This window comes from Sphingomonas jeddahensis (genome assembly GCF_001981525.1).
Taxonomy (GTDB): domain Bacteria; phylum Pseudomonadota; class Alphaproteobacteria; order Sphingomonadales; family Sphingomonadaceae; genus Sphingomonas; species Sphingomonas jeddahensis.
The window spans coordinates 1-57,671 of sequence record NZ_MPSB01000002.1 but is presented as its reverse complement, the minus strand read 5'-3'; the positions used below and the strand labels follow the sequence as shown (position 1 = coordinate 57,671).

Annotated in this window: 48 protein-coding genes and 3 tRNA genes (1 of these 51 running past the window's edge); 31 read left to right on the top strand and 20 right to left on the bottom strand. The window is 64.8% G+C overall.

Annotated elements, in window-relative coordinates; all coding sequences use genetic code 11:
• The 4 genes in view from SPHI_RS02300 to SPHI_RS02285 are tightly spaced (at most 11 nt apart) and all read right to left on the bottom strand, a layout consistent with a single transcriptional unit that may run on beyond the window.
• Positions 1–1,826, bottom strand: the 5' portion of a protein-coding gene (locus SPHI_RS02300) for a DEAD/DEAH box helicase (protein ID WP_076743293.1). 1,486 nt of this gene lie to the left of the window's left edge; only the first 1,826 of its 3,312 coding nucleotides appear in the window; its start codon is at positions 1,824–1,826; its stop codon lies beyond the left edge, outside the window.
• Positions 1,819–2,616 (bottom strand): hypothetical protein, encoded by a 798-nt coding sequence (locus SPHI_RS02295; RefSeq protein ID WP_076743292.1) that lies wholly within the window; start codon positions 2,614–2,616, stop codon positions 1,819–1,821. The genes SPHI_RS02300 and SPHI_RS02295 overlap by 8 nt, the downstream gene beginning before the upstream one ends.
• An 11-nt stretch (positions 2,617–2,627) precedes the next feature.
• The gene (locus SPHI_RS02290; protein ID WP_076743291.1) at positions 2,628–5,216 is read right to left on the bottom strand and encodes a DEAD/DEAH box helicase; all 2,589 of its coding nucleotides are present in this window, start codon (positions 5,214–5,216) and stop codon (positions 2,628–2,630) included.
• A complete protein-coding gene (locus SPHI_RS02285; RefSeq protein ID WP_198927807.1) occupies positions 5,216–6,721 on the bottom strand; it encodes a site-specific DNA-methyltransferase in 1,506 nt (501 codons plus the stop codon). The genes SPHI_RS02290 and SPHI_RS02285 overlap by 1 nt, the downstream gene beginning before the upstream one ends.
• Positions 6,722–6,908: 187 nt before the next feature.
• Here SPHI_RS02285 and SPHI_RS02280 point away from each other — a divergent pair, with 187 nt between their 5' ends.
• The 3 genes from SPHI_RS02280 to SPHI_RS02270 all read left to right on the top strand — a co-directional run bounded on the left by SPHI_RS02280 (position 6,909) and on the right by SPHI_RS02270 (position 9,222).
• Positions 6,909–7,790, top strand: a complete 882-nt coding sequence (locus tag SPHI_RS02280) for a 3'-5' exonuclease (RefSeq protein ID WP_076743289.1) — start codon at positions 6,909–6,911, stop codon at positions 7,788–7,790.
• A gap of 116 nt (positions 7,791–7,906) precedes the next feature.
• A complete protein-coding gene (locus tag SPHI_RS02275) occupies positions 7,907–8,446 on the top strand; it encodes a hypothetical protein (protein WP_076743288.1) in 540 nt (179 codons plus the stop codon).
• 95 nt (positions 8,447–8,541) lie between these two features.
• Complete coding sequence (locus SPHI_RS02270) at positions 8,542–9,222, top strand: MobA/MobL family protein (protein ID WP_076743287.1); 681 nt, start codon at positions 8,542–8,544, stop codon at positions 9,220–9,222.
• Positions 9,223–9,435: 213 nt separating this feature from the next.
• Here the strand turns inward: SPHI_RS02270 and SPHI_RS02265 are convergent, their stop codons facing one another.
• The gene (locus tag SPHI_RS02265; protein ID WP_233130617.1) at positions 9,436–9,783 is read right to left on the bottom strand and encodes a response regulator; all 348 of its coding nucleotides are present in this window, start codon (positions 9,781–9,783) and stop codon (positions 9,436–9,438) included.
• 28 nt (positions 9,784–9,811) lie between these two features.
• Entirely contained in the window at positions 9,812–11,602 is a 1,791-nt protein-coding gene (locus SPHI_RS02260; protein ID WP_076743285.1) for a sensor histidine kinase, read from the bottom strand.
• A 115-nt stretch (positions 11,603–11,717) separates the two neighbouring features.
• Here SPHI_RS02260 and SPHI_RS02255 point away from each other — a divergent pair, with 115 nt between their 5' ends.
• Entirely contained in the window at positions 11,718–12,725 is a 1,008-nt protein-coding gene (locus SPHI_RS02255; protein ID WP_076743284.1) for a chemotaxis protein CheB, read from the top strand.
• Between the two features lie 3 nt (positions 12,726–12,728).
• Here the strand turns inward: SPHI_RS02255 and SPHI_RS15380 are convergent, their stop codons facing one another.
• The 9 genes from SPHI_RS15380 to SPHI_RS02215 form a co-directional block, all read right to left on the bottom strand.
• Positions 12,729–12,851, bottom strand: coding sequence for a hypothetical protein (locus tag SPHI_RS15380; RefSeq protein WP_269844735.1), 123 nt, complete (start codon positions 12,849–12,851; stop codon positions 12,729–12,731).
• Positions 12,852–12,954: 103 nt separating this feature from the next.
• A complete protein-coding gene (locus tag SPHI_RS02250) occupies positions 12,955–15,186 on the bottom strand; it encodes a CheR family methyltransferase (RefSeq protein ID WP_076743283.1) in 2,232 nt (743 codons plus the stop codon).
• Positions 15,187–15,556: 370 nt separating this feature from the next.
• Positions 15,557–17,437 (bottom strand): hypothetical protein, encoded by a 1,881-nt coding sequence (locus tag SPHI_RS02245; RefSeq protein WP_076743282.1) that lies wholly within the window; start codon positions 17,435–17,437, stop codon positions 15,557–15,559.
• Between the two features lie 229 nt (positions 17,438–17,666).
• Positions 17,667–18,479, bottom strand: a complete 813-nt coding sequence (locus tag SPHI_RS02240) for a hypothetical protein (RefSeq protein ID WP_076743281.1) — start codon at positions 18,477–18,479, stop codon at positions 17,667–17,669.
• A 181-nt stretch (positions 18,480–18,660) separates the two neighbouring features.
• A complete protein-coding gene (locus SPHI_RS02235) occupies positions 18,661–18,969 on the bottom strand; it encodes a hypothetical protein (protein WP_076743280.1) in 309 nt (102 codons plus the stop codon).
• Positions 18,970–19,160: 191 nt separating this feature from the next.
• On the bottom strand, positions 19,161–20,975 hold the full coding sequence (locus tag SPHI_RS02230) for a DUF6538 domain-containing protein (protein WP_158049594.1): 1,815 nt from the start codon (positions 20,973–20,975) through the stop codon (positions 19,161–19,163).
• A 100-nt stretch (positions 20,976–21,075) separates the two neighbouring features.
• Positions 21,076–21,151: transfer RNA gene (locus SPHI_RS02225), tRNA-Glu, on the bottom strand.
• Between the two features lie 69 nt (positions 21,152–21,220).
• A complete protein-coding gene (locus SPHI_RS02220) occupies positions 21,221–22,594 on the bottom strand; it encodes a class II 3-deoxy-7-phosphoheptulonate synthase (RefSeq protein WP_076743278.1) in 1,374 nt (457 codons plus the stop codon).
• 63 nt (positions 22,595–22,657) lie between these two features.
• Positions 22,658–23,437 carry an SDR family oxidoreductase gene (locus SPHI_RS02215; RefSeq protein ID WP_076743277.1) on the bottom strand — a complete coding sequence of 260 codons (780 nt, stop codon included), beginning with the start codon at positions 23,435–23,437 and terminating at the stop codon, positions 22,658–22,660.
• Between the two features lie 196 nt (positions 23,438–23,633).
• On the opposite strand from SPHI_RS02215, the gene SPHI_RS02210 reads away from it, so the two are divergent.
• The 8 genes from SPHI_RS02210 (at position 23,634) to proC (ending at position 29,798) form a co-directional block, all read left to right on the top strand.
• Positions 23,634–24,104, top strand: coding sequence for a Fur family transcriptional regulator (locus SPHI_RS02210; protein WP_076743276.1), 471 nt, complete (start codon positions 23,634–23,636; stop codon positions 24,102–24,104).
• Between the two features lie 52 nt (positions 24,105–24,156).
• Positions 24,157–26,076, top strand: a complete 1,920-nt coding sequence (gene dxs, locus SPHI_RS02205; protein ID WP_076743275.1) for a 1-deoxy-D-xylulose-5-phosphate synthase — start codon at positions 24,157–24,159, stop codon at positions 26,074–26,076.
• Complete coding sequence (locus tag SPHI_RS14925) at positions 26,073–26,219, top strand: hypothetical protein (RefSeq protein WP_158049592.1); 147 nt, start codon at positions 26,073–26,075, stop codon at positions 26,217–26,219. The genes dxs and SPHI_RS14925 overlap by 4 nt, the downstream gene beginning before the upstream one ends.
• A gap of 551 nt (positions 26,220–26,770) precedes the next feature.
• Entirely contained in the window at positions 26,771–27,505 is a 735-nt protein-coding gene (locus SPHI_RS02200) for a TlyA family RNA methyltransferase (RefSeq protein WP_076743274.1), read from the top strand.
• 120 nt (positions 27,506–27,625) lie between these two features.
• Positions 27,626–28,147: a TspO/MBR family protein gene (locus tag SPHI_RS02195; protein WP_076743273.1), complete on the top strand. Its 522-nt coding sequence runs from the start codon at positions 27,626–27,628 to the stop codon at positions 28,145–28,147.
• A 27-nt stretch (positions 28,148–28,174) separates the two neighbouring features.
• Entirely contained in the window at positions 28,175–28,423 is a 249-nt protein-coding gene (locus tag SPHI_RS02190; protein WP_076743272.1) for an accessory factor UbiK family protein, read from the top strand.
• A 66-nt stretch (positions 28,424–28,489) separates the two neighbouring features.
• Entirely contained in the window at positions 28,490–28,996 is a 507-nt protein-coding gene (locus SPHI_RS02185) for a type III secretion system chaperone family protein (RefSeq protein ID WP_076743271.1), read from the top strand.
• A gap of 7 nt (positions 28,997–29,003) precedes the next feature.
• Positions 29,004–29,798 carry a pyrroline-5-carboxylate reductase gene (proC, locus tag SPHI_RS02180; RefSeq protein WP_076743270.1) on the top strand — a complete coding sequence of 265 codons (795 nt, stop codon included), beginning with the start codon at positions 29,004–29,006 and terminating at the stop codon, positions 29,796–29,798.
• 35 nt (positions 29,799–29,833) lie between these two features.
• Here proC and SPHI_RS02175 read toward each other — a convergent pair whose 3' ends face one another.
• Positions 29,834–30,322, bottom strand: a complete 489-nt coding sequence (locus tag SPHI_RS02175; protein WP_233130615.1) for a MarR family winged helix-turn-helix transcriptional regulator — start codon at positions 30,320–30,322, stop codon at positions 29,834–29,836.
• Between the two features lie 80 nt (positions 30,323–30,402).
• Here SPHI_RS02175 and SPHI_RS02170 point away from each other — a divergent pair, with 80 nt between their 5' ends.
• The 8 genes from SPHI_RS02170 to mnhG all read left to right on the top strand — a co-directional run bounded on the left by SPHI_RS02170 (position 30,403) and on the right by mnhG (position 37,990).
• Positions 30,403–31,485, top strand: a complete 1,083-nt coding sequence (locus SPHI_RS02170; protein WP_076743268.1) for a branched-chain amino acid aminotransferase — start codon at positions 30,403–30,405, stop codon at positions 31,483–31,485.
• A gap of 47 nt (positions 31,486–31,532) precedes the next feature.
• Positions 31,533–31,607: transfer RNA gene (locus tag SPHI_RS02165), tRNA-Gln, on the top strand.
• A 370-nt stretch (positions 31,608–31,977) separates the two neighbouring features.
• Positions 31,978–34,875, top strand: a complete 2,898-nt coding sequence (locus tag SPHI_RS02160) for a monovalent cation/H+ antiporter subunit A (protein WP_269844734.1) — start codon at positions 31,978–31,980, stop codon at positions 34,873–34,875.
• A complete protein-coding gene (locus SPHI_RS02155; RefSeq protein WP_076743266.1) occupies positions 34,875–35,213 on the top strand; it encodes a Na+/H+ antiporter subunit C in 339 nt (112 codons plus the stop codon). The genes SPHI_RS02160 and SPHI_RS02155 overlap by 1 nt, the downstream gene beginning before the upstream one ends.
• Entirely contained in the window at positions 35,210–36,832 is a 1,623-nt protein-coding gene (locus SPHI_RS02150; RefSeq protein ID WP_076743265.1) for a monovalent cation/H+ antiporter subunit D, read from the top strand. The genes SPHI_RS02155 and SPHI_RS02150 overlap by 4 nt, the downstream gene beginning before the upstream one ends.
• Complete coding sequence (locus SPHI_RS02145; protein WP_076743264.1) at positions 36,829–37,317, top strand: Na+/H+ antiporter subunit E; 489 nt, start codon at positions 36,829–36,831, stop codon at positions 37,315–37,317. Before SPHI_RS02150 ends, SPHI_RS02145 begins: the two co-directional genes overlap by 4 nt.
• Complete coding sequence (locus SPHI_RS02140; protein WP_076743263.1) at positions 37,314–37,595, top strand: K+/H+ antiporter subunit F; 282 nt, start codon at positions 37,314–37,316, stop codon at positions 37,593–37,595. The genes SPHI_RS02145 and SPHI_RS02140 overlap by 4 nt, the downstream gene beginning before the upstream one ends.
• Complete coding sequence (mnhG, locus tag SPHI_RS02135) at positions 37,592–37,990, top strand: monovalent cation/H(+) antiporter subunit G (RefSeq protein WP_076743262.1); 399 nt, start codon at positions 37,592–37,594, stop codon at positions 37,988–37,990. Before SPHI_RS02140 ends, mnhG begins: the two co-directional genes overlap by 4 nt.
• 9 nt (positions 37,991–37,999) lie before the next feature.
• Here mnhG and SPHI_RS02130 read toward each other — a convergent pair whose 3' ends face one another.
• Complete coding sequence (locus tag SPHI_RS02130; RefSeq protein ID WP_076743261.1) at positions 38,000–39,547, bottom strand: acyl-CoA synthetase; 1,548 nt, start codon at positions 39,545–39,547, stop codon at positions 38,000–38,002.
• Here SPHI_RS02130 and SPHI_RS02125 point away from each other — a divergent pair.
• The 8 genes from SPHI_RS02125 to SPHI_RS02090 all read left to right on the top strand — a co-directional run bounded on the left by SPHI_RS02125 (position 39,512) and on the right by SPHI_RS02090 (position 50,604).
• Positions 39,512–40,417, top strand: a complete 906-nt coding sequence (locus SPHI_RS02125; protein ID WP_233130613.1) for a flavin reductase family protein — start codon at positions 39,512–39,514, stop codon at positions 40,415–40,417. The two genes, SPHI_RS02130 and SPHI_RS02125, sit on opposite strands and share 36 nt — an antisense overlap.
• Positions 40,384–41,322: a LysR family transcriptional regulator gene (locus tag SPHI_RS02120; protein WP_083719641.1), complete on the top strand. Its 939-nt coding sequence runs from the start codon at positions 40,384–40,386 to the stop codon at positions 41,320–41,322. Before SPHI_RS02125 ends, SPHI_RS02120 begins: the two co-directional genes overlap by 34 nt.
• A 100-nt stretch (positions 41,323–41,422) precedes the next feature.
• Entirely contained in the window at positions 41,423–42,667 is a 1,245-nt protein-coding gene (locus SPHI_RS02115; RefSeq protein ID WP_076743259.1) for an acyl-CoA dehydrogenase family protein, read from the top strand.
• Between the two features lie 89 nt (positions 42,668–42,756).
• A complete protein-coding gene (locus SPHI_RS02110; RefSeq protein ID WP_076743258.1) occupies positions 42,757–43,542 on the top strand; it encodes a thioesterase family protein in 786 nt (261 codons plus the stop codon).
• A gap of 295 nt (positions 43,543–43,837) precedes the next feature.
• Positions 43,838–45,391, top strand: coding sequence for an alpha,alpha-trehalase TreA (gene treA / locus SPHI_RS02105; protein ID WP_083719638.1), 1,554 nt, complete (start codon positions 43,838–43,840; stop codon positions 45,389–45,391).
• 129 nt (positions 45,392–45,520) lie between these two features.
• Entirely contained in the window at positions 45,521–47,980 is a 2,460-nt protein-coding gene (locus tag SPHI_RS02100; protein ID WP_076743257.1) for a TonB-dependent receptor, read from the top strand.
• Between the two features lie 177 nt (positions 47,981–48,157).
• Positions 48,158–49,462, top strand: coding sequence for a nicotinate phosphoribosyltransferase (gene pncB / locus SPHI_RS02095; protein WP_076743569.1), 1,305 nt, complete (start codon positions 48,158–48,160; stop codon positions 49,460–49,462).
• 110 nt (positions 49,463–49,572) lie between these two features.
• Positions 49,573–50,604 carry an SPL family radical SAM protein gene (locus tag SPHI_RS02090; protein WP_233130611.1) on the top strand — a complete coding sequence of 344 codons (1,032 nt, stop codon included), beginning with the start codon at positions 49,573–49,575 and terminating at the stop codon, positions 50,602–50,604.
• Positions 50,605–50,623: 19 nt separating this feature from the next.
• On the opposite strand, the gene SPHI_RS02085 is transcribed toward SPHI_RS02090, so the two are convergent.
• Both SPHI_RS02085 and SPHI_RS02080 read right to left on the bottom strand, forming a co-directional pair.
• Positions 50,624–51,940 (bottom strand): serine hydrolase domain-containing protein, encoded by a 1,317-nt coding sequence (locus SPHI_RS02085; RefSeq protein WP_083719635.1) that lies wholly within the window; start codon positions 51,938–51,940, stop codon positions 50,624–50,626.
• A 126-nt stretch (positions 51,941–52,066) separates the two neighbouring features.
• Positions 52,067–52,143, bottom strand: a tRNA-Pro gene (locus tag SPHI_RS02080).
• Positions 52,144–52,312: 169 nt separating this feature from the next.
• On the opposite strand from SPHI_RS02080, the gene lepA reads away from it, so the two are divergent.
• From lepA to SPHI_RS14820, 3 genes are all read left to right on the top strand, one after another.
• On the top strand, positions 52,313–54,109 hold the full coding sequence (gene lepA, locus SPHI_RS02075) for a translation elongation factor 4 (protein ID WP_076743254.1): 1,797 nt from the start codon (positions 52,313–52,315) through the stop codon (positions 54,107–54,109).
• 436 nt (positions 54,110–54,545) lie between these two features.
• Positions 54,546–55,295, top strand: a complete 750-nt coding sequence (locus SPHI_RS02065; protein WP_076743252.1) for a hypothetical protein — start codon at positions 54,546–54,548, stop codon at positions 55,293–55,295.
• A 115-nt stretch (positions 55,296–55,410) separates the two neighbouring features.
• Positions 55,411–56,244, top strand: coding sequence for a hypothetical protein (locus tag SPHI_RS14820; protein ID WP_144036139.1), 834 nt, complete (start codon positions 55,411–55,413; stop codon positions 56,242–56,244).
• A gap of 243 nt (positions 56,245–56,487) precedes the next feature.
• Here SPHI_RS14820 and SPHI_RS02060 read toward each other — a convergent pair whose 3' ends face one another.
• On the bottom strand, positions 56,488–57,531 hold the full coding sequence (locus SPHI_RS02060) for a hypothetical protein (protein WP_076743251.1): 1,044 nt from the start codon (positions 57,529–57,531) through the stop codon (positions 56,488–56,490).
• Positions 57,532–57,671 lie beyond the last annotated feature (140 nt).

Below are 57,671 nucleotides of genomic sequence, written 5' to 3'. Positions count from 1 at the left end.
AATACTGTGGTTTGCACGAAAACGAGAGTTTTCATGCCGGCGCTCGCCGCAGCCGCTGCAATTGCGCCGCTCGTCTCGTTCCCATTCGGGGTAAGGTACCAGTTCCCTCCTTGGCTTCGCCCGCTCGAGAGTGGTCGCCCCTCGCCAAGTAGCTGAAGCAGTGCGTAATCGCTGCGATCGGTGGTCGACCATGTCTGGAGCAGACTAAACAGACCAAAAGGTTGCGCGAGCAGCGCGTTCTTGATGCCTAACGGGGGCTGATTGTGATCGGGATAGTCGAGGCGGGCCTGGGCGAGCATGGCTTTGAGCGCCGCGACTTGCTCCGCAGGATACACTACGCAGCCTCGCACCTGCCGCGTCGGCTTCCAGTTGAGGTCGAGAGTCAGGCAATGGCGGCCCGTCAGGAAGGCTACCCAGCCGGCGATCTCGTCGGTGTTCTTCATCATCGCCGACAGGAGGAGCAGGTCCGCGTCTGGCGCGACTCGCGTCAGGTTTAAGATCGCGAGCATCGCGTCGAGGCCGCGTCGGCTGCGGTCGCCCTCGCGCGGATGGAGAAGATGGCATTCGTCAAAAACAATAAGGCCGAGATCGGCAAAGGCGTCAGGGTCGACCGAAAGCAGCATCAGGCAGCGTTCGGGTGTCATGACCGTGACCTCGCCGAGCACAACGACCTCGCCAATGCCGACGTCCTCATCGACATCGGCAAGAATGCTGTAGTCTTGGAAAGTGCCTCTCAGCGAACGTTGCGTCTGCCCAACCAACGCGTGGGTGGGCGCTAGAAAAACAACTCGTTGGCCGCGAAGCAATGCGGTGGCAATCTTCAGTTCGGCAAGAGTCGATTTGCCACCCCCGGTCGGAAAGCTGATTGCCGAAGAGACGCCCTGTTCGAGATAGCCTTTCTCAATCGCTTCGCGATGATTGCGCCAGAGATACGGACGTTGGCGTGCCATCCGGCGAAGCGTTTGCCACCAACCATTCTCCTCTAGCCCGCCCGGCGTAGGAATACGGCTGAGGGCGGTAGCGAGGAGGTCGCCTTCGAGACCGAGCAGCAAATTGGCGAGGTGTAAGGGGCCCGGATACAGACTGAGCAGCACCTCACCGGCAACGCCGGCGCCTTCGATCGGTTCGCTTGCCAGCTTGCGGACTTGGGCGAACAGCGAGCTAGCCGGCGTGACGCCACCAGCTTCGGGCGCGAGATCAAGGCGCAGGCGCAACTGACGCGCGAGGTTGTTAACACCGCGCAGAAGCACCAGCCGAAGCGCATCGAGCGCGCGCAAGCCGAGGTCGCTATCCGAGGAGCTAATCTCTGGTTCGTCAGCAGCGACGATCTCGCCGAGTCTGCCTTGGGCAAGACTGCGGATAGCGAGGAGCAGCGCTCGCTCTATTGGGCTGGCATCGGGGGCTGGCGCAATGCGCTTCGCTGCTTCTGCCGCGTCGGCGTGCGCTTCGGCGAGCAGAAACAGCAGCGTCGCACAGACGTCGGAACTTACGGCATTCGTATCAACGTAGCTGTTGGCCTGAGTGTCGCGAAATGCAAGCGACACTGCTTGATGCGCTGATGCGGCAACGAATGCGGCTGAGGCGCGATTTTCGCGGTTAGGGAGGAGAGCTGCATATACCTCGTGAGCCGCGGCGATCCGGCGCAGCTCTGCGACCGTTGACACTAGGCTTGCCTCGTCCGTGTCGGTTGCCGCGCCGCGGAGACGAATGCGCGCAGTGACGATATCAGCAAAGGCCTCGGTTAGGCGCTTTGGCAGATTATCGAGATCGAGCCCCTCAAGCGGGGGCGCCCCGCGGATCAGTGCCGCCGTAGTTGGATCAAACACCGGCGACCACCTTGATCTTGTCGATCACGCGGTCCGCGAACCCCGCCATCCAGCTGCGCATCGTTGGCAGATAAATGGTGTCTGCGCGCCGGCGCTTTGCCGCTCCTGGGGCACTTTCATCGAAGCCCTTGAAGAGCGCAGCGCGTGCCGCCTCGCTATTATGAGTGTCGCCGATAGTTATGCTTACGCGGTAGCGCCGAACCTCTTGCCAGAGCGTGTTGGCGATGGCGTTGTCGAGGTCGAATAGCGGATCTACGGAGGCGCGGGCATCGAGCATCCCGCTTACCTCCTGGCTGAGTTCGTTCAACCTCTCGCCCTTCTCGAGGGCAACGATCCCCGGCCAGACGTCGTCGCGGATGGTATCGCGCGCATTGTCTGTAGCCTTGTCCTCGAAGATCACGACTGCCGTGACCGACGTGCCATGGGCGTCGAGACTGAGTTGCATCCCATCGAAACCCTTATCCGCCTTGCGGATGTGCGGCATGCGCGTGAGCGATGCGGAGGGTTGCTGGTGCGCGGCAATCCAAGAAATTGCCTGAAAAAGCCAACCGTCGCGATGCCAAGGATCGGCGCCGTCAGCCAGTGTCAACTGCTTGATCGCAGCATTGGCCTGTTCAGCATTGGCCGCGGGGCCAGGCAGGCCAGCACCGCTCAGGATCTTTGCGACATGACGATATTGCCCAAGCACGATTCGCGCGACCCGCTCGGCCAGCAGATCCTCGTCATCGATTGTCCATGTCCAGCCATGGCAGAGATCGCCATGTTCTATCGGTGTAAGGCTCAGTGTCATCTGCGGGCACCTCAGCGTATCGCGGCGTCGATCTGCCGCGACACCCCGCCGCCACGGTCCAACTCCGCCCAGAGGAACACTACGCTCCCGCCGCTGACTTCCTGAAGCTGCGCTCCGATATTGCGTTTCTCCCGGCTATCAGCGTTGTCGGTGCGGTCGGCGCCCTTGTATTCGATAATGAGCTTGCGGCCGTCCATCAACTCGGCGACGAAGTCGGGGTAGAACAGATCGGTCGAGGTCGGTAGCGCGTAGGACCAAGTGGTGCGGTCGACGTTCCTAACCCAGTGCTTCACTGCCGGATGATCGTCGATGGCCATCGCTGCCATCCATTCCTCGCCGCCGTGCTTCAGGTCGCCAACCTGCGAGAACAGGTGTTTTCGCGGCCGCCAAGGCCCTGAATAGGGCGTTCGCGGGTCGTAACCCGCCTTGCTGAAGCTGAAGCCGTTCTCGCCGAGGGCGAGCACCGGTGCGATGTCGCCGAGAAGGAGCTGGAGGCCGCGTGCGCCAGCCTCACGGCGGAGCTGCGCCACCCGTCCGATGATCGCGCGGCGCAGCGCGTATTTGCCACGTACAAGTTGGGCGAGCGGTATTCGCACAGCGACACCCTCAAGGACGCGGCGACAATATTCGAGGAAGATCGGCTGGGCGACGTCACGCTGGCGCGTCGTTCGATCGAGCCAACGCGACAGCGCCGGCAGGTCCCAGTCGGTCGCGTCATCCAGCGCCAACTCCGCAGCGGCGTCGATGCGGCTGTAGACGACCTGGTCGCCGTCCACGTCCATCTCGAACGTGTCGGGCCGGTCCGTCAGTGCGAAGCCAGGGAGACTGGTGTCGACGTGCCGCAAATCCCAGCCGCCGACGTCCACAAGCGTCTCGGGGTAGATGATCTCGAGCTGGCCGTCGCGCTCGATCGCGAGGCGCGGAAGTGTCAGCACTTCGCCCTGCTCAGCCGGCGACAACGACGCCGCGCGCTGGACGAGGAACGCTTCCATAGCGGCCACCGGCGAAGTCGTTTCTGTAGTGACTGCGGCTGCAACCTCCCGGAGCACCCTGTCTGGGGCAGCCGTGTCGAACGAGATCGCGACACCGCCGGCACCATCGTCAGCGATGCGAGTCGCGGCCACCATCTCGGGCGTCCAGCCGCTCTGGTCTGGACGCTCCTGCACGTGCAGCACCGGCAGCTCGGGCCGGGTGAACAGCGGCTGATCCTCTCGCCACTCGAACGTCTCGGGCTGCTCGACAATCGCTTCAAGCGCAGTGCGCTCGTCGAAGCCCATTTCGGTCAGCCGGTCCTTCAGCCCCTCGGCCGCCTCGAAGAAGTTGCGTTCGGACACATGGGCATAGGCGCGGTTCAGCTCTTCGGATGAGCGCCGGGTCGCGAATGGCATTCGCAGCACGCGGCCGAGCAACTGCTCCACGGCGCCGCCGCTCCTGATGCTCGCGAGCGAGCAGAAGACATAGGCGAAGGAGCAGTCCCAGCCTTCCTTCAGCGCGTCGACCGTGATGACGTGCTCGATGATGCAGGCGGGGTCGAACAGGTCGATGCCGTCGAGCTCGCGTTGGTTGCCGGTCGCCACCGCGATCCGGTCTTCGGGTATGCGGCAATCTTCGATCAGGTGGCGCTTCACCACGTCGACCGTCGCCTCGGCGCCCTCGCGCGCAGGCTGCGCCTGATAAAGCGCGATCGGGCGGATGCCACCGCCATCCTTGACGGCGATGCCCTCCAGCCAGGCGCGGTTGTCGACAGCATGGGCGATCGCCGCCTGCCAGCTGCCGTGCTGGGATAGGTGGATCGGCAGCTTGATCATGTCCGCCGCTTTCAGCTCGGCAGCGGTGGCTGAGACGATGACGTTCGAGCGCACGGGCGTCGCGGTAAACTCAACCACGGCGGCGGGCGCGAGCCGGCCAAATGTCTCGCCGGACAGCGTTGAGGTGAAGTTGTGCGCCTCGTCCACGATCACCAGCGGCCGGTGCAGCTTCAGCAAATTCGCGAAGCTCGCGATCGGCTTGCCGCGGCGGGGGCCGTCCTCGTGCCGGGCGAGGTCGATGCCGGGGGCCAGCGCCGCGAAGTGCGGCTCCAGCTCCTCGTCGTCGCGATAGACGTTGCGGTCGGCTACGTTGTTGACGCGGAAGGACTGGACGGTGGCGACAATCACCGTGGCGGCATCGGCCATGTCCTGCGGTCGCAGTTGGCGCCGCTCATCGATGCCGAGCACGCGCACGGCGCCGCCGAAGTGCGCCTCCAGCGCCTGACGATAGGGGTGGCCGATCTTCTTGAGCGCGCCAAGCGTCTGGTCGGCGATCGCGCTCGACGTGACCAGCCACAGCACAACCGGATAGCGGCGTGCGAGATAGGTATCGCGCGCGATGCCGATGGCGTGGGCGGCGAGCAGCGTCTTGCCGCCGCCGGTCGGCAGGCGCAGGCAGCAATAGGGCACACCCGGCAACCCCGCGAGCGGGCGGTAGGTCGCTCCATACGCCCCCGGCTCGCCGACCGCGCAGGCGGCGGCATAGGCAGCGGCATGGTCGCGGATCGCCGCCTGGTCGAGGAAGGTGCGGAGCGCATCGAGCGCACGGCGCTGATAGTCCTTGAGCTCCATCAGCGCGCCTTCACGTCATAGGGGGTCTGCTTGAAGGTGACGCCCGCCTCCGCCAGCCGAGCCGCGCCCAGCTTCGACCATTCGCCATAGACCGTCATCGGCCCGTCCCAGCCGCTTGTCTGCCGTAGCCGTGCGAGCAGCGCCGCAGTCAGCACGTTGCCGCCGCTGACGGAGCGATCGCCGAGGATGCCATTGTAAAGCAGCGCATAGGCGACATCGTTATGCACACCCAGCACCGGCGTATCGGCAGCGCCGGTGAAGGGTGTTCCCGTCTCGCTGAACCAGATATGCGCGGCGAGTGTCGGGAAGCGGATGCCGTCTGCGATGTGCCCGTCAGCCTCGAACACCGGCGCGCCGAGGCTATAGAAGCGATAGCCGCCGCCGGCGGCCCAGCCGACCGCCTGCGATACGCCGCCCTGTTCGCCCGCAATCACCTTGTCCAGCCGCGGCTTGCAGTGCGTCTCGGCATGGTCGCCCATCTCAATGCCGATCCACCGCCGCCCCATCTTATGCGCCACCGCCGCCGTAGTGCCGGAGCCGAGAAAGCTGTCGAGCACCAGGTCGCCGGGGTTGCTGGCGATGTGGAGGATGCGCTGCATCAGCCGCTCGGGCTTGGGGGTGATGAACACATCGGACGAGGAGATCGCGAGCACTTCTTTCTTGGCGTCTTGAGTGTGCCCCACTTCCTCATAGGACCAGAAAGTTTGAGGGACGATGCCCTGCTTCACTTCGGAGAGGAACCGCTTGATCTGCGGGATGGCGTTGCCGTCCCGGCCCCACCAGATGCGATTGTCCCGGTCCAGCTCCCAAAACTTCTCTTCGGCAACCCGCCAATAATTGCCGCCTGGCGGCCGCTCGATTATGCGTCCGCCCGGCGTGATGATCGAGTAGATGCCCTTGCTGTAGAAGTTGCGAGCTGAAAGGTCGCTCGTCTTCCAAGGTCCTCGAGCATCATTATCCGGATTCTTATAAGCCTTGTCCTGCTTCTCGGAGCGTGGCATCAAGTTGGGTAACCATCGGTTGCTATCGCGGGCATACACCATGATATAATCATGGTCTTCCGAGAAGTGGCGGGCCGTCGACTTAGGCGAGTAGTTCTTCCGCCAGATCATGGTCGACAAGAAGTTGCGCCGCCCAAAAACCTCGTCCATCACGACCTTGAGATAATGCCCCTCATTGTCGTCGATCGACACCCAAATACTGCCGTCCTCCGCCAATAGGTCGCGCAGCAGCACGAGGCGCGGATAGATCATCGCCAGCCACTGACTGTGCTCGAGATTGTCGTCGTAATGCTCGAATGCCGATCGCGTGTTATAGGGCGGGTCGATGTAGATGCACTTCACCGCACCCTTGTAATAGGGCAGCAGCGCCTTGAGCGCGTCGAGGTTGTCGCCCTGGATCAGCATGTTGGCAACGTCCGCGTCGCCACCGTCCAGCGCGGGCACAGCTTCCAGAAGCCGATACGGCACCCCCGCCGCCGCGCGCACATCCTCCCCGCGCGTCATCCAGTCTAGTATCGGCACCTAACCCCCAAGTAACACAACGGCTTCCTCGCCGGTGTAGCCGCTCGCCGCCTGAACGGACAACCTTTGAGGCGTGCCGGGAAAAGGCCGGGCCACTGCCCGTCTCCGTGACCGAAGATGCAGAGGGGAAAATCCTCGCTGCCGCTCGGTCTTCCAGGAGACCAAAGCCATGCACGAGATCCGCCACCTGGCGGCCAGCGCCCTGATGTCCGATGCAACTGCTGACCCTGATATCCGCATCCTGCGCCGCGTGAACACCCCAGATACCTTTCCCCTTGCCGCCGATCCGGTCGGAACGACGCGCCGCATCGCGATCGTGGATACCGAATGCACCGGAACGGATCCGCAGCTCGACGAAATCATCGACATCGCCGTCGTCGTCGTCGAGGCGGACGAGTGCGGCCAGATCGTCGGCATCGACCGAGTGGGACAGGCGCTGCGCGACCCGGGGATGCCGATCCCGGCCGTTATCAGCCGGTTGACCGGGATCACCGACGACCACGTGCGGGGTCGGACCATCGACCTTGACCGGCTGGAACGGCTGCTCGCCGGCGCCGATGTGCGGATCGCGCATTCGGCGGTATTCGACATCGCCTTCATCGAGAACCTGATGCCCGGTCTCGCCGGCGCTAGCTGGGCCTGTTCGATGAACGACTTCGACTGGCTGTCGGCCGGCTTCGATGGTCGCAAATTGGGGCACCTGCTGATGCAGATCGGTCGCTTCAACGACGCGCACCGCGCGATGTCCGACGTGATCAGCTTGCTGCACTTGCTCGCGCACCGGCTCGACGATGGCCGCACGGTGCTGGGTCAGCTGCTGGAGAACGCCGCGATGCCATCGCTGCGGATCGAGGCAACGAACGCGCCGTTCGACCGGCGCGGTTTGCTGAAGGCCCGCGGTTACCGGTGGGATCCGCGAGGTCGCGTCTGGTGGTGCGAGATCTCAGCGGACGAGTACGAGTCCGAGGCGCTGTGGCTTCAGCGCGAGGTGACGCCGCACGGCCCCGCGCCCCGCACCCGGCCAGTCACGTGGCACGAGCGGCATCGCTGAGCACACGGGGGGCGCGCCGGCAGGCGCGCCGTCCCTTCCGGAACAGAATGATCGGGCACCCTGACGATGGGGAAAAATGCTCCGGCCGACAGGCCGTCACACGAAAGGATGAACTCATGGACATGATGTTGCGCCACCAGAAGACGATGCTCGCCCTGCGCCAGCAGATGGGCTGGCCACCGTTCAAACCGGCGAACGACTGCATCGCCTTCACCAGCGGCAAGACCAGCGACTTCGAGGTCGGCATGGAACTGGGACGCATCGCGCAGATGCTGGGCAAGGACGTGATCTACTCCGGCTGGGCCAGCGTCGGCGCGACCACACCCGCCGCCTTCACCATCGCCTGGCGCGACCTGCTCACGGTCGACATCATCGACCGGGCGCTGCCCTATGCCGCGAACGATCAGGCGCCCGTGGTGCTGGTCAGCACCCGCCGGAACGAACACTTCGCCATCGACCAGCGCGGTTCGCTGGTCCGGGTGCCGGGCAGGCCGAAGTCGCTCGGCGCCGGACGTCGCCTCGCCATGAAGCGCATCAAGGCGGCGGCGAAGACCATGGGTGACGAGCTGCTCGCCGGCAACCGTCACGTGCCGTGGGGCGCCGAAACGATCGCGCCGGACACGGCGCAGGTCGAGCCGGTCGTCCGCTTCGGCTGACCCTGCCGCTGCCTCAACCATCATCGTCGCGCTCGTCGCGACACCCTGCGACGCCGCCCCTGATCCGGGCGGCGTCGCCGTTTTCGGAGATCACCATGACCCCCATCATCACCACAGCCGATGTTGATGCGATGAAGCGCATCCTGTTCGCCCGCCCGCGCGACCGCCGCCCGGACGACCAGCCGGACTTCAAGGTGCGGCCGATCAGCGAGGCGTGGCGGCTCGTCCACCGCATGCCTGCCTACAAGACCGCGGTCAGCAACGCCGCCTACATCTGGCGCGACAGCGCGCCGGCTGACCGGTTCGGGCCGATGCCGGCGAAGTTCGCCGAGCGCCGCTGCGAACTTCGCGGCGCCGGGCTGATCCTGCCCGCCAGCGCACCGGTCTGGGCGACCACGGACTATACGATCTGGGAGGAGGCGGACGCCGCGACCGTGGCCACCGGCGATCCGACCGCGGTCGCCGCGTGGCATGTGATTATGGAAATCCCGCTCACGATCCGGCTGGACTGGTGGACGTGGCTGGTGACAGGGTTCGTCGAACACGAACTTGCAGGACGCGGTGCTGCCGTTGCGTGGGCGATCCACGCTCTGCAGGGCGCGGACGGCTGGATCGTGAAGCCTCACGCGCATCTGATCGTGACGGCACGGCATTGGCGGCATGACCATCGGCAGGGTCAGCGCCATCCCGGGTGGATCGGATCATGGGACGCGCAGAAGCGGCTGGAGTTCGCCTGGCGGCGGCGCTGCGGCGTGGCTTGGGCGGGTATGTGGTGAACACTACTATCGCAAGGCGTCTTTCCCGAAAACGATGATGTTTCGGGAATGGGCAATCGTTCTCGGAGGGCAGCAAGTGGGGACTTAGCTGCCATTGAGCCGTCCCGCTGTGAATGGCAGCTTGTAAGATAAGCAGACGTTGGATGCGGTGCGAGGCTCGCGGGTGAATGCCCGACTGAAGCGGGCGCGATCACGCGCCCTAGGTTCCGCAACTCAACCGGTGGGCGTCGCCTTCAGCAGCAAACCCAGCACCCCACCGATCTTGCTGACCTTGAATGGCTTCTCCACCCGAGGTGTCGCCGCAAACCGTTCCGGCAGCGCCCATTGGTCGTAGCCAGTGGCAAAGGCGAAGGGGACGCCGCGATCTTTCAACGCGTCAGCGACTGGGAAGATCATCTCGCCACGCAGGTTGACGTCGAGGATCGCGGCGTCGATCTCCGTGTCCCCCGAGATCAACGCAGTCGCCTCATCGAGGGTTGGAACCGGGCCGAGGACACTGGCACCCGCCGATGCCAACGCATGCGAAAGATCTTCCGCCAGCAGATATTCGTCCTCGGCCACCAATATGCGGCAACCTTCCAAGCTGCGCTCAACCATCGGCTTTCTCCATGACGTGAGTCTCGGCGGGCACGGGCATCTCGATCGTGCAATGCACCCCGTCCGGCTCGAATCGATAACTCGTCCGCGCGCCGAGCTGGTACGGTAGGGCGCGCTCGATCAGTTCGCGGCCATAGCCGCCGCCCCGCGCGGGCGTGTCGCTGCCGGGCATATCGGAGACGCCGCTCTCGCGCCAATCGACCCAAAGTCTGGGCTCGCTCGGCTCGTCGCGTCGAACGCCCCATCGCACGCGCAGCCGCCCGTCGGCGCTGGCCAGCGCGCCATATTTCACTGCATTGGTCGCGAGTTCATGGAGCGCTAGCGCGAAGGTCTGGATCGTTGCGGAGCGCAGCGGTACTCTCGGCGGTCCCTCGAGCGTCACCTTGCCACTCTCGGCCGCCGCATCGAGTTCGACATGCGCCGACAGCTCGTCGCGCAGCAGCAGGTCGAACGGCACGCGCGTGCCGGTCTCGCGCCGCGACAGCAAGCTCTGCACGCGAGCAAGCGCCGAGAAGCGGTCGTCGATGCATGCCGCGAACTGCTCGAGCGACGCTGCGCCCCGAAGCGTGCGTGTGGTGACTGCCTGCACCACCGCCATTAGGTTGCGCGTGCGGTGCTGCAGCTCGGCCACTAGCACCGACTGCGCCTCCTGGAGCTGGAGGATGTCGTCGACATCGGTCGAGGTGCCGAGCCATTCCATCGCGCGCCCGGGCTCGTCGCGCACCCGCAGCGCGCGCGTGCGGAAATGGCGGTAGCGCTCTTCGGGGGCATGGAAGATGCGGCCCTCGATATCCAGCCTGCCGCTGTCTTGGGCACGTTCCCATGCCTCCGTCGCGGCAGCGCGGTCATCGGGGTGGAACGCATCGAGCCAGCCCAGCCCGCGCGCCTCAGTTTCATCCTGCCCCGTATAGGCGCTCCATTGCGGGCTCGACCATGTCCATTGCCCGCCGCCGACCGCACGCCAGACGAGCTGCGGGATGCCTTCGATCAGCGTGCGGAAGCGAAGCTCGCTGCGCTGCAGCGCCTCCATCGTCATGCGCTGGCCATGGATGTCGGTGCCTGCCGCGAACCAGCGGAGGATACGGCCGTTCTCCGTCAGCGGCTCGGCGCGTACCAGGAACCAGCGATATTCGCCGGCGGCATCGCGGATGCGGAACTCGTGCTGGAAGGGCTTGCCGCTGCCGATGGCAATGCTCCAGGCGGTACGGGCCACGTCCTTGTCGCGTGGATGGAGGGCTTCCAGCCAGCCAAGGCCGAGCGACTGCTCGAGGAACTCGCCGGTATAGTCGGTCCAGCGCTGATTGAACCAGTCGGCCTTGCCCCGGGCGTCGGTACGCCACAGCAGCTCGGGCACCAGATCGGCAACGGCGCGCAACGAGGCTCCGGTCGTCTGCAGCGCCTCATTGATCTCCTTGAGCTGACGCGTCCGCTGTTCCACGCGTGTGTCGAGTTCCCGGTTGGTCTGGTGCAGGTCGGTGTTGGCGACCTCCAGCTCCTCGGTAAGGACCTGAAGCTCCTCGAACGCGACGCGCAGCTCCTCCTCGGTCTGCCCCCGCTGCGCATAAGCGGGCTCGAGCCAGCCGGTGCGCTCCGCCTGTTGCGACACCGCCGATTGCGTGAGGCGCAGCTCCTGCGACAGGTCGCTCATCCGCTGGCGCAGCCGGTCGCGCTCCTCTGCCAGTCCCGCATTCTCCTCGAGCGCGGATTCGAGCGAGGCACGAAGCTGCTCATTCTCATCGAGAAGTCGGGCCTGTTCGCCTTGATCGCCTGCGGGTCGGGCCATGTGGAGTCCTGTCTGCAAGATCGTAACGCCGGGGGAACTGGATCGTGCCCCAAATAGATCAGGCTCGGCACCATAAGCATCGCTGGCCGTTACGTCTTCGAAAAGGAGGCAGCGCATGCCCAACAAGGATATTGTCGTCGTGGGGTCCTCGGCGGGCGGAGTGGATGCGCTACAGCGGCTTTGCGCGGCTCTTCCGGCCAACTTCTCCGGCTGCGTGTTTGTCGTCCAGCATCTTTCGCCATCGTCGAGGAGCGTCTTGCCGCAACTGCTCGACCGCGTGACACCGCTGCGTGCGCTATCGCCGGTGGACGGTCAGGCGATCGAGCCGGGCCACATCTATGTGGCGGGCCCCGACAACCATATGCTCGTGCGTGAGGGCAAGGTGCTGATGCGGCGCGGCCCTTATGAGAACCGCACGCGCCCGGCCGTGAACGCGCTGTTCCGATCGGCGGCGGTGCATTACGGCAGCCGGGTGATCGGCGTGGTGCTCACCGGCCTGCTCGACGACGGCACCGACGGACTGATCGCGATCAAGGCGACGGGCGGCACCTCCGTCGTGCAGGACCCGGACGAGGCCGAATGGCCGTCGATGCCGCGCAACGCGTTGAAGCGCGACCATGTCGACCGCGTCGTCCGGTTGGACGAGCTGGCCGCAGTGCTGACGGCCCTTGTCGGCGAAGAGGCCGGCCCGACCATCCCGCTGCCCGAGGAATATGTCATCGAAGACGGCATCGCTGCACAGGAGTTCGCCGTGGTGGAACCCGAGATCGTCACGCCCGGCCAGCCGAGCCACATAGCCTGCCCCGATTGCGGCGGCGTGCTCAACCAGGTGGTGATGGAGGACGAGATCCGCTTCCGCTGCCAGGTAGGCCACGCCTTTACGCCGCTGGGGCTGGCGGATGCGCAGAATCAGGAGCTGGAGCGCGCGCTCGCGATCGCGGTGCGCACGCACCGCGACCGCATCCGCCTGTTCGGCCAGATGAGCGAGAGCGCCAAGGCCCGCGGGCTGGATCATGCCGAACGGCGCTGGAGCGAGGCGACGGAGGAGTCCGAGCAGCTGATCGCAGTGCTGGAGAATGCGATGACCAACCTGCGCAAGACGCCGACCGAGGGCGAGGCATAGCGCTCAGTTCCCGGCGAGCTTGCGGCGCGTCTCCTCGATCGCGGCATGGGTCCGCGCCAGCCGCTCGCGCAGCTGCGGCAGCTCCTTGGCGAGCCAGTCGAGCAACTGATCGGCAGTCTGGTTCATCCGGCGCACTCGTAATCCAACGGGTGCGCCATAGGATGGCCGGGGTTAACAGCGGCTTAGGGACGAATTCTGCCCCCGTTCAGCCTATGGTGCCGGCCGGGAGCTAACCCTGTGGGACCGGCCGTCGCTCGCTCGTGTCATGCAGCACCGCCACCAGGATGGGCGGCTCTTCGTCGCCGAAGAGTTGCATGCACATCTCGGCCGGATATTCGCGCTCCTTGCCGCGAATGCTGGTCTCGAAGACGATCTCCTTTTCAGCCCCGCTGAACAGCGACGCCAGCAGCGCATCGACGGCCTCCTGCGTCAGCGCCGGCGCGACCTCGAGCAGCGTCATCTGCCGCAGCTGCGCGTCGCTATAGCCAAGCTTCTTCTGCGCGCCGTCATTGGTGAGCGTGAAGCGCAGCGTCTTGGGATCGAGGAAATAGATCTCGTTGAGCGCGCGCCCCATGATCCGGCCCAGGTAGCGCGCATATTCCTCCTTGCTGCGCTCCTCGGTCAGGTCCTGGAAGATGAGGACGAGGCCGAGGGTGCTGCCGTCCTCGTCGCTAAGTGGTGAGACGCGGATGCGGCAGAGGATGCGGCGGCCGCGGCGATCGACGCCCTCCAGCATCTCGTCGACATATTCGGCGCGGCCGAACTGCACCGTCGAGAGCGCGTCACGCAGCTTGTGAATCGGCAGGCCGATGTCGAGCAGATCGAACTTGGTGCCGATCACGTCCTCGGCGCGCAGGCCCCAAGTGCTTTCGCTCCAGCGATTCCAGCTGCGGATCACATGGTTCGGGTCGAGCACGATGATGCCGCCGTTCATCGCCCGCAGCACCGATTCGAGGTGGAGCCGGTATGCGCTGGCCTGCTCGGCCTGGATGCGCAGCTCCTCGTTGACCGACTCCATCTCCTCGTTCGAGGAACGCGCTTCCTCGTTGAGGGTCTCCAGCTCCTCGTTGGTCGACTGCAGCTCCTCGTTGGTGGTCTCCAGCTCCTCGTTGGTCGACTGGAGCTCCTCATTGGTGGTCTCCAGCTCCTCATTGGCGGACTGGAGCTCCTCGATCGAATGCTCGAGATTCTCCTGCGCCGCCTCCAGCTCGCGGTGGAGCGTGTGGAGCCGCGTCTGGTCTAGGAAGGAGAGCAGCACCGCATAGACGCTGCCGTCGGCGTTGAAGAGCGGGCGCAGGTCGATGGTGAGGCGCATCACCTCGGCCTGGTTGAGCCGATATTCCTGGTCCTCCAGCCGCACGCCAACGCGCTGGCGGAATACTTCCTCGATGGGGCCGCGCAGCTCGATCGGGCGATAGGAGATGGGCAGGTCTTGGAACGGCCGGCCGATATCGGCGTCGCCCACGCCGAGCAGGTGGCGCGCGGGCAGGTTGGCGAGTGCCACCGAGCCGGCCTCGTCCACCACCAGCAGCGCGTTGCCGGTCTCGTTGACGATCGCCTCCAGCAAGCGCACGTCGGCCATGGGCGGATCCATCCGTGACATGCGGCTCGCGGCGAAGCTGCCCATCGGCCGCCGCCATTCCTGCGGCACCTTGGCGAAGATGCGGTGCTTCATCTCGACCGGGCGAAACAGCGAGGAGCGGGCGAGCTGCGTCTCGGCCTTGCCGAGAAAGAGATAGCCATCGCGCGTGAGCGCGTAGTGGAGCCGCGGCAGCACGACGCTCTGCGTCTCGGCCTCGAGGTAGATCAGCAGGTTGCGGCAGGTGAGCAGGTCGATGCGCGAGATCGGCGCGTCATGGACGACATTGTGCTGTCCGAAGATCACGCATTTCCGGAGCTCGCGCTCGAAGACATAATGGTTGTTGGTTCGCTCGAAATATTTCTCGAGCAGTTCCGGCGGCACACCCTCCACGTCGCGCGGGGCATAGGTCGCGACGCGCGCGGTCCTCAGCGCCTCCTCGTCCAGGTCGGTGGCGTAGATCTTTACCCGGCGGCAGAAGTCCTTCGTCCCCATCGCCTCGGCGAACAGCATCGCGATCGAATAGGGCTCCTCGCCCGATGCGCAGCCGACGCTCCACACGCGGATCGGCCGGTCGGAGTCCCCATGACCGAGGATGGAAGGGATCACATGGTCGCGCAGCACATCCCACGCCTCGCCGTCGCGGAAAAAGGACGTCACGTTGATCAGCACCGTGTTCAGCAGGTTTTCGAATTCCCCCGGCTGCGCCTCGAGCCGAGAGCGATAGGCGGAGAAGTCCTCGGCACCCACTGCCTCCATGCGCAGCGTGATGCGCCGGCGCAGGCTGGTGCGCTTATAGCCACGGAAATCGAGACCCCGGCTTTCCTGTATATAGCGCAAGAGCGCCTCAAATTCGGGGTCGGGGGGCGTCTTCTCGGCCATTTGACTCAATCTTCGAGGGGCTCGGCGTCACCCTAAGCTTCCGATCCAGCCGCGTCTATGAATGTAGGTCATTACAGGGCCGCTTTGCCCCAAAGCTGACGCTGAACGACGGCGACACGAATGGCTGAAGTTGGGTCGCTTCCGGCCGTTCCCGATTAGGAACCTGGGACGGGAATCCCGCCGGGCCGATGACGCTGACCACCGCCAGCGGGTCCCGTTTTCCCGAAATCTGTTCCCGATTGCACATTCCCAAATTCGCCCACGTACACGGGGAAACGGGAATGTCCCACGGCACCAGGACGCGCCTGTCATCATCCCGAAGGGACCGAACCAGGGCCATCGTCCGGCGACGTAGGGCCGGTGGATGCGATCACCGCCCCGCGTCGCGAGCAGCATTCCAGGCCCGAGCCGCAACCGTTGACCGGCGGATCGCCTGCTGTACTTCCGCCGCGACCAGCTGCTGCTCCGGCGTCAGGACCGGGCCGGCACGCCCGAGCAGTTCGGTCAGCTGGCGCGCGGACGATGCGGCAGCCTGTTCGTGCTCGCCCACCCGGCGCTGGCGGTCGGCCACGTCGAGGCGGGCGAGGAGCACGTTGAGCGCCCAGGGCGGCGGCGGCTCTCGCAGGGTGGCGGCAAGTCGGGGTCCGGCTGCCGTCGCTGCATCGCGATCGAGCCGGATCGTGGTGCCCGTCACATCGATCCAGTCGGGATGGTCGACAAGCGTGTCCACCGCCATCGCCCACCGGCTGTGCTGTGCAAGCAGTGCTTGCGCGCCGGCGTCCTTCGCCGCCGCCGCCGCGATCCCGGCCTCGGCTGCCGCCAACCGTGTCGTTGCATCCTGCTCCCGCGCGGCAAGCTCGCGGTCCCGACGGTCGAGACCCGCAAGCGTTGCGGCATGCTCGGCGTGCCTTGCCGCCCGCTCGCGCTCTGCATCGCGTTCGCGTGCGGCCAGCGCGGCTTCCCGCTCCTCGATGACCTTCTCGCGAGCCAGCAGCCGCCGCGTCCATGCCCGTACCTGCTCCAGCGCCACCGCGATCTGGCGGCCTGCCTTCACCAGCGATGCGGGCCACCCCGCCTCATAGACGTGACGTTCGTCGGGCAGCATTGCATCCTTGCGCATCGAAAATGCGCTTGGGGTGCTCCGCAGGTCAAGCCCGGCACCATCGTCCGCCGCACGCGCGAGGAGGGCGAGCTGGGCTTCCCGCACCTTGCGCTGGGCGTCATTGCGTTCCCGCTCGGCGGTGATCGCGGCGCGCTCGGCAGCCGCGAGAGCCCGATCGGCTTCGGCGTCGGCACGGTCGCCGGCGGCGGCGGCGAGCTCGCGGTCGACCGCCTCGCCACGCAGCCGGGCAGCCTGAAGCGCGGCCTCCATACCGATCCGGGCCTGCTCCGCCGCAAGCCGCGCGGCAGCGGCCCGATCGCCTGCCGCCGCGGTCTCAATCTCGCGCGCAGCGATGGCCCGTTCGCGTTCCGTCGCCTTCCGCTCGCGAGCCGCGAGCGCCTCCTCGCGTTCGGCCGCCCGATGTGCAGCCTCGGCCGCGGCGGCCTCCGCCCTGACCCGATCCTGCTCGATCCGTGCCAGTGCTGATGTCTTCTGTGCCTCTAGCCCGTCCAGTTCCTCCAGCCTCTGCTGCTCGGCCGACTTCCAGTCGTTGCCGGACACCGCCTTCGCCTTCCCGCGCTCCACGCCGTCCAGCTTCATCTCGTCGCGCATATAGTCGAAGAAGGCGGTCTGAAGCGCACGGCCGTACCCGAACGGTAGCGGCTTCTCGCCATATTCCTTCGCCAGCGCCTTGAGATGATGGGTCGTCGAGATGGCGGGCTTCGACTCGCGCTTCGTCGACTTCATGTATCTTGGCGCGACGAACAGGTCGACCACATGCCGGCTCTTCTCGTCCCGGTCGAGACGATCGGCCAGGATCGCCTCGTCACCGAACACGCGCTCTGCGAACACCCGGGCATGATGGAGCATGTAGCCGGGGTCCTCGCCATCGACGAGCTCGGTGGGGAACTGGATGAGGATATGCATCACCGACGACTTCGCCCTCGGGACAAACGCGCCCTCGATGTGTCGGTCGTACAGTGCGAGCAGATCAAGTCCGGTGGTGGTGAGCGGTGGCAGGTCGTTCATCGCGCGCGCCTTGCCCGTCTGGTCGAGACGCTTGCCGTGCTTCTCGGCCCGTGCCAGTCCGGCGAGGTCGAGGTTCTTGATGCGGGCGGCACCGGCGACGCCGGAAACCTGCTTTTTCATGGGTCCTCAGTGGGCCGCGCTGGCAGGCGGCAGAAAAAGAAGAACATGCTCTTCTTTTTTCGATGCTCGAAAAAAGGCATGTCAGGGGAGTGCCCCTGAACCCCCGGAACGGCCCTTCGCGAAGTCGCTGCGGGCCGTGGCTTTCCGGTCCGACGGAAAGCCGAAGGGGAAGGAAGGGCAGCGGAAAACCGCGTCGCCGCCATGACGACGGCGGCGCGGGCGCAGCGGATCAGCCGCGATCGTCACCGGCATCGTCCGCCGTGTGGGCGGAGGCGCTGGTGGCGAGCGGCATCTCGACCTGACCATCCGCGGGATGATCGGTTTCGACTGCCGGCGACTGTTCGGGTTCGACGGCGCTGACGAGCGGCTCGCTCGCCGTGGTCGCGATCTCGCCGGTATCGTCGCTGGAGCGACGGTCCTGGTCGATGCTGCCGTCCGCCACCGCGCCGGCGTCGGGCGCGGCGGTCGGCGTGATCTCCGTCCCGCTGTCGGTTGCAGTCACGGGGCGGAGCACGTTCAGCAGGGCGTCACGCTCGTCCAGCCGGCCGAGCAGCCGCTGGACCTGCTCGCGTTCCTTCCTGAGCTCGTCGGAGAGCTCAGCGATGCGCGCCTGCGCCTCGCCGAGCTCCGCCTCGGTTTCCACGAGGGTCGCGATCACCGCGTGGCCGCGCCGCGCCTGATCCGCGTTGAGGCGTTCCAGCGCACCGACGCGCATCGCCGTGGTCTGCTCGAAGGATCCCGCGACGTCACGCACGATACCCGTCACCCGCTGCATGATCTGGGCCTTCAGGTGCTCGGTCCATTGCTCCAGCTCGGCCGCCGCCTCGGCGGGCATGTCCGCCGGCGGTGCGCCGGGGACGGCGCGACGCAGTTTCAGCCACTCCTCGAACAGGGCGTAGAAATCCCCGTTCGGCTTTCTGTCGAACGCCGCCATGGAGACGGCATAGCCCGTGACTTCAGACGGGCTGACGCCCGTCTCTTCGACAATCCTGTCGGCGGCAGCGCAGATCAGCTTGAAGCGCTGGTTACGATTGTTGTTCATGATCCTGGTCCTCGTCGGCGAGGACCGGGAGTGCCTTTAGCGCTATCGCGCGCTGACGCTCGTTATCGCGCGGTAGCGCGCTTCGACGCGCGTGTCGCAAATCGAGCTGGCTTCCCGGTCCGTCGGCATGAGGCGCGGCCGTATGAAGACGGCTGCGCCCGGCGTGTTCGACGGGGATCGGTCAGGCGCCAGCCCAGCGCGACGGCGGGCAGCGGAGGTGCCGCAGGATTGGCGATGCCGATACGGGAAGGTGATGTACAATGGCCGCGCGCTGGCGAACGGCCATTGTCATCACGACGGTGAGGAAGGCCGCGAGGATCGACAGCAGGCGCCGGACGGCGCCGGGGCCGCCGAGACGCCGCTGGATCTGCCACTGGACGGAGCGTGCCGCCAACGCCAGCAGCTCGCCGATCATCTCCCAGACCGACATGCCTTCGAGGGCCGCCATGGTGGCAGCCTCTGCGTCGGACAGGGCGGTATCGTCGGTCATAGGCGTAGTATAGGAGCGTGGCCGTCGATCGACAAACGCCTGTCGCGCTTTTCGTGTCCTGGCTGTGCCCCAGCGTCATCACGACGCGGCAAGACGTGTCCGGGCGGCGAACCGCAGAAGGCGCTGGTGTGCGCAGGCCACCACCGCATCCCACGGCACGCTTCGGAACTCGAGCCGGTCGATGCTCTCCTTCAACGCGTCGATCGGCGAACCCTGCCCGTATTTCCGGCCGACGTTGATCGAGGCATGCCCGCCATCTGGTCGAGATCGTGTTCGCTGACGCGCCGGCGCCGGCCCTCGCGCTTGAAGTTGTGCCGGGTCGAGTAGAACGACTTGTCGGGGTCGTCGATGCCAAGCGCACGGATCGCGTCGTTGATCTCGCGCGACAGGTATTTGTAACGGTCGCCGTATTTGTCCGCGGTCAGGTCGCTGAACACCCACTGCTCGCCGCGCTCGATCTGCAGTGCAACCCAGTCGAGGAAGCCCGACTCGACGACGATCCAGTGGATCGGCACGTCACGCACTGACTGGCCGGTCTTCTGACGGCGGGGGCGTTTCTCGGGTCCTTCCGCAGAACTCTGGCGCTTGCGATCGGACCGGAAGCGCATGACCCACTCGTCGTCCTCACGGATGACCTCGTGCGGCTTGAGCTTGCAATGCTCGCCCGGCCGCGACCCGTGGAAGGGGGCCAGAAGCAGGATCCAGAACATCGTATCGCTGCACGCGTCCGGGTCGGTCATCAGCGGCGCCGTGTAGATACGGCGCATGTCCTCGTCGGAGAAGTGGTCGCGCTCGGTCCCCGTGTGCTTCGCTCCCTCGACGCTCAGTCCGGCGGCCGGGTTGAAGGGGATCCATTTCTTCCTGACGGCCGTCGCCAGCAGCGACCGGATCGCGGCGAGATGCTTGCCGACGGTAGATGGGCCGAGCGTCGGCAGCTTCGCGGCATGGGCGGCGGCGATCTGCTGTCGCAAGGGCAGGCTGCCGATCACCTTTTTCGGACGGTATGGGAGCTGCGCCACATCTTCGAGGAACGTTTCCACCATCTCGCCGGTGATGGCGGCAACATCCTCGGTGCCCGCCAGTTCGCGAAAGCGATCGAGCGCGCTCTGCCATTCGTCGGCTGTCTTGTTGGGCAGGGCGGGGTCGATCCCCTTGCGCTTCTTCCAGGCCGCCAGCGCGTCGGACAGCGTGTGCGCCGGCGCGTCCTGATCGACGATCGTGGGCGCGGGCAAATGCGTCGCCATCGCCGTCATCATCGGCTGCAGCACGTTCTGCACGCCCGTCGGCCAGTGGCCGAAGCGGTGTTCCGCAAGACGGCGCAGGATGCGTTCCGCCACCGCCTCGAACAGCGGACCCTTTGGCCTGAGCACGACACCGGCCGCCTGCGCGACGATCTGCGCCTCGAACTCCGCTGCCTTCCAGTCCCGGGCCGACAGGTGGGCGCGCGCGACCTCGCGGAACGCAGCGCCCCTGAACAGCGGGTTGTTCTCGAAGAGCTCGATGTTCATCGCCACTGCATCACGATGCGCGAAGGTCGGGAATGCGCCCGCTGCGTCCGGCTGCTCGATTGGCCAGATGTCCTCGTCAGCCTCACCGAGCATGTCATCCTGCGCCTTGCTGGCATAGCTGCCGCCCCAGTCCAGCCGCGCCCGGAAACCCATCATCTGCAGCATGGTGAAGCACACGTGGTCGAGGCCCCGCGCCAGATCGTAGTCGGCGGCGATTTCATGCGCCCTGACGTTCGCACGGGCCAGCGCATCGAACCCGTCCGCGACGATCTTGTCCGCCTGATCGTCGACGGCGATGGCCTCACCGGCGTCCAGCGTGCGCATCAGCTCCTGCACCTCGTGGAGCTTGCGGGCATGCAGCGACCGCGCTTCCACCAGATCGGCGGTGCCGAGTGTCTCCTTCCACTCACGCTTGCCCACACGCTCGCGATACCGCTCCGGCACGCCCATGCGGAACCAGTACATCTTCGACCGGGGATGACGCCACAAACCCGCCACGCGCAATCTCATCTTTGTGCCACCCTTTTGTATCACCGGGAGGCTGCCAAGTCGATGAAATGCACGAGACTGGCGGGAATCCGCGCTTCTCAAGGGAAGCTGGTGACCCCTACGGGACTCGAACCCGTGTTTTCGCCGTGAGAGGGCGACGTCCTAGACCGCTAGACGAAGGGGCCGTGCAAGCGGGAGCGGCGCCTCTACGGGGGACGCGGCAGCCCGTCAAGCCGCCGCGTTCCGTTTTCTTGTCAGGCCGCTACCTTGCGGCGCTCGGCCATTTCGGCGTTGAGCATTTCGGCGAGCAGGAACGCCAGCTCGATGCTCTGGCCGGCGTTGAGCCGCGGATCGCAATGCGTGTGGTAGCGGTCGGCCAGGCTCTGCTCGGTCACATCGATCGCGCCGCCGGTGCATTCGGTGACGTTCTGGCCGGTCATCTCGGCGTGGATGCCGCCGGCATGCGTGCCCTCGGCGCGGTGGACGGCGAAGAAGCCGCGCACCTCGGCGAGGATGCGGTCGAAGGGCCGCGTCTTGTAGCCATTGGCAGCCTTGACGACGTTGCCGTGCATCGGGTCGCAGCTCCAGATCACCGGATGCCCTTCGCGCGTGACGGCGCGGAGCAGCTTGGGGAAGCCGGCCTCGATCTTGTCGTGGCCGTAGCGCGTGATCAGCGTCATGCGCCCGGGCACGCGGCCGGGGTTGAGCGTGTCGAGCAGGCGAAGCAGCACGTCCGGCTCCAGCGTGGGCCCGCATTTCACGCCGATCGGATTGCCGATGCCGCGCAGGAACTCGACATGCGCCGAGCCTTCGAAGCGGGTGCGATCGCCGATCCACAGGAAGTGCGCCGACGTGTCATACCAGTCGCCGGTCAGCGAATCCTGCCGCGTCATCGCTTCTTCATAGGGAAGCAGCAGCGCCTCATGGCTGGTGTAGAAGCTGGTTTGCGCCAGCTGCGGCACCGTCTCGGGGTCGATCCCGCAGGCGGCCATAAAATCGAGCGCCTCGCCGATGCGGTCGGCGGTTTCGGCATATTTCTTCGCCCAGGGGCTGCGGCCCATGTAATCCAGCGTCCAGCGATGGACCTGCGCGAGGTTCGCATAGCCACCCTGCGCGAAGGCGCGCAGCAGGTTGAGCGTCGCCGCCGACTGCGAATAGCCCTGCACCATCCGCTTCGGGTCGGGGATGCGCGACTCTGCGGTGAAGCCGATGTCGTTGACGTTGTCGCCGCGATAGCTGGGCAGCTCGACGCCGTCGATCGTCTCGGTGCCGGCCGAACGCGGCTTGGCGAACTGGCCGGCCATGCGGCCGAGCTTCACCACCGGCAGCTTGGACGCATAGGTGAGGACCACCGCCATCTGCAGGATCACGCGAAACGTGTCGCGGATGTTGTTGGGGTGGAACTCGGCAAAGCTTTCCGCACAATCGCCGCCCTGAAGCAGGAATGCCTCGCCCGCCGCGACCCGCGCCAGTTCCGCCGTCAGATTGCGTGCTTCACCCGCAAAGACGAGCGGGGGATAGGAGCGCAACGTGTCGGTCGCCGCGGTGAGCGCGGCGGCGTCCGGGTAGTCGGGGAGCTGGCGTGCCTCGTGCGAGGTCCAGCTGTCGGGGGCCCAATTGGCGGCCATATTCATTTCCTTTCGGCGCGCGCCCATGCAAGAAAATTTCAGGCGGCGCAAACAAGTCGTACTTTATAGCACGCCGGGGTAGGCGCCGCCATCGATCAGCAGGCTCTGGCCGGTGATGAAGCCGGCATGACTGGAGCATAGGAAGGCGCAAGTGGCGCCAAATTCGGCAGGATCGCCGAAGCGCTTGGCCGGGATCCGCTCGCGGCCGCGCGCTTCCGCCGTTTCCATGTCGATGCCCTGGCTCTTGGCGGCGAAGGCCATGACGCCGGGCAGGCGGCGGGTGGCGAACAGGCCGGGGAGCAGGAAGTTGATCGTGACATTGGCGTGCGCGACCTCGCGCGCCACGCCGGCGAGGAAGCCGGTGAGGCCGATGCGCGCGCCGCTCGAGAGGTCGAGCCCGGCGGCTGGCGATTTCACGCTGCCGGAGGTGATGCACACGATGCGGCCGAAGCGGCGCTCGATCATGCCGTCGATCACTTGCTGCACCAGGCGGATCGGAGTGACCATGTTGGCGTCGAGCCCCGCGTGGAGCGCTTCGCTGTCAATGTCGCGGAAGCCGCGCGGGGGCGGGCCGCCGTTGTTGTTGATGAGGATGTCGGGCGTGCCCGCGGTCTCGACCAACCTAGCCTGCACCGCTTCGTCGCCGATGTTGCCGGCGACAGTGAGGATCTCGGCACCGGTGCTCGCGCGGATCTCGGCGGCGGTCTGCTCCAGCGCCTCGGCGTCGCGGCCGTTCATGACAATGCGGCAGCCGGCACGAGCGAGTTCCTCGGCACAGGCGCGGCCGAGCCCCTGGCTGGAGGCGCAGACGATGGCGGTCTTACCGGATAGCCCGAGATCCATGGCGATTCTCCTGATGGTTTGGGGTGGGCTGTAAGGCATGTTTTCGTTGATCGTCATCCCCGCGGAGGCGGGGATCCATACGCGCAGGTCTTAGATGGAGCCGCTACGCTGGCGTTTATGGATTCCCGCCTGCGCGGGAATGACGGGAGCAGAGCGAGCGCTTGCTGCGAACCGCTCGCGCTCCTAAATCCATTTCATGGCGCACGCTCATCATGATCACCACGAACCGCAAGGCGCGGACCTCGCCCAGGCCGCGCAAGCGACGCTGGAGCGTGCGGGCGAGCAATGGACTGCGATGCGCGCCAGCGTGTTCGGCGCGCTCGCCGGGTTCACCAAGCCGGCGAGCGCCTACGACATCGCCGATGCGGTTTCCAAGTCCGAAGGGCGGCGCGTCGCGGCGAACAGCGTGTACCGTATCCTCGACCTGTTCGTCGGCGCGAACCTTGCGCGCAAGGTGGAGAGCGCCAACGCCTATGTCGCCAATGCGCATCCGGACTGCATGCACGACTGCATCTTCCTGGTGTGCGATTCGTGCGGGCAGACGACTCACCTCGACGACGACCGGCTGACCGGCGGCGTGCGCGAGGCGGCGTCGGCCGCCGGGTTCCAGCCAGTGCGTCCGGTGATCGAAGTGCGCGGTCGGTGCGCCAAGTGCGCGATCAATTAACGCAATCCGGTAGCATTCGACACGGTCGCTGCGGTGGAGTAAGCCCCGCGGGATGACCGATCTGCCTCAGACGCCGCTGCTCGATACGGTATCGACGCCGGCCGACCTTCGGAAGCTGGCTCCCGAACAGCTCCGCCAGCTTGCCGACGAACTGCGCAGTGAGACTATTTCTGCGGTCGGGACAACCGGTGGGCACCTCGGATCGGGGCTGGGCGTGGTCGAGCTGACCACCGCGATCCATTACGTCTTTGATACGCCGCGCGACCGGCTGATCTGGGACGTCGGCCACCAATGCTATCCGCACAAGATCCTGACCGGGCGGCGCGATCGCATTCGCACGCTGCGGCAGGGCGGGGGGCTCAGCGGCTTCACCAAGCGCAGCGAAAGCGAATACGATCCGTTCGGCGCGGCGCATAGCTCAACCTCGATTTCGGCCGCGCTCGGCTTTGCGATCGCGAACAAGATGGCGGGGCAGCCGGGCAAGGCGATCGCGGTGATCGGCGATGGCGCGATGTCCGCCGGCATGGCCTATGAGGCGATGAACAACGCCGAGGCCGCCGGCAATCGGCTCGTCGTGATCCTCAACGACAATGACATGTCGATCGCGCCGCCGGTAGGCGGGCTTTCGGCCTATCTTTCGCGCATCGTGTCGAGCCGCGAGTTCCTGTCGCTGCGCGACCTGATGAAGCGGGTGGCCCGCCGGATGCCGCGGCCGTTCCACAATGCGGCACGCAAGACCGATGAATTCGCCCGCGGCATGACCATGGGCGGAACGCTGTTCGAGGAGCTCGGCTTCTATTATGTCGGGCCGATCGACGGGCATAATCTCGAGCACCTCATCCCGGTGCTGGAAAATGTGCGCGATGCCGAAGAAGGTCCGATCCTGATCCACGTCGTGACCAAGAAGGGCAAGGGCTATGCTCCGGCCGAGGCAGCGTCCGACAAATACCATGGCGTGCAGAAGTTCGACGTCATCACCGGCGCGCAGGCCAAGGCACCCCCGGGACCGCCTGCTTATCAGAACGTGTTCGGCGACGCGCTGGCGGACGAGGCCGATCGCGATCCGCGCGTGTGCGCGATCACCGCGGCGATGCCGTCGGGAACGGGTGTCGACCGCTTCGCCAAACGGCATCCGGATCGCTCGTTCGATGTGGGCATTGCCGAACAGCATGGCGTGACCTTTGCCGCAGGCCTCGCGGCGCAGGGCATGCGGCCGTTCTGCGCGATCTACTCGACGTTCCTGCAGCGCGCCTATGACCAGGTCGTCCATGACGTGGCGATCCAGAATTTACCGGTGCGCTTTGCGATCGACCGCGCGGGACTGGTCGGCGCGGACGGCGCGACACACGCGGGCTCGTTCGACATCACTTATCTCGCCAGCCTGCCGAATTTCGTTGTGATGGCCGCGGCGGACGAGGCGGAACTGGTCCACATGGTCCACACCTGCGTCGAACATGATTCAGGCCCCATCGCGGTGCGCTACCCGCGCGGCAATGGCGTGGGTGTGCCGCTGCCCGAGACGCCGCAGCTGCTGGAGATCGGCAAGGGGCGGATCGTTCGCGAGGGCAAGACGGTGGCGATCCTCTCGCTTGGCACGCGGCTGGCGGAGGCGCTGAAGGCGGCTGAGCAGCTGGAGGCCAAGGGGCTGTCGACGACGGTGGCGGACCTTCGCTTCGCCAAACCGCTCGACGAGGCGATGATCCGCAAGCTGCTGTCGACCCATCAGGTGGCGGTGACGATCGAGGAAGGTTCGGTGGGCGGCTTCGGGGCGCATGTGCTGACCCTCGCGTCGGACGAGGGATTGATCGATGGCGGGCTGAAGCTTCGCACGCTTCGCTTGCCCGACGTGTTCCAGGATCAAGACAAGCCGGAGGTGCAGTATGCGCAGGCCGGGCTTGATGCCGAAGGGATTGTCGGCACGGTGCTGAAGGCGCTGCGCTGGAACGAAACCGGCGCCGCGGCGAGCGCGTGAGCGGCTGGACCAAGGTCATTCTCGCCACCGGGCTGATGGTGGTGGCGCTGGCTTGCCTGAACCTCGCGCTGTGGCGCCGGATGAAGGAAGCGCGGCGCTTGGGTGAGGCGGCGGCCGAAGCGGAGCGGCGCGAAAACGATTAGGCGTAATCTGCGCTTCGGCCGCGAGCAACTCACTGCCTCACGCCGGACCCGTCCAGGCATCCAGGGTGCCGCACTTCTTACGCTGGGAGAATTTGCGGGCGGCTGGATGCCCCGACGAGCTTGGCATGACGCAGGTGGGTAGCGGGTCGCCAGAATGCCCCGGGGCCGCATCTCGTTATGCTCGCTCGGCCGCGCCGGGATTGCGCGGGCGTCACCGCGCGGCGCGAACCGCGCCAGGTGGTTCGTCCAACGCTGCGACGACGCGTTCCGGTGATCCCTGGCTCTCCGGCCGCCGTTCATATGCCCCGTGTGCGCCGGCATCGATGAAGTGGCTGTTCCCGGTCCAGCGCGAGGCCATTCGCGCCGTGCCCATGAAGGTGCTTCTGTTCGTCGGCGAGGCCGCGCTGCCGGTGCTCTAGGGGGACGCCCGGCACCGCGACCTCGACCGAACCTCTATACCCCACTTAATCCATGGGCAATCACTCGGTCCCGGGTTGAAGGCGGGGCGACAGGGTCTTGCGATGAACCGATCGGCGGCCAATAGAGCGCCCATGACGAAGGTGCGTGCAGATCAGATGCTTGTCGATCGCGGGCTCGCCGAATCGCGGACGCGGGCGCAAGCCCTGATCATGGCCGGGCTGGTGTTCGCCGGTGAGCGGAAGGTGGATAAGCCGGGGCAGGCGCTGGCCGACGATGCGGTGCTCGATGTGCGCGGGCGCGACCATCCGTGGGTGTCGCGTGGTGGAATCAAGCTGGCGCATGGGTTGGATCATTTCGGATGGGACGTGAGCGGGGCGGTGGCAATCGACGTCGGGTCCTCCACCGGCGGCTTCACCGACGTGCTGCTCACCCGCGGCGCGGCGCGCGTTTATGCGGTCGATAGCGGCACCAATCAGCTCGCCTGGAAGCTGCGGCAAGACGAACGTGTGGTGGTGCACGAACAGACCAGCGCGCGCGTGCTGACCGATGCGCAAATTCCCGAGCCGATCGACCTGATCGTCTGCGACGCCAGCTTCATCGGCATCGCCAAGGTGCTCGAGGTGCCGCTCGGCTTCGCCAAGCCGACCGCGCGGGTGATGACCTTGGTGAAGCCGCAGTTCGAAGCGGGCCGCGAGGAAGTGGGCAAGGGCGGGGTGGTGCGTGATCCGCTGGTCCACCAACGCGTCTGTGACGAAGTGGCGGCTTGGTTCGCCGGCAAGGGCTGGCGGGTCGAAGGAATCAGCGAAAGCCCGATCACCGGACCGGAAGGGAATGTGGAGTTCCTGCTCGCGGCTGTCCGCAATTGAGGCAGATCGGCACCGCCAAGCGTTGATCTGCCGGTTTACGTATTTTGCGGGTCGTGGTTATGGCCGCGAAACGATCGCGGAGGATGTGTGGGCGGAATCGCGTCAAAGGGGCAGTTGCGAATGTCGCTCGCGCGCTGGGCGATGCTCTGCGTGCCGTTGATCGTCCTACTTGGCTTTCTGTCGGGGCGCAGTGTCGCTTCGGGTGACGAGAACCCGTGGTACCAGGCACTGGTCAAACCCGCGCTGACCCCACCGGGCTGGGTATTCCCGGTCGCCTGGACGACGCTCTACATCATGCTGGGCTTGGCACTCGCAACGATCCTCAATGCTCGCGGCGCGAGAGGGCGCGGCGTAGCGGTTGCGCTGTTCGCCGCGCAGTTCGCGCTCAATCTCGCCTGGACGCCATTGTTCTTCGGCGCGCACCAGGTGAGCACGGCGCTGCTGGTGATCGTCGCCATGCTGTTGCTCTCGATCGCCACAACCTTTGCGTTTCGCCGCATTCGCAAGGGGGCGGCATGGCTGATGCTGCCGTACCTCATCTGGCTCGGCTTCGCCGGTGTCCTCAACTGGGGGATCTTGCGGCTTAATCCGGACGCGGAAACCCTTGTGCCCGGCGCGCGAACCTCCCAAGTCATCGGCTGACTTCTCTCTCCCGAAAGGCTTGGCCACATGCAGTCCGAAAACCGGCTGTTCGACGATCTGGCGAAATTCCTGAACGGCGCGGCAGGCACCGTCGCTGGCATGGGCCGCGAGGCGCAGGAAGGCGCCCGTGACCGCGCGCGCGAATGGATCGGCGGACTCGATTTCGTCAGCCGCGAGGAATTCGAAGTGGTGAAGGCGATGGCCGTTGCTGCGCGGGACGAAGCCGATGCGCTACGCGCCCGGCTGGATGCGTTGGAGGCGAAGCAGCAGGGTTGATTTGTCCACAATCATGCGCAGCGCGCCCTTTGCGTCGCCGCCCCATGTCATGCGATAGGGGCGGCAATGCTTGACGAAGCCGATCACGATCACGAACCCGAAGCTCCGCTGGACATGCTCGAGAGCTATTTCTCGGCGCATGGCTGGACGTTCGACCGCCATGACGACGAGATCAGCGCCACGGTAAAGGGCAGCTGGACCGAATATGAGATCCGCGCGCTGTGGCGCGAGGAAGATGGGGTCCTGCAATTCCTGGCTTTCCCCGACGTGAAGGTGGCCGACCATGCGCGGGCTGCGATTTACGAGACGATCGGGCTGGTGAACGAGCAATTGTGGATCGGGCATTTCGAGCTTTGGTCTTCAAGCGGGATCCTGCTTTATCGCCATGCTGCCTTGGTCGACCGTGACGAGGACGATGCCGTTCTGTCGCTCGATGCGGCGCAATTGCTGATCGAGACGGCGATCGACGAATGCGAGCGTTTCTATCCGGTGTTCCAGTTCGTCCTGTGGGGCGGCAAGTCGCCGCGCGACGCTATTGCGGCCGCGCTGATCGAGACGCAGGGCGAGGCCTGATCCGAACATGACAATGCCGAAGTCGCTGTGGCTGGTCGGGGCCGGGAACATGGGCGGCGCGATGCTGCGCGGGTGGATCGCCGCGGGCCTGGCTGCCCACTCAGTGACCGTGATCGATCCGGGAGCACCGGTGGTGCCGGATGGGGTGCGCGTGCTGTCGGCGCCGGAAGGCACGACGCCCGAGGTGATCGTGCTGGCGGTGAAGCCGCAGTTGCTCGACGCAGTGGCGCCGAGCCTGTCGGGCGTTCGCCCGGCGTTGCTGCTGTCGATCCTCGCCGGGGTCGAGGAAGCGGCGCTGGCGTCGCGCATCCCGGCGGCGTCGGTCGTTCGCGCGATGCCGAACCTGCCCGTTGCGATCGGCAAGGGAGTGACGGCGCTGCATGCCGCGCATGCGACAGCCGAAGCTCGGTCGACCGCCGAAGCGTTGGCGGCGCCGCTCGGTAAGGTCGAGTGGATCGGCGACGAGGCGATGTTCGATGCTGTGACCGCTTTGTCCGGCTGCGGGCCGGGGTTCGTGTTCCGCTTCATCGACGCGCTGGCGGCGGCTGGTGCAGCGCTGGGCCTGCCGGCGGATCAGGCCGCGCGGCTGGCGCTCGCCACGGTTGAGGGCTCCGCCGCGATGGCGGCCGGTGCGGGGGAGAGCCCCGCCGTGCTGGCCGATCGCGTGGCGAGCCCCGGCGGCTCGACGCGCGAGGGGCTCAACGTGCTTGATCAGGACGAGGCATTGAAGCAGCTGCTGGCTGCAACGCTGACGGCAAGCCGGAACCGCAACGCTGAACTGGCGGCGGTAGCGCGGGGCTGACAGGCCTCTTGGTGCAAGCAGGATGGGGGGGGGAGTTACCCCCTCAGCGCTTCGACCCGCTCGCGTTCTTCCACTGGGATCAGGCCTTCCAGGACGGCCCAAAAGCCGCTCACAGCGCCTTGGCCCGCTTCGGAATAGGCCGCGGCCAGTCGCTCGCGCAGCGCGTCGTACAGTTCCGCCTCGAACGCGACGCCTTGTTCGGTCAGCCGTAGCAGGCGCTGGCGCCGGTCGCGCTCGCCGGGCCGGGTCTCGACGTAGCCGCGCTCCGTCAACTCCCCCAGCGCGCGCCCCAGCGACTGTTTGGTAATGCCGAGCAGCGCCAGAAGATCCGACACCGCCATGTTGGGCTTGCGCGCGATGAAATACAGCGCCCGGTGATGCGCCCGCCCCAGCCCCTTGCGGGCGAGTTCCCGATCGATCGCTCGCGTGACATGCGCATTGCCGAAATACAGCAGCTCCAGCCCGCGCCGGATCTCAGGCTCGCGAAGGAAGAGCGGGGAGGCGGGGGAGGTCGTGGCAGCCATGTTGACCGGCATTGCCATCCGCCCTACCCGATCGCAACCCGTCAACGGCGCGCAAAATCGCGCCCGCCAGGAGCTTTCGCGTGCCGCCTTTCGCTTTCGAGCCAAACCCTGCGCCGATCCCAGCGACCGAGCGCGCGACGCGGATCGCGGACCCGGCGTTCGGACGCGTGTTCACCGATCACATGGCGTTGATCCGTTGGAGCGAGGACAAAGGCTGGCATGATGCCAAAATCACCGCACGCGCGACGCTGACGGTCGATCCGGCCACAGCAGTGCTGCATTATGCGCAGGAAATCTTTGAAGGGTTGAAGGCGTACCGCCACGACGACGGCAGCGTTGCCTTGTTCCGCCCCGAGGCGAATGCCGCACGTTTCCGTGATTCCGCCCGCCGCATGGCAATGCCGGAACTGCCTGACGAATTGTTCATCGGGTCGATCGAAGCGCTGGTGAAGGCTGATGCCGACTGGTTCCCGGCGATCGATGGCGGCTCGCTGTACCTGCGCCCGTTCATGATCGCGAGCGAGGTGTTCCTGGGCGTGAAGCCGGCAGCCGAATATCTCTTCATGGTGCTCGCATCCTCAGCCGGTTCCTATTGGAAAGGCGGCGTGCGCCCCGTCTCCTTGTGGGTTAGCCACGAATATTCGCGCGCTGGCGCGGGCGGCACGGGCGCGGCCAAGTGCGGCGGCAATTACGCCACCAGCCTTGTTGCGCAGCAGGAGGCGATCCGCCGCGGCTGCGACCAGGTGGTGTTCCTCGACGCGGCCGAGCGCCGCTGGATCGAGGAACTGGGCGGCATGAACATCTTCTTCGTGTTCGATGACGGCTCGATCCAGACGCCCCCGCTGACCGGCACGATCCTGCCTGGCATCACCCGCGATTCGATCCTGCGCCTTGCACGGGATGCCGGGCTGACTGTGCGCGAGGAACTATACTCGATCGACCAGTGGCGGGCCGATGCCGAGAGCGGGCGGCTGACCGAGAGCTTCGCCTGCGGCACCGCCGCGGTGGTGACGCCCATCGGGCAAGTGTCGGGACCGGACTATGGCTTCACCATCGGCTCCGGTGGAACGGGGCAGACCACCCAGCGTTTCCTCGACGCGCTGACCGCGATCCAGCGCGGCCGCGCGCCCGATCCGCACGGTTGGTTGCACGCGATCGGATAAGGACCATTGCACTTCGCGTGCGCCCACGATAGGCGCCCGCGTTCTGCTGGGGCGTCGCCAAGTGGTAAGGCACCGGTTTTTGGTACCGGCATTCGCAGGTTCGAATCCTGCCGCCCCAGCCAGTCTAACGCTATGTGTATGACTGACTGCCCGACATCAGGCGGCCTTCACCCCTGGTGCGTGCGACGGTGCCGATAAGATGGTCGCAGATATCAACGCCGTCCGCATCTCTCCCGCACGTTCACGGGGGCAGCAACACGTTCTGGCGGCGTTGAGCTCATCTATCTTCCTTCCTCAGCGCATTAACGGCCGCCCAATGCCGGACGCGGAGCAGTTTCGCCTCCGCAAGCTACGTGCGGCGCTTGAGGTGCGCGATCGTATGGTGGCGCTGTAGGCGGTTTCGCGGTACCGCTCGCCAGCCCACCTTGTTGACGACAGGGAATCTTGCCAGCTCACGGGAGGCGGTGAATAGCGACGTCTAGTTCGGGCCTGTTGTGGCTAATCCTCATGCTGCCGCTGATGGGCAGTCTGGCTGTTGCACTGTTATCGACGGGTGCACGAAACGCCGCCGGGCTGATTGCCGGCGCAACCGCCTTGGCGGGAACAGTGCTTATCGGGTGCCTCTATCCCGTGCTCGCCGGCGGCCGCGTGCTCGAAAGCCGGATTGCGTGGTTGCCGTCGCTTGGCGTGGATCTCGTCCTGCGGCTCGACGGGCTGTCATGGCTGTTTGCCAGTCTCGTGCTCGCGATCGGCTTTCTCGTCGTCATCTATGCCCGCTACTACATGTCATCGCAGGATCCGGTGCCCCGGTTCTTTTCGTTCTTGCTCGCCTTCATGGGCGCGATGCTTGGGCTCGTCTTGTCCGGGAACCTGGTTCAGTTAGCCTTCTTCTGGGAACTGACGAGCCTCACGTCCTTCCTCCTCATTGGCTATTGGCATCAGAACGAAAGCGCTCGAACGTCCGCTCGCATGGCGTTGATCGTGACTGCGGCCGGCGGACTATGCCTGCTGCTGGGCGTCGTGCTGATCGGGAAAATCGTTGGGAGTTATGATCTCAAAGACGTGCTCGCTTCCGGCGACGCGATCCGGCAACACCCGTTATATATGCCGGCGCTGATACTGGTGCTGATCGGCGCCTTCAGCAAAAGCGCGCAGTTTCCGTTCCATTTCTGGCTGCCGCACGCCATGGCGGCGCCGACGCCCGTTTCTGCCTATCTTCATTCGGCAACGATGGTGAAGGCGGGAATTTTCGTGATGATCCGGCTGTGGCCGGTGCTCGCCGGCACGGACGCCTGGTATTACATTGTCACTAGTACCGGGGTCGCGACATTAGTCGTCGGTGCCTGGGCGGCGATCTTCCAACAGGACCTGAAAGGGCTGCTGGCCTATTCGACGATCAGCCATCTCGGGATTATCACCCTTTTGCTGGGGATCAGTAGCCCGCTTGCTGCGGTAGCCGCGATCTTCCACACGCTGAACCATGCCTTTTTCAAGGCATCGCTGTTCATGGCAGCCGGAATCATCGACCACGAAGCGGGCACGCGAGACCTGCGTCGCTTGAGCGGCCTCTACCGTTTCATGCCGATCACGGGTACGCTCGCCATGGTTGCGGCCGCAGCAATGGCCGGCGTCCCGCTGCTCAACGGCTTTCTTTCAAAGGAAATGCTCCTCGCCGAAGCGCTGGAGGATTACAACGACACCTGGCTCGATCAGGCGCTACCGTACCTGGTGTCGTTGGCGCTGGTGTTCAGCGTGCTCTATTCGGTCCGGTTCATTCACCAGACCTTCTTCGGCCCACGGCCCGAGCTTGGGCACACCCCACACGAAGCGCCGCACTGGATGCGCGTGCCGATCGAAGTGCTCGTTCTGGCCTGTCTGCTCATCGGGATCTTCCCGGCGATCACGATTGGTCCGATCCTTGGCCTGGCGGCGCATGCCGTGCTGGGGGACAGCACACCTGCGTACAGCCTCGCCATCTGGCATGGATTCAGCCAACCGCTGTTTCTCAGTGTGGTTGCGCTGGTGCTCGGCGCGGTGGGCTATGTGCTGTTCGCCGGCCGGTTGAACGCGATCAGCGCGCCGCCGCTGGTGGGCCTGCTAAAAGGGCGGCGCATGTTCGACGCTGCGCTCTACTTCCTGGTGGCGGGCGCACGTTGGCTGGAGACACGCACCGGCACCAACCGGCTGCAGCCACAACTACGCGTCCTCGTTATGGTCGCGTTGCTCGCCGGCGTTTTGCCGTTCCTACACTACGGATATTCTCTGGGAAGCCGGCACGGTACCGTGCTCGATCCGGGGTTCGGCATCCTGTGGGTGATCGGCGGCGTCCTTGCGATTGCGGGCGCGTGGCAAGCGAAATACCAACGGCTTGCGGCCGTGGTGCTCGTGTCCGGCGTGGGGATGGTAAGCTGCATCACCTTTGTCTGGCTTTCCGCACCCGATCTGGCGCTCACGCAATTGCTGGTGGAAACAGTCACCACGGTGTTGCTGCTGCTCGGCCTGCGCTGGTTGCCCAAGCGGCTGCCCGACGTATGGCCAGAGCGTCACACGCCAGCCAGCGTGCGGGTCCGCCGCGCGCGCGATCTTCTCATCGCCATCCTCGCCGGCGGGGGCATGGCGCTTGTATCCTTTGCCGTGATGACCCGCCCGCTGCCCGATACGATCTCCCGCTTCTTTATCGAACACTCCTACGCCGACGCGGGCGGCCGGAACGTCGTGAATGTCATTTTGGTCGATTTCCGCGCGTTCGATACGTTGGGCGAAATCACGGTTCTCGCGATCGTTGCGATCACGGTCTTTTCGCTGCTGCGCCGCTTCCGCCCCGCCGGCGAAAGCGTGCGCGGCCCGTTGCAGCAGCGTCGACAGGACGCCTTCGACGAGGCCGGTGAAGATAGAGAGCCCGGCGACACCCTGTCGGACTATCTGCTGGCGCCGCGCGTGATCATCGAGTGGTTGTTTCCGGTCATCATCGTCTTCGCGCTTTACCTGCTGATCCGCGGCCACGACCTGCCGGGCGGCGGGTTCGCGGCAGGCGTGACCATGTCGATCGCGCTGGTCCTTCAATATATCGCGGCCGGCACGAGAAGCGCGGAGTCGCGGCTGCGGGTGCGTCCGATGAATTGGATGGCGGGCGGACTTCTCGCCGCCGCCGGCACAGGCACGGCTGCAATGCTCTTCGGCTACCCGTTCCTGACCTCTTGGTTCCGCTACCTGGACCTTCCGATCATCGGAAAGGTCCCGATCGCAACGGCATTGCTGTTTGATCTCGGGGTGTTCCTGCTCGTTGTTGGGGCGACAGCGGTCATCCTCATCGCCATCGCGCATCAATCAATCCGCACGCCCCTCAGGCAGAAGGTAGCGCCTGTTGAACCCGCGCCGGAGCAGATCTGATGGAGCTTGTTCTCGCCCTTGGCATCGGGATCCTCACATCGTCCGGCGTGTGGCTGATCCTTCGCCCGCGCACATTCCAGGTGATCCTCGGCCTGTCCTTGCTTTCCTATGCCGTGAACCTGTTCATCTACGCGATAGGCCGACTGAAAGTGGATGCCCCGCCGATCGTCGGCGCAGTCGCCGGCGCAGCCAGCCAGTATGATGATCCCCTGCCGCAGGCGCTGGTGCTTACCGCGATCGTGATTTCCTTTGCCATGACGGCTCTGCTCCTGGTCGTGCTGCTTGCCTCGCGCGGGATTACCGGCACGGACCATGTCGATGGGGACGACGGCGAATGAGCGGGGATTGGGCTCGCCACCTCATCATCGTCCCGGTTCTGCTCCCTCTCGTGGCCGGCGCTGCGATCCTGCTTCTCAAGGAGCGTCACGCATTGGCGAAGCGCGTCGCGGCGCTGGGCACTGCCACCGTGCTTCTTGGCGTATCGATCCTGCTGCTGGTACAGGTGGCTTCGGCCGGCTTCGCAGGGCATCGTGCCACCACGGCCTATTTGGTCGGCGACTGGCCTGCTCCTTTCGGGATCGTGCTGGTCCTCGACTGGTTGTCGGCATTGATGCTGGCGCTCACCAGCACGCTTGGGCTGACGTCCCTCATCTATGCAACGGCGCGCTGGGATAGAGCCGGCCCGCGGTTCCACTCATTGTTCCTGTTTCAGCTGATGGGGCTCAATGGTGCCTTCCTGACCGGCGATTTGTTCAACCTGTTTGTCTTCTTCGAAGTGCTGCTCGCGGCGTCGTTCGGCCTGCTGCTGCACGGGTCGGGCAAGGCACGGATCAAGGCGGCGCTTCATTACGTCGCGATCAACGTCGCCACATCGCTGCTTTTCCTGATCGGTGCCGCGTTGGTCTACGGGGTAACAGGCACGCTCAACATGGCTGACCTTACTGACCGCATTCCCGCAGCGGGCGCAGACGACCTGGCGATCCTGCAAAGCGGGATGGCGGTCCTCGGCATCGCCTTCTTGGTCAAGGCCGGGATGTATCCCCTGGGGTTCTGGCTCTCGCGCACCTATTCTGCGGCCGCGCCGCCGGTCGCCGCGCTGTTCGCGATCCTGAGCAAGGTCGGCGTGTACGCGCTGCTGCGTGTTTATCTCCTGCTGTTTGGCGGAGACGACGGGGGCGCGGCGAATTTTGGAGAGGAATGGCTGCTGTTCGGCGGAATGGCGACCATCGTCTACGGCATGATCGGCGTGCTCGCCGTTCGCACCCTGAAGCGGATGGCCGGCTATTCGCTGATCATCTCCGCGGGCACGCTCCTCGCTGCGGTGGGCGCGGGGCAGGGGGACGTACTCGCGGGGGCGCTATTTTATCTGGTCAGTTCCACCCTTGGCGTCAGCGCCTTTTACCTGCTGATCGAGTTGATCGAGCGGCGCGAATACGATCCGCTGATCGCAGGTGAGCCGGTGTTCGATGATGAATATGCGGGCGCGCCTGATGAGCTTGAGACAGAGGTGGGGGTTGTGATCCCGGCCACCCTTGCGATCATCGGTGGGGGTTTCGCCTTTTGCGCGCTGCTTATCGCAGGCTTGCCGCCGCTGTCCGGCTTCATTTCCAAGTTCGCGATGATCGACGGGCTGCTCAACCTCGGACAAACCGTCCCACCGACAAGCTGGTTGCTGATCGCGCTTATTATCGGTTCGGGGCTCGCCATCCTCGTCGCGACCAGTCGAGCCGGCATTGACCTGATCTGGGGACCGTCCGACATGCCGACCCCCGCCCTTCGCGTGAGCGAAGCCGTACCCGTGGGGCTTTTGCTGGCGGTCTGTCTGGGGCTGATGGTCTTCGCCGGCCCGGTGATGCGGTATATGGAGCGAACCGGGCAGTCGCTGGCTGACCGAAAAGGCTATGTGGAAGCAGTGCTGAGGGTGTCCCGCACGCAAGCGCGGGCTGATCGGCCATGATCCGCTTGATACCCCATCCGTTTCTCGGGCTGGCGCTGCTTGCCTTGTGGTTGCTCCTTACCCAGTCTGTTTCGCCTGGACAGATACTGCTGGGCGCTGCGGCATCCTTGATAGGTATGCAGGCATATGCTGCTTTGGACGCTGGACCCTCCGGCCGGCTACGCGTGCGGCTGATCTTCAAGCTGGCCGGGCTGGTTGCCGCGGATATCGCACGATCAAACCTGGCGGTTGCGGCAGTCATCCTGTTTCGACAGCCTGATCGCGTTGCAGGGTTCATTCGGGTGCCGATTGCGCTGAAAAACCGTCAGGCGCTGGCAATGCTCGCGTTGATCGTCACGGCCACGCCCGGCACCCTTTGGGTAGATTTCGATCGCCGCAACGGCACCCTGTTGCTCCATGTGCTGGACCTGGTCGACGAGGAAGTGTGGGTGCGGCTCATCAAGGATCGTTACGAAGCATTGCTCATGGAGATATTCGAGGCATGACAATGCTGGCGCTCGCCCTTGCGATCACCGGTGCGCAGGTCATGCTTGGCTTGGCGATGATGTGCGCGGCCTATCGCATGACCGCCGGGCCGCGGGCGCAGGATCGCGTGCTTGGCCTCGACACCTTCTTCACCAACTCAATGCTCTTGCTGATCACTTTCGGCATTCAGACAGGACGGACGCTATATTTCGAATCCGCCCTCACCATCGCACTGCTCGGATTCGTCGGCACGGTCGCACTATCCAAATTTCTTATGCGCGGTGAGGTGATCGAATGATCCAGGCGCCTGATTTACCGCTCTGGTGGTCACTGATCGTCGGCCTGCTCGTGCTCGCCGGCGCGGGCATGACACTGGTGGGTTCCGTGGGTCTGCTGCGGCTTCACACGTTCTTTGATCGAGTTCACGCCCCAACGCTGGGGAGCAGTCTTGGCGCGGTGCTGATCGTCCTGGCATCGATCGTTTGTTTCTCCGTGCTAAGGACGCGGCTCTCGATTCATGAAGTTCTGATCGTTCTGCTGATCACCTGCACAACGCCGGTCGCCTTCATGCTTCTTGCTAGATCCGCATTGTACCGTGCCCGTGCCGAGCGATCAGCCAAGACGAGCGAAACGACCGATGCCGAACCGAGCGATTTGCCGCCGGGGAGTGGCGACAGCGACCTTGCGCGATAGAAGCCAACCCTAGCGCTCCGGGACCAGGTCTCCCGCCGCGAGCATGTCTCGCAGCGTACGCTTGAGCACCTTGCCCGACGCGTTCTTGGGTAGTTCGTTGATAAAGGCGACCGCCTTTGGCTTCTTGTAGCTGGCGATGTTATCGCGGCAGTGCTGGATCAGTGTGTCGGCACAGGTACGCACGCCGCTGCGTGTGGCGATGACCGCGACGATGCTCTCGCCCCAAACAGGGTCTTCCATGCCGACCACCGCCGCTTCGAGCACGGCGGGATGGCGGTATAGCACTTCCTCTACTTCGCGCGGATAGACGTTCTCGCCCCCGGTTACGATCATGTCCTTCTTCCGATCGACGATCGTGAGATAGCCATCAGCGTCCCAGCGGCCCACATCCCCGGTGTGAAACCAGCCGTTGGTGAAAGCTTTCGCGGTTGCTTCCGGGTTGCGCCAGTAGCCGCTCAATACCTGATCGCCCTTCACGACGATCTCGCCCTCGGCCCCAACCGTCACGTCGTTCATTGCTTCATCCACCACGCGCACGCGCGCCAGCAGCATCTGCCGCCCAACCGAATTCAGGATCGGCAATCCTTCGTCGATCGCGCGATCGTGCTCGTCGGCCGTGAGGAACATGACGTTGCCGGAAAGTTCGGTCATGCCAAAGCCGGTACCGAAGCGTACTTGCGGCCATTTCTCCCGTGCACGCAGCAGCACGGCGGCTGGCATTGCCGACGCGCCGTAGCCGACGTTCCGCAGCGACGAGAGATCGAAGCGCGGCATCGCGGGATGATCGAGCAGCAGCGCGATCATGGTCGGAGCAGCGGCCGTGGAGGTGATGCGGTGACGCTCGATGATGTCGAACAATGCTTCGGGCACGAAGTTCGGCAGGATGGTCAGCTCCGCCGCGCGCAGGTGGTTCACTACCATGCCGTAGCCCGCGACATGGTACATCGGGAAAGTGAGCAGATAGTGCGAGTCTGGTTCCTTGTCCCAACTCGCCAGGCTGTTGAGCACGGCCGCCATGACGTTGCGGTGCGTCAGCATCGCTCCCTTTGGCAGGCCGGTGGTTCCTGAAGTGTAGAGCAGCCACGCCATTGCGTCTTCGCTCGGCGGCGATGGCCGTTGAGGGGCACCAGTGGCGAGCAAGGCATCGAAGTCCGCCGCATCCTCCTGCGCTCCGCCGAGGGCAATCAGATGGACGACGGAGGGGATCTGGTGTTGGATCGTGCGGATGGCGCCGAGATATTTGTCTTGCACGATAAGTACGCTGGGCGCGGCATCGTTGATGATCCACGCGAGTTCGGCCGGTGCAAGACGGTAGTTGAGAAAGGTAAGTGTCATTCCGGCGCCAGGCACGCCGTAATAGCATAACGCATATTCCAGGCAGTTCTCGGCCAGAATCGCGATCCGATCGCCGGGCTGCGCGATGCGGAGCAATGCATTGCTCAGGCGCCAGCAATCGTCCCTTAGCTCGGTGTAGGTGATCGCACGTTCGTCGAGCCGAACCGCGACACGATCCGGCGCCCGGTGCGCCGCCTGCACCGGGACATCGCTCAGCAGCATTCATCCTCTCCTGTCTCGCGCAGGCAAGGACCGAGTGTACATCATCTCTCCACGCTTTCAACGGCGGGTCAAAAGGCATCCGGCCACATCGAACGCTGGCCGCGCGAGCATCCAGAGGTGGCCTCCTGCGGTTCGAATGCGTGCTTTGGCGAGGCAACGGTGGGGCAAATCACCGTCGGATCTCTTTCCTTTGAACGAATTTGGTGGGACGGCTGGGCCATGAAATTCGTCATGGCCGATCTGCCGCCGCGGCAGCGCTACAAGCTGCTCGTTTCCACCGTAACGCCGCGGCCCATTGCCTGGGTGACGACGCGGGGCACCAACGGCGTGGTCAATGCCGCGCCCTACAGCTTCTTCAACGCGATGGGTGACGATCCGCCCCTGCTGGTGCTCGGTTTGCTCAAGGACGCGAGCGGCACGAACAAGGATACCGCCACCAACATCATTGAGACGGGCGAGTTCGTCGTGAACCTCGTATCCGAGAACGACGCTGAGGCGATGAACCAGTCGTGCGTCGACGCGCCGCGCGACGTGAGCGAGATCGACTATGCCGGCATCGCGACCACGCCGGCCGAGCGCGTGGTGCCCCCGCTGATCGCCACCGCGCCGGTGAGCTTCGAATGCATCAGGCGGGAGCTGCTCGAGATCGGGCCGCGACAAGTGATCGCGGTCGGCGAGATCGTGGTGACGCACATCCGAAACGAGTTCATCACGGATCCCGACAAGCTGCACATCGACACCGCGGCGATGCTGCTGATCGGCCGGATGCATGGTGCAGGCACGTATTTGCGCAACAGCAATACTTTTACCATGAAGCGGCCGACGTTCGATCCGGCGTGGCGCGGCGACCCCATGGGAGAGAAACGATAAGGCCGATCAGCCGCATCGATTTAAACCTGCTCGGCACCTTCGAGGCGATCTACACGCAGGGCGGGGTGACGGCGGCCGCGCGGCACCTGCATCTGTCGCAGTCAGCGATCAGTCACTCGCTGGCGCGGCTGCGTGTCGCCTTTGATGACGAATTGTTCGTGCGGGTGGGTAATATGATCGTGCCGACAGCGTTGGCACGATCGATCATCGATCCGGTGCGGGACGCGTTGCAAGGGGTGGAGCAGGCGCTGGTCGCGGCCGGGCGGTTTGATCAGCAGACGTCGATCCGCGCCTTTCGCATCGGGCTCCGCCAAGCGAACGAGGCTCGGGTATTCGCCGGGATCGTGGCGCAGGCGGTGCGCGACGCGCCGGGCGTGACCGTGGCGAGCGTCAATTTCCGCCGAAGCGAGGTGGCCGAAGCACTGGCACGCGGCGAACTCGACCTTGCGATCGACGTTGCCAGCAACGCCACCGCGGGGCTGCGTGCGACCGCATTGCAGACCGACACAATGGTGGTGGCGGTGCGCCGTAAACACCCGCGCATCGCCGGAGCGATCGACCTTTCGACCTATCTTGCCGCCGATCACGTACAGGCCTCTCCGCGGCCCTCCGGGCCCGGTCTGGAAGACGAGGGGCTGGTAGCGTTGGGCGAGAGGCGGCGCGTCGCGATTCGATGCCAGAATATCTGGTCCGCGTGGCAGATCGTCGCGCAATCCGACCTCATCCTGACGTTGCTGGGCACGCATGCGGCGGCATTGCTGCCGGTCGCCGACAACCAAGTCCTGCCGCTCCCATTCGAGATCGCACCGCGGCCGCTGCAGTTGCTGTGGCATCCGGTGGCCGAGCGGGACCCCGGTAATATCTGGCTACGCCAGCTTGTTCGGGAGCAGATCGCGAGCGGATAGGTCATGAACCGCGCTCATGGCGCCGATTGGAGAAGATCATTACCGCCGATGGCCGGAGCCGCGTTACCAACCAGGGTCTTCAGCATTAGGTGGGCTTGCCATGTCGAACATCTTCACGATCCCCGAACTCGACGATCTGCGCATGTCGGAGGGCGTTCGTCCTCTGTTCGAGGCGGTGAAGGCGTTCATCCGCGACCATGTCGATCCGATCTACCCGGAGTTCGAGCGGCTCGGCGAAGAGCGCCAGGATCGCTGGAGCTTCGCGCCGGAACAGCTCGAACTGCTGCAGGGCGCCAAGGACAAGGCGAAGGCCGCGGGCCTGTGGAATTTCTTCCTGCCCAACGCCGAGACAGGCGAGGGGCTGTCCAACCTCGACTATGCCTATATCGCCGCCGAACTCGGCAAATCGCCGCTTGCTTCCGAGGCGCTCAACTGCTCGGCGCCCGATACCGGCAACATGGAAGTGCTGGAGCGTGTCGGGACGCCCGAGCAGAAGAAGCAGTGGCTCGAGCCGCTGCTCGCCGGCGAGATTCGCTCGGCCTACGCGATGACCGAGCCTGACGTCGCCTCGTCCGACGCGAAGAACGTGCGTTGCGCAGCGCGCCTTGAAGGCGACGAATGGGTCATCAACGGCGAGAAGCACTATATCTCGGGCGCCGGCGATCCGCGCTGCAAGGTGATGATCACCATGGTGCGCACCAATCCCGACGCGCCGTCGTCACAGCAGCAATCGCAGATCCTGGTGCCGATGGACGCGCCCGGCGTCGAAATCCTCGGCGCGATGGAGGTGTTCGGCAAGGACCATGCGCCGCGCGGGCACATGCACTTGCGCTTCAACAACGTACGCGTGCCGCGCGAGAACATCCTGCTGGGCGAAGGGCGCGGCTTCGAGATCTCGCAGGTTCGCCTGGGGCCGGGGCGCATCCACCATTGCATGCGCACGATCGGCAAGGCCGAGGTCGCGCTCGACCTGATGGTGAAGCGCGGCACGTCGCGCGAGGCCTTCGGCCGCTCGCTGATCATGCTGGGCAAGAACATCGAGCTCGTCAGCCGCGCGCGGATCGAGATAGAGGCGATGCGGCTGATGGTGCTGAAGGCTGCCAAAGCGATGGACGTGCTGGGCAACCGCGAGGCGCGCGTCTGGGTAAGCATGGTGAAGGCGATGGTGCCCGAGAAGACCTGCCAGATCATCGACCAGGCGATCCAGATCCACGGCGCCTATGGCATGAGCCAGTTCACACCGCTTGCCGAGCTCTACGCCGATGTGCGCCACTTGCGCTTCGCCGATGGCCCCGACGAGGTGCACCACATGGTGGTCGGGCGCAACGAACTGGCCCTACACTGATCCGCCAGAGCTGGCGTAACCGAGAGGCGACAGGCGGGGCGTTGGGGAATAAGACCGTTCCCCGACGCCTTGCTTGTGGGGGAGCCTGAATGACCGATGCCATCTTCGTGCGCGATGGCGCAGGGTTTGTCGCGAGCCGTTATGCCGCGGGCCCGTGGCATCCCGATTTGCAGCATGGCGGCGCGCCCTCGGCACTCGTCGCCTGGGCGGCGGAGCAGGTGCCGACCGCCGGGCCGATGCGCGTCGCGCGCGTGACCGTGGAGCTGCTGCGTCCCGTGCCGGTCGACCGGCTGGAGGTGGAGACTGAAGTGATCCGCGACGGGCGCAAGATCCAGCTCGTCCAAGTGCGACTGCTCCACGCGGGCAAGGAAGTGACGCGCGGGATCGTGCTGCGCGTGCGGATCGCCGACGAGCCGCTCCCCAGAGGCGCCGGAATTGCAGGCGGGCCGGGGTCGCCCGAGGACGTAGCACCCGACACGCAATTCCAGCGCGATCTTCCCCCCGGCGTCAATTTCGGCGCCAACTTCGACATGCGGCGCATTCGCGGCGGGTTCGGGCAATTAGGGCCGGGCAAGATGTGGTTTCGCCAGCATCGGGCGCTGATCGCGGGCGAGCCGCAGACACCGGTGACCCGCGCCATGGCGGTTGCGGATTTCTCCAACGGCATTGCGCCAATGCTGCCGTTCGACGCATGGACGTTCCTCAATGCCGACCTCACCGTCAGCCTCGCACGTGCGCCGGAGGGCGAGTGGATATTCTCCGACGCGGAAACGTGGCTGGGTGAAGATGGGGCGGGGCTGGCGATGACACGGCTGGGTGACAGCCGCGGTTGGTTCGGCAGCGCGGTACAATCACTGCTGATCGAACGACGGTAGGGCGGGCTCGATCGGGACGGCTGTCTTCATCCGGGCGATCGGCAGCTCGCTGGCGATGAACGCTGATCATAAGTTATCTGAGCGGATCAAGAATGGGCGGAGCCAAGGTTTCTATCAAACGCGCGGCACGTCTTGGAACGGGCATAGTTCGAGGCACACGCCTGTAGGAGGCGCCAGTGTGGCGAACGGTGCGCTCCAGAGGTGTTGGTGAGCGCGTTAAGCGCGCTCATCCAGTCGCCGGCTTGTGTCCCTGAGCTTCGCTCGGCATGCCGGCTCCATCTGACGAGGGGCGACGATGAAGCTTTGGCAATCGGTGGTGTGGGCGTCGGCAGTCGCCTCGGTGTTGCTCTCCAAGCCCCTGGTGGCGCAGCAATCTCCCGCGGACCTGTATGGCGATCTGTTCCGTGCGGTGCAGACTGGGCGGCTTTTTCCTGACGGGAAGACCTTCGCGGACGCGGCGCCGAAGCGTGCGGCCGGCGCGATCATGGCGGATTACCGACGCGAACAGCCCAGTACGCCCGAGGCGCTGCGCTCTTTCGTTCTGGCCAATTTCACGGTTCCTGGCGTCAACGACCGCGGCGAGGCGGACCTTCGCAAGCATATCCGCAATCTCTGGCCAATGCTGGTACGCCAGCCGGACAAGGCGGCGGCAGGATCGTCGCTGCTGCCAATGCGGCACCCTTATGTGGTTCCGGGTGGGCGCTTCCGCGAGATATATTATTGGGACAGCTACTTCACGATGCTTGGGCTTGCCGTCGATGGGCAGCAACCACTGGTCGAATCGATGCTGGCGAATTTCACCGACACGATCGAGCGCTACGGGCATGTACCGAATGGTATGCGCAGCTATTATCTCGGACGCTCGCAGCCGCCTTTCTATGCGCTGATGCTGGACCTCTCGAAGGACACGGACACGGCACTCGCCGCCAGGCGGCTAGCAGCGCTGAAGAGGGAATATGCCTATTGGATGAAGGGCGCATCCTGCCTGGATGCGACGGGGGCATGTGCCCGTGTCGTGCGAATGCCGGACGGCACCTTGCTCAATCGGTATTGGGATGACCGTCCTCTGCCGCGTGACGAATCTTTCGCGGAGGATGTGATCACCGCCAAAGAGGATCCCGCGCGTTCGTCTGAGGTTATGTACCGTCATCTGCGTGCCGGCGCGGAGAGCGGCTGGGATTTTAGCAGCAGGTGGCTCGACGATCCGCGCCGCCTCGCCTCGATCCGCACCACCGACATCGTGCCAGTCGATCTCAACAGCCTGATGCTGATGATGGAAGAGGCGATCGCGAAGCGTTCCGTGGCTGTCGGAGATCGGCTGGGCGCGGCCGAGTTCACGAAGCTGGCGGCGAAGCGCCGGGCCGCGCTGGACCGATACTTCTGGATCGCGGAGGAAGGACGTTACGCCGATTGGGACCGGGCGACCGGCAAGGAAACCGGGCGGGTGTCGGCGGCGATGCTGTTTCCGCTGTTCGCCGGTGCCGCCTCGCCGCAGCAGGCCCGTGCGGTGGCAGCAACGGCGCGGCATGAACTGCTGGCTGCCGGTGGGCTGCGGACGACGCCGATCCGCACGGGGCAGCAATGGGACTCACCCAACGGCTGGGCGCCGCTGCAATGGGTTGCGATCGCCGGATTAGAGCGTGGCGGCCAAGGCGAGCTTGCACGCGAAATCGCGAAGCGGTGGTTGGAGACGGTCGCAACCACTTACGCCGAGACGGGCAAGATGCTGGAAAAATACGACGTGGAGGAGCGGAAGCCAGGCGGTGGCGGTGAATATCCGACCCAGGATGGCTTCGGTTGGACCAACGGAGTGACAAGCGCGATCCTCGAGCACTTTCCGGACATATAAAGCCGAGCCTGACAGGAAAGGCAGGTGACATTCTGTGCGCTTCGTTCATCACCTGCCTAGCCGACGTTTTGCGATCGGAAAAACAGAGGCGCGGCAAGCGTCCGATCAGGGAATGGGAGAGGAAGAACGATGCGTATCACTGCGTCCGTACTCGCGCTGGCCGTGGCCAGTCTTGCCGCTCAAACCGCGGCCGCCCAGGACGCGGCCTCGGCGACCCCGTCCGGCGCGGCGGATCAGGGGGTTGATAGTGCCGCAGAACCGGGCACTCCGGCCGCGGCCGCCGATACGCGAGGTGCTCAAAGCGGCAGCGAAGTCGGCGAGATCATCGTGACCGCGCAGAAGCGCGAGCAAAGGTTGCAGGATGTGCCGATCGTGGTGTCGGTGCTGAGCCAGCAGCAATTGGAGGATGCCGGCGTCCGCGACATCAAGGATTTGCAGACGATCACGCCCGGCCTCAACGTCACCTCCTCAACCAGCCCAGCACAGACATCGATTCGTATCCGTGGCGTCGGCACGGTGGGTGATAATCCGGGGCTGGAGAGCTCAGTCGGGACGATCGTCGACGGCGTATATCGCGCACGAAGCGGTGTGGCGTTCGGTGATCTGGGTGAGCTGGAGCGAGTCGAGGTGCTGAAGGGGCCGCAATCGACCTTGTTCGGCAAGAATATGTCGGCGGGCGTGATCAACGTCGTCACCGCGGCGCCAAGCTTCAATCCGTCAGCCGAGTTCGTCGGCAGCTACGGCAACTACAACGCCTGGACGGTGTCGGGCGCGGCAACCGGCGGGCTGATCGGCGATACGGTGGCGGGGCGGATCTTCGCGTTGAAGCGCGAGCGCGACGGCTTCTGGAAAGTGCGCACCGGCGCTGGGCCGCGCACCAGCGACCGTGCGGACAATGAGAACAACTGGACGGTGCGCGCGCAGCTCCTCGTCCGGCCGACCGATACCATCGACGTTCGCTTGATCGGGGACTGGTCCGAGCGTGACGAGGATTGCTGCGTCAACGCACCGAGCATCCCGGGGCCGACCGGTGCCTTGGTCGATGCGCTGGCGGCTGACGAGGGGACGCTGCGCAACGGCAAGCCGTTCGACCGCGTGACCTATGCCAACCGTCCGACCGATTTCCGCATCCGCGACCGCGGCGTCTCGGCACAGATCGATTGGGAGCTGGGCGAGGCGTTCAACCTGACGTCGATCAGCGCCTATCGCTATTATAAGTCGAACAGCGGCGTGGATGTGGATTATTCGTCGGCCGACATCTGGTATCGCAATTCGGACGGCAACACGAACCAGTTCAAGGTGTTCTCGCAGGAAGTACGGCTGGCGTACAATAGCGAGCGGCTGAACTCGATCCTCGGCATCTTCTATGCGGACGAACGGCTGGAGAGCCGGCAGAACACCAATTTTGGGACGGCCTTCGAACCCTATTTCGGGTTGTTGCTGTCGGGCGGGCGCAATCCCAACGCGGTGTCGGCGCTGACGGGGCTGCCGGTGGGGAGCAACTTCCTGCCGAATAACGGGCAGAACGATTATCACCGGCACCGCGCATCGTCGCTGGCGATCTTCACCGATCATACGCTGACGCTGGCCGAGGGCCTCGATCTGACGCTGGGGCTGCGCTACACCGACGAGGTGAAGCGGGTGACCTCGCTGTACCAGAACAGCGCGCCCGGCAATGCCTGCGCCGCAGCGATCGCGCGCAACCTGACTGGCGCGGCGCTGAGCGCGCTCTGCTCGCCGACGGCGGACCCAGCGTTCAACGATGTGACGACGCGGCAGCGGCGGCCGGAGAACCGCTGGGCGGGATCGGCGAAGGTGCAATATCGCTTCTCGCCGGCGTTGATGGCCTATGGCTCCTACGCGAATGGGTTCAAATCGGGCGGCTTCAATCTCGATCGCGCGAGGCTGGCGCCGGGGGTGATCAACCCGGATACGAGCTTCGCAACCGAGACGGTGGAAAGCTACGAGATCGGCGCCAAGGCGACGCTTCTGAACCGGCGGCTGCTGGCGAACATCGCCGGCTTCTACCAGACCTATGAAGGGTTCCAGCTGAACACCTACACCGGCGTCAGCTTCGTGGTGACGTCGATCCCCAAGGTGACGTCGAAGGGCGTGGACGTCGACTTCCTGTTCAACACCGGCATCCAGGGGCTGACGCTGAACGCCGGCGCGACCTATGCCGACACCAGGTTCGGCGATTTCCCGCCGCCGCTGCCGAACCTGACGCGCCTGTCGGGCAACCAGCTGCCTTATGCGGCGAAGTGGAACGTAACGGGCGGGTTCACGTCCAAGCAGCCGATCAACGACGACTTCAACTTCCTGGCGTCCGCGTCACTGAAATGGTCATCGAGCTACAATACCGGATCCAACCTCGATCCGCTCAAGGTGCAGCAGCCGTTCGCGGTGCTCAACACCCGGATCGGGATCGAGCCGGCGAACGAGGCATGGACGCTGGAGGTCTGGGCGCAGAACCTGACCAACTCTGATTACTACCAGGTGATCGTCGATCAGCCGCTGCAATCGGGAACCTATGGCGCGTTCCTGGGCCAGCCGCGGCTATATGGTGTGACGGGGCGCGTGCGGTTCTGAGCCTCACCGGAGCGGGGCGGCACATGCGGCGGCCCCGCTCCTGAGTTGGTACGTGCTCGGCGTCAGCGATTGAATGATCGGATGCGCGGGTATTCTTGATTGCTGCCGCCCGCTGACGACCTGACCGATGCGCCTTTCGGTGGACACTTTGCTTCTGTGCCGGTGTTTGAACCGATCATGCCTGTTCCCGACATCGCCACACGCGTTTACAATCATGGCTGGCGGCTCGATCCGGTGGTGCGTAGCCTGCTGGACACCGACTTCTACAAACTGCTGATGCTGCAACTGATATGGCATCAGCATCCCGACGTAACCGCGACCTTTTCCTTAATCAATCGGAGCAGGTCGGTGCGCTTAGCCGAAGTCATCGATGAGGATGAGCTTCGCGAGCAACTAGATCACGCCCGAACGGTGCGATTTTCTAAGAAGGAACTGATCTGGCTTGCCGGAAACAGCTTCTATGGAAAGCGGCGGATGTTTGCGCCAGAGTTCATAGCATGGCTCACTGACTTCCGACTCCCCGAGTATGATCTGCGCGAGGTCGATGGCCAGTTTGAGTTGCACTTCCATGGGCTTTGGACGAACACCACTATGTGGGAGATCCCGGCGCTGGCGATCGTCAATGAACTCCGCTCGCGCGCTGCCCTCAAGAACAAGGGGAGATTCGAACTCGACGTTCTTTATGCGCGCGCAAAGGCCAAGCTTTGGGAAAAGGTCGAGCGGCTACGCCATATTCCGGACCTCAGGATTTCGGACTTCGGCACACGCCGGCGCCACGGTTTTCTGTGGCAGCGCTGGTGCGTAGAGGCGCTGAAGGAAGGACTGGGTGATCGCTTCATCGGCAGTTCAAATGTGCTGCTCGCGATGGACAATGATCTGGAGGCGATCGGCACCAACGCGCACGAATTGCCCATGGTACTGGCCGCGCTCGCCGATGATGATGCCGGCGTAGCGGCTGCGCCATACCGCGTGCTGGAGGAATGGAGTGGGCATTATGACGGCAATTTGCTGATCGCCCTCCCGGACGCGTTCGGCACGACTGCCTTCCTGCGAGGCGCCCCCGACTGGCTTGCCGATTGGACGGGATTCCGGCCTGACTCGATGCCGCCCATTGCGGGCGGCGAGCAGATCATCGACTGGTGGCAGGCGCACGGGCGCGACACGGGCGAAAAGCTGCTGATCTTCTCCGACGGGATGGATGTGGACAGCATCGAGGCTACCTATCGGCATTTCCAAGGTAGAGTTCGGATGAGCTTCGGCTGGGGAACCAATCTCACCAACGATTTCCGCGGCTGCGATCCGGCGGGTGGGGACGGGCTGGAGCCGATCTCGCTTGTCGCCAAGGTCACCAGCGCCAACGGACGTCCGGCCGTGAAGTTGTCCGACAACCCCCACAAGGCGACGGGTCAACCGATGGAGATCGAGCGGTACCTGCGGATCTTCGGGCATGATGGGCGAGTATCGACAGCGGTTGCCGTCTGAATTGGCGACAGACGTGCTGATCTGAACAATCTCTGCGCCTCGGCCGTTCGGCTGCGATGCCGAGGCTTGATCCGCAAGCAGTCACTGCAAAGCCTTGGCTGCCGCGCCGGGTGCTTGTTACACGCTCGGCACGCGACTGGGGGCATGGCCGGGCGATACTGGACCGTGCGTCTCGGCTGGGTGCGGAGATCATCGAACTGCCGGGTGACCGGCTGTCGCTACCCGCGCCGGAGGATCCTCGGCGTGCTTATGCGGATGCCAAAGCAACACTGGCCGTCGTGGTCGCGCCACCGTCGAAGCGCCGGTTACAGCCAATCGCACCCAGCGCTGATTGGCGCGTCGACCTTGCCGAAGGCTGCCCGGCGCATTGCAGCTATTGCTATCTCGCCGGCTCGCTCAAAGGCCCGCCGATTACGCGAGTGTACGCTAACCTCGACGAGATTCTGAATGGCCTGCCGGCCTATATCGGGCAGGGCACGATAACCTCGCGGCAGGCGGGGCGAATGCACGAAGGGACGACCTTTGAAGCGTCGTGCTACACGGATCCTCTTGCGCTGGAGCCGCTTACCGGCTCGTTGTCGGCGACAATCACTTGGTTTGGGCAGTGGCAGGCGAATGCGCAATTGCGCTTCACCAGCAAATTCGCAGACGTCGAACCGTTGATCGGGATCGATCATGCCGAGCGTACGCGTATGCGCGCGTCGGTCAATCCGCCGATGTTCGCTCGGTTCGAAGGCGGGACGTCTCCGGTGGCAGCCCGCCTGTCGGCGCTGAGGCGAATGGCTATCGCGGGCTATCCGGTGGGGCTCACCATTGCGCCGATCATCGCCGCCGAAGGTTGGGAAGCTGCCTATGCCGCGTTGATCGAGGACGCCGCCGCCGCACTCAACGATGTGCCAGCGCTTGATCTCACCGTGGAGTTGATCACCCATCGCTTTACGGCCGGTTCTAAGGCCGTGCTCGACAGCTGGTATCCCGGCTCCGCTCTCGACATGAGTGGTGCGCTTCGCACTACCAAGCGCACGAAGTTCGGCACTGAAAAACAGGTCTATGATGCGGCGACCATGCGCATGTTACGACGCTTCTTCGAGCATCAGATCGCCGATCGTTTGCCGGCCGCGCGCATTCTCTACTGGACGTGAAGGCGTTGCCAACGATGTGTTACCCGTGAGTGCCTCTCGCCCCGACGGCAGAACGCTGGGATGAAGGGGCGGGAAGATCGAGCCAATCGGTTGCAGGCAGCCCGTACAGCATGTCGAAGAACTCAAGCTGGAGCCGCGCGGCCGTATGCCGGTTGCTGTTCCATAACAGCGCGATGCCGCTCTTGTCCGCCGGATCGAACAAGACAAGCGAGCCATATCCATCGACTGAGCCGCGGTGACCGACCAGATGGTGGCCTGCATAGTCGAAGCTTCGCCATCCCAGGCCGTAGGATGCGTTGGTCAGCGCACGATCCATCGGCCCACGTCTTCCGCGCGGCGGCGTGGGCACTCTGGGGCGATGCATGGCGTCCAGCGCTATTGGTGAGAGGGTAGTGGGGGCGCCGCCCATCTGCGCATTCATCCAGCGCACCAGATCTCGAATAGAGGAGTTCACACCGCCTGCTGCGGGGATGCGGTAATAGCTGTCGTTTACGGTCGCTGGCACCTTCGCCAGATGATGCGGTCGCGCCCAGCTTGGCGCCGCCTGCAATCCTGCGCGGCCGATACTGCTGTCGGCCATTCCCAACGGGGTGAACAAGCGGGCCTGGGCGACGGCCGCGTAATCCTGACCGGTGACGCCGGCAACGATCTCCGCTGCGGCATCATAGGCGATGTTCTGGTAGGCGTAACAGGTGCCTGGCGGGCAGAGGGGGGGCAACGTGCCAAGTGTTGAACGCAAGTGGCGGGGATCTTCGCCGGCCTCGAGCCGCTTGTCCCATGCGTTACTGACCAGACCAACCTGATGAGCGAGGAGGTTGGCGACCGTGACGCGCCGCGCATCTCCTGGCAGTGTCAGTGAGGTGCGCATCGTCATCAACGGCGCCTCCAGCGACAGCCGGCCATCCTCGGCAAGCTTGGTAACCAGCGCCGACGCTATGCCTTTTGACACCGATGCCCAGCGGAACACGGTGGAGGGCGTGACAGGATCGCCCGATCCGGAAAGTGTCTCGCCATAGCCGCGCAGAAAGCGAACATGACCGCGCTCGATCGTGCCGACCGCAAGACCCACCATGTCGGGTTCCTGCATCAGGCGGGCAATACGTTCGTTCAGGCGCTGATAATCGACACGCGGGGGCGGGGGGCGAACAGCGTCGGGCAACAATTGGGAGGTGGCGATCCTGCCTCCTTGAACCTCCTCCTGCTCCGCGGCAGTTGCAAACAAGCTGACGCCGGCGAGCGCCGCGGCAGCGGTGATGCCCAGCGCGATGCGTCGGCTGCGTGTGCGCCCCTTGTTCGTTCCCCGTCCGTGCACTCGCGTCCCGCACCCTGTTGCCATGGCGGATAACGACCATGAACCCGTTTAGACCTGTGTCCCGAGCCGCTCCATGCCGATGCGACACGCTGCGGGCAACCGGCGCATGGCCTGTGCCGCCGGGGGGCGATTATCTCGACATGGAATGATTGGTCGGGGAAAGAGGATTCGAACCTCCGGCCCCTGCGTCCCGAACACAGTGCTCTACCAGGCTGAGCTATTCCCCGACCAGGGTGCCGCGCGGCGAAACCGGCGACAGGCGGCGGCTTATATCAGCGAAATTGGCGGCAGCAAGAGGCTATTCCATGCCTTTTTGCGGAGCCTTGTGCGGATGCTTTGGCAAGTGGCGAAGGTGGTGCTAACGCGCGCGGCACTCTCTTATTCTGGCAGAACTTCGTGGCGACTGAGCTTTCCAAGATCCGCAACTTTTCAATCATTGCGCATATCGACCATGGCAAGTCGACGCTGGCCGACCGGCTGATCCAACGCACCGGGGGGCTGACCGAGCGCGAGATGTCGGCGCAAGTCCTTGATAACATGGAGATTGAAAAGGAGCGGGGGATCACCATCAAGGCGCAGACAGTGCGCCTGGAGTGGAAGGGCCATGTCCTGAACCTCATGGACACGCCGGGGCACGTCGACTTCGCCTATGAGGTGAGCCGCAGCCTGGCCGCGTGCGAGGGCGCGCTGCTCGTCGTCGATGCGGCGCAGGGCGTGGAGGCGCAGACGCTCGCCAACGTCTACCAGTCGATCGAGCACGACCATGAGATCGTGCCCGTCATCAACAAGATCGACCTGCCCGCGGCCGAACCGGAGAAGGTGAAGGCCGAGATCGAGGAAGTGATCGGGCTCGACGCGAGCGGCGCGGTGCTCGCCAGCGCCAAATCGGGCATCGGCATCGAGGAAATCCTCGACGCGGTGGTCGAGCGGATCCCGGCGCCCAAGGGCGACGCCAATGCGCCGCTCAAGGCGATGCTGGTCGACAGCTGGTACGACCCGTATCTCGGCGTCGTCATCCTGGTGCGCGTGATCGACGGGACGCTGAAGAAGGGCCAGCAGGTAACTTTCATGCAGGCCGGCACGCAGCATCTGGTCGACCGCGTCGGATGCTTCCGCCCCAAGATCGAGCAACTGACCGACCTCGGCCCCGGTGAGATCGGCTTCATCACCGCGCAGATCAAGGACGTGGCGCAGGCGCGCGTCGGCGACACGCTGACCGACGCCAAGCGCCCCGCGGCCGAACCGCTCGCGGGCTTCAAGGAAGTGCAGCCGGTGGTGTTCTGCGGGCTGTTCCCGGTCGACGCCAACGACTTCGAGAAGCTGCGCGAATCGATCAGCAAGCTGCGGCTGAACGACGCATCGTTCAGTTTCGAGATGGAGACGAGCGCGGCGCTGGGCTTCGGCTTCCGCTGCGGCTTCCTGGGGCTGCTCCACCTGGAGATCATCCAGGAGCGGCTGACGCGCGAATATGATCTGGACCTGATCACGACAGCGCCGAGCGTGGTGTACGAGATCGACCTGACGCATGACGGCGGGCGGATCGAGCTGCACAACCCGGCCGACATGCCCGATCCCAACAAGATCGAGGCGATCAGCGAGCCGTGGATCGAGGCGACGATCTACGTCCCCGACGAATATCTCGGCAGCATCCTGAAGCTGTGCCAGGACCGCCGCGGCATCCAGAAGAACCTGACCTATGTGGGCGGGCGCGCGCAGGTGACGTACGAACTGCCGCTCAACGAAGTGGTGTTCGACTTCTACGATCGGCTGAAGAGCATCAGCCGCGGCTATGCCAGTTTCGACTATCACCAGATCGGCTATCGCGAGGGCGACCTCGTCAAGATGAGCATCCTGGTCAACAACGAGGCGGTCGACGCGCTGAGCATGATCGTCCACCGCGGCACCGCCGAGACGCGCGGCCGCGGCATGTGCGAGCGGCTGAAGGACCTGATCCCGCGCCACATGTTCAAGATCCCGATCCAGGCAGCGATCGGCGGCAAGGTGATCGCGCGCGAGACGATCGCCGCGCTGCGCAAGGACGTGACCGCGAAATGCTATGGCGGCGACGCGACGCGCAAGCGCAAGCTGCTGGAGAAGCAGAAGGAAGGCAAGAAGCGCATGCGGGAATATGGCTCGGTGAGCATCCCGCAGGAGGCGTTCATTGCGGCGTTGAGGATGGGGGATGACGCCTGAGGCTAGGGAGGTGATCGCGTAAGCGATCGCCGAGCTAGACGAAGACCAGCGGCATCCCCGGCCGACGACCGCCCGGGCCCGCCGGGCGTGTCGATCGACGACGCGGCTTTGCCGCGGCGGGGCTGCTATGCGCGCAATGTCGGTCATTCGATGGACGTGCTGCCGACCGCAATAGCTTCCTTTCGCTTGGATTGATGCCAATGTGCGAAATTAAGTGTTGGACTGCGGCATGATATGCAGGTGGGCTAGGCTGTTGTTTGGGCAGCCTGATGCGTCAAGACCGCCAAGGGCCTACCTCGACCTCAAACGCCTCGATTGGCCCTACCCCGAGGTGCAGAAGATCCGGGACTCGATCGAGCAGCAGGGACGACTTGCCGCGGCTCAGGCGAGCGGCGAAAACGTGGTGGCGCTGCGAGCATAAGGGACGACCAGGCTGATGAAGGACGAGGACTACAGTCAGCGGAAAGGGGTTGCCGACGAGCCGAACTGGCAGGAGTTCGTGCAGGGCTTGGGCGGCGGCGAGTTGGTAGCGCCGCTGATAGCGCGGCAAGGCGTCAAGAACGCTGACTTCTTGTTCCGGCAAGCACGCGTCGTTGCCGAACTGAAGGTCCTTGAGACGGAGTTCTTGGATACGGAGAGTATACGTCAGAAGGTGGCGGATGCTTACGCTCGCCATGTCGGAGCAGACCCGGACGACCAAGGATCACCACTGCGGCGCGAGCTTTTAGGGATCATTAGAGCGCCGCTGCAACGCATCATCAATAAGGCGAACCGTCAGATCAAGGAGACGAAGCAGGAACTCGGCCTCGTGGGATGGCGCGGCATCATCATCATCGTGAACGACGGCTTCCGCGGGCTCCCGCCGGGCTTCGTGATGGGTTTGATCGCCAGCATCTTGGACGGAAAGAGCTACAGCAGCACCGACGGCTTCATCTATCAGACGAACCACTACGTCGAGCTCCCCGACAACCCTTACGCCGTTCTCCTCTGGGCGCCGCTGTACGACTCGAAAGCAGGCGACGACCTTGTCCACTTTGTGAATGAGTTGGGTCGAAACTGGCGGATTTTTTCAGAGGCTAAGGACGGCCCGTACGACTACAGCGGTGAGCAGGAGACGATCGACCTGGCGAGCGCGTTGGTGGTGACATGTCCAGGTCGCCAGCGCCGATATACGGGAGATGAATGACTGCTCACCCGCTTATGTTTGCAGCTCTAGCAGCACGAAAGCGGTCAGGTGAATGGCGATAATGTAGGGCAATCCAAGCCTAGCGAGCACCAATGAGTGGCGCTACGTCAATGCAATGGCTTGGATCAGAAAAAACCTTGGCAAGACATTAGCAGCTTTCGTACTTGTTTGGTTGGCGGGCTGCGCGACATGGGTGTCACTGCCGACGAAACCCCAGCTTGGTCAATTAGCCGAAGGTGAACAAAGTGTGCCAATCGGCTTCGAAGATCCAGCTGTTCAGGCCAATCGAATTGCATCGCAGGCCAACGCGATTGCTTACAGGCAGGGCATTGCGGCTAGCATCGGAGCCGTAACTGGCATTCTTACGCTGTTATCGGCCGTTGCCGCCGCGATATATGCAAGGGCCGCTGCTGGCGAGTCCCGGCGTAGCGCCGACATAGCCCAGCAAGCGCTAGTCGCGGGCGAGCGAGCGTGGATTTCTGTGCATGTGACTCCAGAAGGGCCACTTAAACTTTTACCGCATGGTGGCCTGTCGTTAGAGATCGGCGTCCACATCAAAAACATCGGAAAGACACCTGCGCTTAACGTCTACACGGATGTCGATGAAATTCACCTCGGATTAGTTAACCCACCCGAACGCGCTGGCGCGTTTGCCAAATCGAAGCGCGTCGTCAATACAACGGCAAGCAGGCTCTTACTGCCGGACCAGCAGTATGTGAGACTTTGGATTCCTGGCGCAGAGGGCGCGACCAATGAATTTCCTCTATTTCCGGTGCTTGTAGGATGCGTGACCTACCAGATATTGCCGGATGGCACGCTGCATCAGACAGCCTTTGCGATGATGATTACTCGTAAAGACGAATCTGAGTTGCTGTCGTACGAACCTGGAATAGAGATTCCGCAGGAGCAACTCGAATTTCTACACGTCGCGGGTGCCTTTGCTGACTAGCTCAGCTATAAGCGCTAAAAGGTGGATTACTGGCTACTAAACAAGTGTTTAACGTTTTACTGCGAAAGTTGGTGGACGCACTTGGACTCGAACTTAGGACCTGCTGATTGAGAGCCAGTCCGCACTCGGCCGAGTGCCATCCCTCCACGCGCCGCGGCAAAGCCGCGTCGTCGATCGACACGCCCGGCGAGCCCGGGCGGTCGTCGGCCGCGCGGCGCTTCCGAGCCGGTCGCTAGGCTTCGCCTAGCTCCCTGAAGCGGCCTTGAAGCGGCTCCAGCTCTCCTCCGTCCCGCACGCCTCCCACAAGGCCTGGCCCTCGGCGATCATCCGCTGCGCCTGCTTGCGGGCCTGTTCGCGTTCCCTGGCCGTGTCGCCGCGGAACACCTCGCCGCGCCACGCGCAGGTCGGGTGTACGTCGCGCGCTGGGCCGGGGCGCTCGCCGGCGGCTTTCCAGGCCTGGCGGCGCAACCTGTCGAGCATCTCGCTGAGCGGGCCGGGCTCTACCTCCATGGCGTGGATCGGCAGCGCACCGTCCTCGTCCGGCCAGTACAGGGGAATGAGGTCCTGCCGCATGCCGCAGTTTTGGATCAGCTCGAAATAGCAGAGCTGGCGCAGGTAGAGGTCGGAGGCGACGATGTCGCCCTCGCGGCGGGCGCAGCGTTCGGCCAGCACCTTGTAATAATAGGTGCTGACCATGTTTTCGAGCCACTTGTTGTTGTCCAGCTTCGCCTGCTCGGCGGCGACCCTGGCCTTTTCGGCATCCTCCTTCGCGCGCTCGCGGCAGGCGGGGCAGCCGTCCTGCGCGGCCTCGCGCGCGAGCGTGTCGGGATGCTTGGTGCCGGGTGGGAGCGCGGCGGGCTTGCCGTAGCGCTCGGGCTGATGGTGCTTGAGCACGAACATCAGCAGGCGATCATTGTACCAGCGGCGCTCGCCGACCTGCTCGCCCTTGTGGAAGACGGGGACGGGGACGCCTTCGATCGCGCGCTCGAAGGCGATGTCGGTGAGGCGCTGGACGCCGCTGGCGAGTGCGGCTTCCCAGGCGGCGCGGAAGCTGTCTGCGCCCGGCTGGCGGCGGAGGTAATAGGCGCCGACCGTCCTCATGTTGATGCGGCGTGCGGCGGCGGTGACCGAGCCGGTTTCGGCCAGCGCGGCGATGAAGGCGCGCTGCCGCTCCGCCGTCCAGCCGTCGTAGCGGTATTTGCGGGGGACGGGGGTGAAGGCGAGCGGATCCGCGGATGGGGCGGGCTGGGGCTCGGGTGCCGGTAGGGCGGGGATCCACTGCTGCATGGCGTGGAACGTACCGCGAACGGGGGCGTGTAGGACAGGGGGGCTTGGGCCTTCGTCACTCCGGGCTTGATCCGGTGTCGCGCTTCTTGTTTTAGCGGCGGGGCGAGGCAGCGGGACCCCGGCTCAGGGCCGGGGTGAGG

Coding starts and splice junctions, on each gene's coding strand:
- SPHI_RS02295 (WP_076743292.1), bottom strand. CDS start 2,616: ATGACACTGAGCCTTACACCGATAGAACATGGCGATCTCTGCCATGGC.
- SPHI_RS02290 (WP_076743291.1), bottom strand. CDS start 5,216: ATGGAGCTCAAGGACTATCAGCGCCGTGCGCTCGATGCGCTCCGCACC.
- SPHI_RS02285 (WP_198927807.1), bottom strand. CDS start 6,721: ATGACGCGCGGGGAGGATGTGCGCGCGGCGGCGGGGGTGCCGTATCGG.
- SPHI_RS02280 (WP_076743289.1), top strand. CDS start 6,909: ATGCACGAGATCCGCCACCTGGCGGCCAGCGCCCTGATGTCCGATGCA.
- SPHI_RS02275 (WP_076743288.1), top strand. CDS start 7,907: ATGGACATGATGTTGCGCCACCAGAAGACGATGCTCGCCCTGCGCCAG.
- SPHI_RS02270 (WP_076743287.1), top strand. CDS start 8,542: ATGACCCCCATCATCACCACAGCCGATGTTGATGCGATGAAGCGCATC.
- SPHI_RS02260 (WP_076743285.1), bottom strand. CDS start 11,602: ATGGCCCGACCCGCAGGCGATCAAGGCGAACAGGCCCGACTTCTCGAT.
- SPHI_RS02255 (WP_076743284.1), top strand. CDS start 11,718: ATGCCCAACAAGGATATTGTCGTCGTGGGGTCCTCGGCGGGCGGAGTG.
- SPHI_RS15380 (WP_269844735.1), bottom strand. CDS start 12,851: ATGAACCAGACTGCCGATCAGTTGCTCGACTGGCTCGCCAAGGAGCTG.
- SPHI_RS02250 (WP_076743283.1), bottom strand. CDS start 15,186: ATGGCCGAGAAGACGCCCCCCGACCCCGAATTTGAGGCGCTCTTGCGC.
- SPHI_RS02245 (WP_076743282.1), bottom strand. CDS start 17,437: ATGAAAAAGCAGGTTTCCGGCGTCGCCGGTGCCGCCCGCATCAAGAAC.
- SPHI_RS02240 (WP_076743281.1), bottom strand. CDS start 18,479: ATGAACAACAATCGTAACCAGCGCTTCAAGCTGATCTGCGCTGCCGCC.
- SPHI_RS02235 (WP_076743280.1), bottom strand. CDS start 18,969: ATGACCGACGATACCGCCCTGTCCGACGCAGAGGCTGCCACCATGGCG.
- SPHI_RS02220 (WP_076743278.1), bottom strand. CDS start 22,594: ATGGCCGCCAATTGGGCCCCCGACAGCTGGACCTCGCACGAGGCACGC.
- SPHI_RS02215 (WP_076743277.1), bottom strand. CDS start 23,437: ATGGATCTCGGGCTATCCGGTAAGACCGCCATCGTCTGCGCCTCCAGC.
- SPHI_RS02210 (WP_076743276.1), top strand. CDS start 23,634: ATGGCGCACGCTCATCATGATCACCACGAACCGCAAGGCGCGGACCTC.
- dxs (WP_076743275.1), top strand. CDS start 24,157: ATGACCGATCTGCCTCAGACGCCGCTGCTCGATACGGTATCGACGCCG.
- SPHI_RS02200 (WP_076743274.1), top strand. CDS start 26,771: ATGACGAAGGTGCGTGCAGATCAGATGCTTGTCGATCGCGGGCTCGCC.
- SPHI_RS02195 (WP_076743273.1), top strand. CDS start 27,626: ATGTCGCTCGCGCGCTGGGCGATGCTCTGCGTGCCGTTGATCGTCCTA.
- SPHI_RS02190 (WP_076743272.1), top strand. CDS start 28,175: ATGCAGTCCGAAAACCGGCTGTTCGACGATCTGGCGAAATTCCTGAAC.
- SPHI_RS02185 (WP_076743271.1), top strand. CDS start 28,490: ATGCTTGACGAAGCCGATCACGATCACGAACCCGAAGCTCCGCTGGAC.
- proC (WP_076743270.1), top strand. CDS start 29,004: ATGACAATGCCGAAGTCGCTGTGGCTGGTCGGGGCCGGGAACATGGGC.
- SPHI_RS02175 (WP_233130615.1), bottom strand. CDS start 30,322: ATGGCTGCCACGACCTCCCCCGCCTCCCCGCTCTTCCTTCGCGAGCCT.
- SPHI_RS02155 (WP_076743266.1), top strand. CDS start 34,875: ATGGAGCTTGTTCTCGCCCTTGGCATCGGGATCCTCACATCGTCCGGC.
- SPHI_RS02150 (WP_076743265.1), top strand. CDS start 35,210: ATGAGCGGGGATTGGGCTCGCCACCTCATCATCGTCCCGGTTCTGCTC.
- SPHI_RS02145 (WP_076743264.1), top strand. CDS start 36,829: ATGATCCGCTTGATACCCCATCCGTTTCTCGGGCTGGCGCTGCTTGCC.
- SPHI_RS02140 (WP_076743263.1), top strand. CDS start 37,314: ATGACAATGCTGGCGCTCGCCCTTGCGATCACCGGTGCGCAGGTCATG.
- mnhG (WP_076743262.1), top strand. CDS start 37,592: ATGATCCAGGCGCCTGATTTACCGCTCTGGTGGTCACTGATCGTCGGC.
- SPHI_RS02130 (WP_076743261.1), bottom strand. CDS start 39,547: ATGCTGCTGAGCGATGTCCCGGTGCAGGCGGCGCACCGGGCGCCGGAT.
- SPHI_RS02115 (WP_076743259.1), top strand. CDS start 41,423: ATGTCGAACATCTTCACGATCCCCGAACTCGACGATCTGCGCATGTCG.
- SPHI_RS02110 (WP_076743258.1), top strand. CDS start 42,757: ATGACCGATGCCATCTTCGTGCGCGATGGCGCAGGGTTTGTCGCGAGC.
- treA (WP_083719638.1), top strand. CDS start 43,838: ATGAAGCTTTGGCAATCGGTGGTGTGGGCGTCGGCAGTCGCCTCGGTG.
- SPHI_RS02100 (WP_076743257.1), top strand. CDS start 45,521: ATGCGTATCACTGCGTCCGTACTCGCGCTGGCCGTGGCCAGTCTTGCC.
- pncB (WP_076743569.1), top strand. CDS start 48,158: ATGCCTGTTCCCGACATCGCCACACGCGTTTACAATCATGGCTGGCGG.
- SPHI_RS02085 (WP_083719635.1), bottom strand. CDS start 51,940: ATGGCAACAGGGTGCGGGACGCGAGTGCACGGACGGGGAACGAACAAG.
- SPHI_RS02065 (WP_076743252.1), top strand. CDS start 54,546: ATGAAGGACGAGGACTACAGTCAGCGGAAAGGGGTTGCCGACGAGCCG.
- SPHI_RS14820 (WP_144036139.1), top strand. CDS start 55,411: ATGGCTTGGATCAGAAAAAACCTTGGCAAGACATTAGCAGCTTTCGTA.
- SPHI_RS02060 (WP_076743251.1), bottom strand. CDS start 57,531: ATGCAGCAGTGGATCCCCGCCCTACCGGCACCCGAGCCCCAGCCCGCC.